The 55,614-nt window shown below is 66.0% G+C and carries 54 protein-coding genes and 1 other RNA gene (1 of these 55 running past the window's edge); 29 read left to right on the top strand and 26 right to left on the bottom strand.

Annotation, left to right across the window (positions count from 1 at the left end):
• Positions 1–94 precede the first annotated feature (94 nt).
• Positions 95–2,509: an ATP-dependent DNA helicase RecG gene (gene recG, locus PXJ20_RS09200; RefSeq protein ID WP_421029826.1), complete on the bottom strand. Its 2,415-nt coding sequence runs from the start codon at positions 2,507–2,509 to the stop codon at positions 95–97.
• Between the two features lie 145 nt (positions 2,510–2,654).
• On the opposite strand from recG, the gene queA reads away from it, so the two are divergent.
• The 5 genes from queA to secF all read left to right on the top strand — a co-directional run bounded on the left by queA (position 2,655) and on the right by secF (position 8,849).
• Positions 2,655–3,737: a tRNA preQ1(34) S-adenosylmethionine ribosyltransferase-isomerase QueA gene (queA, locus tag PXJ20_RS09205; protein ID WP_421029827.1), complete on the top strand. Its 1,083-nt coding sequence runs from the start codon at positions 2,655–2,657 to the stop codon at positions 3,735–3,737.
• A gap of 156 nt (positions 3,738–3,893) precedes the next feature.
• Positions 3,894–5,084 (top strand): tRNA guanosine(34) transglycosylase Tgt, encoded by a 1,191-nt coding sequence (gene tgt / locus PXJ20_RS09210; protein WP_421029828.1) that lies wholly within the window; start codon positions 3,894–3,896, stop codon positions 5,082–5,084.
• Between the two features lie 226 nt (positions 5,085–5,310).
• Positions 5,311–5,640: a preprotein translocase subunit YajC gene (gene yajC / locus PXJ20_RS09215; protein WP_114813382.1), complete on the top strand. Its 330-nt coding sequence runs from the start codon at positions 5,311–5,313 to the stop codon at positions 5,638–5,640.
• A gap of 140 nt (positions 5,641–5,780) precedes the next feature.
• Positions 5,781–7,883 carry a protein translocase subunit SecD gene (gene secD, locus PXJ20_RS09220; protein ID WP_421029829.1) on the top strand — a complete coding sequence of 701 codons (2,103 nt, stop codon included), beginning with the start codon at positions 5,781–5,783 and terminating at the stop codon, positions 7,881–7,883.
• Positions 7,884–7,898: 15 nt separating this feature from the next.
• Complete coding sequence (gene secF / locus PXJ20_RS09225; protein WP_017776981.1) at positions 7,899–8,849, top strand: protein translocase subunit SecF; 951 nt, start codon at positions 7,899–7,901, stop codon at positions 8,847–8,849.
• 195 nt (positions 8,850–9,044) lie between these two features.
• On the opposite strand, the gene PXJ20_RS09230 is transcribed toward secF, so the two are convergent.
• The 4 genes from PXJ20_RS09230 to PXJ20_RS09245 form a co-directional block, all read right to left on the bottom strand.
• Positions 9,045–10,316 (bottom strand): MFS transporter, encoded by a 1,272-nt coding sequence (locus tag PXJ20_RS09230; RefSeq protein ID WP_421029830.1) that lies wholly within the window; start codon positions 10,314–10,316, stop codon positions 9,045–9,047.
• A gap of 198 nt (positions 10,317–10,514) precedes the next feature.
• Positions 10,515–11,102 carry a YceI family protein gene (locus PXJ20_RS09235; RefSeq protein ID WP_421029831.1) on the bottom strand — a complete coding sequence of 196 codons (588 nt, stop codon included), beginning with the start codon at positions 11,100–11,102 and terminating at the stop codon, positions 10,515–10,517.
• A gap of 64 nt (positions 11,103–11,166) precedes the next feature.
• On the bottom strand, positions 11,167–11,754 hold the full coding sequence (locus tag PXJ20_RS09240) for a YceI family protein (protein ID WP_421029832.1): 588 nt from the start codon (positions 11,752–11,754) through the stop codon (positions 11,167–11,169).
• 8 nt (positions 11,755–11,762) lie between these two features.
• Positions 11,763–12,323: a cytochrome b gene (locus PXJ20_RS09245; RefSeq protein WP_017776985.1), complete on the bottom strand. Its 561-nt coding sequence runs from the start codon at positions 12,321–12,323 to the stop codon at positions 11,763–11,765.
• A 522-nt stretch (positions 12,324–12,845) separates the two neighbouring features.
• Between PXJ20_RS09245 and PXJ20_RS09250 the strand changes: the two genes are divergently transcribed.
• From PXJ20_RS09250 to PXJ20_RS09270, 5 genes are all read left to right on the top strand, one after another.
• A complete protein-coding gene (locus PXJ20_RS09250; RefSeq protein WP_421029833.1) occupies positions 12,846–13,634 on the top strand; it encodes a paraquat-inducible protein A in 789 nt (262 codons plus the stop codon).
• 6 nt (positions 13,635–13,640) lie between these two features.
• Positions 13,641–14,345: a paraquat-inducible protein A gene (locus tag PXJ20_RS09255; protein WP_017776987.1), complete on the top strand. Its 705-nt coding sequence runs from the start codon at positions 13,641–13,643 to the stop codon at positions 14,343–14,345.
• Positions 14,342–16,027: an intermembrane transport protein PqiB gene (locus tag PXJ20_RS09260; protein WP_017776988.1), complete on the top strand. Its 1,686-nt coding sequence runs from the start codon at positions 14,342–14,344 to the stop codon at positions 16,025–16,027. The genes PXJ20_RS09255 and PXJ20_RS09260 overlap by 4 nt, the downstream gene beginning before the upstream one ends.
• Positions 16,024–16,860 (top strand): PqiC family protein, encoded by an 837-nt coding sequence (locus PXJ20_RS09265; RefSeq protein ID WP_421029834.1) that lies wholly within the window; start codon positions 16,024–16,026, stop codon positions 16,858–16,860. The genes PXJ20_RS09260 and PXJ20_RS09265 overlap by 4 nt, the downstream gene beginning before the upstream one ends.
• 205 nt (positions 16,861–17,065) lie before the next feature.
• Positions 17,066–18,385, top strand: a complete 1,320-nt coding sequence (locus tag PXJ20_RS09270; protein ID WP_421029835.1) for a THUMP domain-containing class I SAM-dependent RNA methyltransferase — start codon at positions 17,066–17,068, stop codon at positions 18,383–18,385.
• Positions 18,386–18,479: 94 nt separating this feature from the next.
• Here the strand turns inward: PXJ20_RS09270 and PXJ20_RS09275 are convergent, their stop codons facing one another.
• A complete protein-coding gene (locus PXJ20_RS09275; RefSeq protein ID WP_017776991.1) occupies positions 18,480–18,821 on the bottom strand; it encodes an ArsR/SmtB family transcription factor in 342 nt (113 codons plus the stop codon).
• A 266-nt stretch (positions 18,822–19,087) separates the two neighbouring features.
• On the opposite strand from PXJ20_RS09275, the gene PXJ20_RS09280 reads away from it, so the two are divergent.
• Together PXJ20_RS09280 and PXJ20_RS09285 are read left to right on the top strand one after the other, a co-directional pair.
• On the top strand, positions 19,088–19,477 hold the full coding sequence (locus tag PXJ20_RS09280) for a VOC family protein (RefSeq protein ID WP_017776992.1): 390 nt from the start codon (positions 19,088–19,090) through the stop codon (positions 19,475–19,477).
• Between the two features lie 96 nt (positions 19,478–19,573).
• Positions 19,574–20,260, top strand: coding sequence for a helix-turn-helix transcriptional regulator (locus PXJ20_RS09285; protein ID WP_017776993.1), 687 nt, complete (start codon positions 19,574–19,576; stop codon positions 20,258–20,260).
• A gap of 40 nt (positions 20,261–20,300) precedes the next feature.
• Here the strand turns inward: PXJ20_RS09285 and PXJ20_RS09290 are convergent, their stop codons facing one another.
• Genes PXJ20_RS09290 through PXJ20_RS09300 form a run of 3 tightly spaced genes read right to left on the bottom strand, consistent with a single transcriptional unit; the run spans position 20,301 to position 23,253 of the window.
• Positions 20,301–21,755, bottom strand: a complete 1,455-nt coding sequence (locus PXJ20_RS09290; RefSeq protein WP_199543907.1) for an NAD(P)(+) transhydrogenase (Re/Si-specific) subunit beta — start codon at positions 21,753–21,755, stop codon at positions 20,301–20,303.
• A gap of 2 nt (positions 21,756–21,757) precedes the next feature.
• Positions 21,758–22,087 (bottom strand): NAD(P) transhydrogenase subunit alpha, encoded by a 330-nt coding sequence (locus PXJ20_RS09295; protein WP_126878079.1) that lies wholly within the window; start codon positions 22,085–22,087, stop codon positions 21,758–21,760.
• Between the two features lie 14 nt (positions 22,088–22,101).
• Entirely contained in the window at positions 22,102–23,253 is a 1,152-nt protein-coding gene (locus tag PXJ20_RS09300) for a Re/Si-specific NAD(P)(+) transhydrogenase subunit alpha (RefSeq protein WP_421029836.1), read from the bottom strand.
• A gap of 278 nt (positions 23,254–23,531) precedes the next feature.
• On the opposite strand from PXJ20_RS09300, the gene PXJ20_RS09305 reads away from it, so the two are divergent.
• The 3 genes from PXJ20_RS09305 (at position 23,532) to PXJ20_RS09315 (ending at position 27,218) form a co-directional block, all read left to right on the top strand.
• A complete protein-coding gene (locus tag PXJ20_RS09305; RefSeq protein ID WP_421029837.1) occupies positions 23,532–24,014 on the top strand; it encodes an NUDIX hydrolase in 483 nt (160 codons plus the stop codon).
• Positions 24,015–24,161: 147 nt separating this feature from the next.
• Positions 24,162–25,349 (top strand): tRNA 2-thiouridine(34) synthase MnmA, encoded by a 1,188-nt coding sequence (gene mnmA, locus PXJ20_RS09310; protein WP_421029838.1) that lies wholly within the window; start codon positions 24,162–24,164, stop codon positions 25,347–25,349.
• A gap of 255 nt (positions 25,350–25,604) precedes the next feature.
• Positions 25,605–27,218 carry an FMN-binding glutamate synthase family protein gene (locus tag PXJ20_RS09315; protein WP_421029839.1) on the top strand — a complete coding sequence of 538 codons (1,614 nt, stop codon included), beginning with the start codon at positions 25,605–25,607 and terminating at the stop codon, positions 27,216–27,218.
• 179 nt (positions 27,219–27,397) lie between these two features.
• Here the strand turns inward: PXJ20_RS09315 and PXJ20_RS09320 are convergent, their stop codons facing one another.
• The 3 genes from PXJ20_RS09320 to PXJ20_RS09330 are packed head-to-tail and all read right to left on the bottom strand — an operon-like array spanning position 27,398 to position 30,212.
• Entirely contained in the window at positions 27,398–28,258 is an 861-nt protein-coding gene (locus PXJ20_RS09320) for an ABC transporter permease (protein ID WP_421029840.1), read from the bottom strand.
• 21 nt (positions 28,259–28,279) lie between these two features.
• Positions 28,280–29,122, bottom strand: coding sequence for an ABC transporter ATP-binding protein (locus PXJ20_RS09325; protein ID WP_413212500.1), 843 nt, complete (start codon positions 29,120–29,122; stop codon positions 28,280–28,282).
• Positions 29,123–29,180: 58 nt separating this feature from the next.
• Complete coding sequence (locus tag PXJ20_RS09330; protein ID WP_017777002.1) at positions 29,181–30,212, bottom strand: ABC transporter substrate-binding protein; 1,032 nt, start codon at positions 30,210–30,212, stop codon at positions 29,181–29,183.
• A gap of 283 nt (positions 30,213–30,495) precedes the next feature.
• Here PXJ20_RS09330 and PXJ20_RS09335 point away from each other — a divergent pair, with 283 nt between their 5' ends.
• Both PXJ20_RS09335 and PXJ20_RS09340 read left to right on the top strand, forming a co-directional pair.
• A complete protein-coding gene (locus PXJ20_RS09335; RefSeq protein ID WP_017777003.1) occupies positions 30,496–31,173 on the top strand; it encodes a response regulator in 678 nt (225 codons plus the stop codon).
• A 2-nt stretch (positions 31,174–31,175) separates the two neighbouring features.
• The gene (locus PXJ20_RS09340; protein ID WP_421029841.1) at positions 31,176–32,561 is read left to right on the top strand and encodes a sensor histidine kinase; all 1,386 of its coding nucleotides are present in this window, start codon (positions 31,176–31,178) and stop codon (positions 32,559–32,561) included.
• 24 nt (positions 32,562–32,585) lie between these two features.
• Here PXJ20_RS09340 and PXJ20_RS09345 read toward each other — a convergent pair whose 3' ends face one another.
• Complete coding sequence (locus PXJ20_RS09345; RefSeq protein ID WP_176049032.1) at positions 32,586–33,200, bottom strand: glutathione S-transferase N-terminal domain-containing protein; 615 nt, start codon at positions 33,198–33,200, stop codon at positions 32,586–32,588.
• 237 nt (positions 33,201–33,437) lie between these two features.
• On the opposite strand from PXJ20_RS09345, the gene PXJ20_RS09350 reads away from it, so the two are divergent.
• The 9 genes from PXJ20_RS09350 to PXJ20_RS09390 all read left to right on the top strand — a co-directional run bounded on the left by PXJ20_RS09350 (position 33,438) and on the right by PXJ20_RS09390 (position 42,920).
• Positions 33,438–34,862 (top strand): aminopeptidase P N-terminal domain-containing protein, encoded by a 1,425-nt coding sequence (locus PXJ20_RS09350; protein WP_421029842.1) that lies wholly within the window; start codon positions 33,438–33,440, stop codon positions 34,860–34,862.
• A 146-nt stretch (positions 34,863–35,008) separates the two neighbouring features.
• Entirely contained in the window at positions 35,009–36,238 is a 1,230-nt protein-coding gene (locus PXJ20_RS09355; RefSeq protein WP_421029843.1) for a UbiH/UbiF/VisC/COQ6 family ubiquinone biosynthesis hydroxylase, read from the top strand.
• Between the two features lie 193 nt (positions 36,239–36,431).
• Positions 36,432–37,493 (top strand): tRNA dihydrouridine synthase DusB, encoded by a 1,062-nt coding sequence (dusB, locus tag PXJ20_RS09360; RefSeq protein ID WP_017777008.1) that lies wholly within the window; start codon positions 36,432–36,434, stop codon positions 37,491–37,493.
• Positions 37,490–37,723 carry a Fis family transcriptional regulator gene (locus PXJ20_RS09365; protein ID WP_017777009.1) on the top strand — a complete coding sequence of 78 codons (234 nt, stop codon included), beginning with the start codon at positions 37,490–37,492 and terminating at the stop codon, positions 37,721–37,723. The genes dusB and PXJ20_RS09365 overlap by 4 nt, the downstream gene beginning before the upstream one ends.
• Before the next feature lie 43 nt (positions 37,724–37,766).
• Positions 37,767–39,332 carry a bifunctional phosphoribosylaminoimidazolecarboxamide formyltransferase/IMP cyclohydrolase gene (gene purH, locus PXJ20_RS09370; RefSeq protein ID WP_421029844.1) on the top strand — a complete coding sequence of 522 codons (1,566 nt, stop codon included), beginning with the start codon at positions 37,767–37,769 and terminating at the stop codon, positions 39,330–39,332.
• Between the two features lie 124 nt (positions 39,333–39,456).
• A complete protein-coding gene (gene ruvC, locus PXJ20_RS09375) occupies positions 39,457–39,999 on the top strand; it encodes a crossover junction endodeoxyribonuclease RuvC (RefSeq protein WP_026121892.1) in 543 nt (180 codons plus the stop codon).
• Between the two features lie 124 nt (positions 40,000–40,123).
• A complete protein-coding gene (ruvA, locus tag PXJ20_RS09380) occupies positions 40,124–40,705 on the top strand; it encodes a Holliday junction branch migration protein RuvA (protein WP_017777012.1) in 582 nt (193 codons plus the stop codon).
• A gap of 152 nt (positions 40,706–40,857) precedes the next feature.
• On the top strand, positions 40,858–41,922 hold the full coding sequence (gene ruvB / locus PXJ20_RS09385; RefSeq protein WP_126878067.1) for a Holliday junction branch migration DNA helicase RuvB: 1,065 nt from the start codon (positions 40,858–40,860) through the stop codon (positions 41,920–41,922).
• Positions 41,923–41,960: 38 nt separating this feature from the next.
• Positions 41,961–42,920, top strand: coding sequence for an oxygenase MpaB family protein (locus PXJ20_RS09390; RefSeq protein WP_421029845.1), 960 nt, complete (start codon positions 41,961–41,963; stop codon positions 42,918–42,920).
• 40 nt (positions 42,921–42,960) lie between these two features.
• Here the strand turns inward: PXJ20_RS09390 and PXJ20_RS09395 are convergent, their stop codons facing one another.
• The 3 genes from PXJ20_RS09395 to tyrS all read right to left on the bottom strand — a co-directional run bounded on the left by PXJ20_RS09395 (position 42,961) and on the right by tyrS (position 45,480).
• On the bottom strand, positions 42,961–43,620 hold the full coding sequence (locus PXJ20_RS09395) for a histidine phosphatase family protein (protein WP_421029846.1): 660 nt from the start codon (positions 43,618–43,620) through the stop codon (positions 42,961–42,963).
• A gap of 145 nt (positions 43,621–43,765) precedes the next feature.
• A complete protein-coding gene (gene dtd, locus PXJ20_RS09400) occupies positions 43,766–44,236 on the bottom strand; it encodes a D-aminoacyl-tRNA deacylase (RefSeq protein ID WP_017777016.1) in 471 nt (156 codons plus the stop codon).
• Positions 44,233–45,480: a tyrosine--tRNA ligase gene (tyrS, locus tag PXJ20_RS09405; RefSeq protein WP_017777017.1), complete on the bottom strand. Its 1,248-nt coding sequence runs from the start codon at positions 45,478–45,480 to the stop codon at positions 44,233–44,235. The genes dtd and tyrS overlap by 4 nt, the downstream gene beginning before the upstream one ends.
• Before the next feature lie 222 nt (positions 45,481–45,702).
• On the opposite strand from tyrS, the gene PXJ20_RS09410 reads away from it, so the two are divergent.
• Positions 45,703–46,857, top strand: a complete 1,155-nt coding sequence (locus PXJ20_RS09410; protein ID WP_421029847.1) for an anhydro-N-acetylmuramic acid kinase — start codon at positions 45,703–45,705, stop codon at positions 46,855–46,857.
• A gap of 106 nt (positions 46,858–46,963) precedes the next feature.
• On the opposite strand, the gene erpA is transcribed toward PXJ20_RS09410, so the two are convergent.
• The 3 genes from erpA to rplM form a co-directional block, all read right to left on the bottom strand.
• On the bottom strand, positions 46,964–47,329 hold the full coding sequence (erpA, locus tag PXJ20_RS09415) for an iron-sulfur cluster insertion protein ErpA (RefSeq protein WP_017777019.1): 366 nt from the start codon (positions 47,327–47,329) through the stop codon (positions 46,964–46,966).
• A gap of 193 nt (positions 47,330–47,522) precedes the next feature.
• The gene (gene rpsI / locus PXJ20_RS09420; RefSeq protein ID WP_017777020.1) at positions 47,523–47,915 is read right to left on the bottom strand and encodes a 30S ribosomal protein S9; all 393 of its coding nucleotides are present in this window, start codon (positions 47,913–47,915) and stop codon (positions 47,523–47,525) included.
• A gap of 11 nt (positions 47,916–47,926) precedes the next feature.
• A complete protein-coding gene (rplM, locus tag PXJ20_RS09425; RefSeq protein WP_017777021.1) occupies positions 47,927–48,355 on the bottom strand; it encodes a 50S ribosomal protein L13 in 429 nt (142 codons plus the stop codon).
• A 715-nt stretch (positions 48,356–49,070) separates the two neighbouring features.
• Between rplM and PXJ20_RS09430 the strand changes: the two genes are divergently transcribed.
• Positions 49,071–49,490, top strand: a complete 420-nt coding sequence (locus PXJ20_RS09430) for an OsmC family protein (RefSeq protein ID WP_026121894.1) — start codon at positions 49,071–49,073, stop codon at positions 49,488–49,490.
• A gap of 94 nt (positions 49,491–49,584) precedes the next feature.
• On the opposite strand, the gene rnpB is transcribed toward PXJ20_RS09430, so the two are convergent.
• The 3 genes from rnpB to pyrC form a co-directional block, all read right to left on the bottom strand.
• Positions 49,585–49,996: RNase P RNA component class A (rnpB, locus tag PXJ20_RS09435), an RNA gene on the bottom strand.
• A 65-nt stretch (positions 49,997–50,061) separates the two neighbouring features.
• Positions 50,062–51,042 carry a DUF3025 domain-containing protein gene (locus tag PXJ20_RS09440; protein ID WP_421029848.1) on the bottom strand — a complete coding sequence of 327 codons (981 nt, stop codon included), beginning with the start codon at positions 51,040–51,042 and terminating at the stop codon, positions 50,062–50,064.
• Between the two features lie 11 nt (positions 51,043–51,053).
• On the bottom strand, positions 51,054–52,115 hold the full coding sequence (gene pyrC / locus PXJ20_RS09445; RefSeq protein ID WP_126878062.1) for a dihydroorotase: 1,062 nt from the start codon (positions 52,113–52,115) through the stop codon (positions 51,054–51,056).
• A gap of 245 nt (positions 52,116–52,360) precedes the next feature.
• On the opposite strand from pyrC, the gene PXJ20_RS09450 reads away from it, so the two are divergent.
• Positions 52,361–53,299: a class II glutamine amidotransferase gene (locus PXJ20_RS09450; protein WP_081601905.1), complete on the top strand. Its 939-nt coding sequence runs from the start codon at positions 52,361–52,363 to the stop codon at positions 53,297–53,299.
• A gap of 45 nt (positions 53,300–53,344) precedes the next feature.
• Here PXJ20_RS09450 and PXJ20_RS09455 read toward each other — a convergent pair whose 3' ends face one another.
• From PXJ20_RS09455 to PXJ20_RS09470, 4 genes are all read right to left on the bottom strand, one after another.
• Positions 53,345–54,070, bottom strand: a complete 726-nt coding sequence (locus tag PXJ20_RS09455; protein ID WP_017777026.1) for an amino acid ABC transporter ATP-binding protein — start codon at positions 54,068–54,070, stop codon at positions 53,345–53,347.
• Positions 54,067–54,747 carry a glutamate/aspartate ABC transporter permease GltK gene (gltK, locus tag PXJ20_RS09460; protein ID WP_017777027.1) on the bottom strand — a complete coding sequence of 227 codons (681 nt, stop codon included), beginning with the start codon at positions 54,745–54,747 and terminating at the stop codon, positions 54,067–54,069. The genes PXJ20_RS09455 and gltK overlap by 4 nt, the downstream gene beginning before the upstream one ends.
• Entirely contained in the window at positions 54,747–55,487 is a 741-nt protein-coding gene (locus PXJ20_RS09465) for an amino acid ABC transporter permease (protein WP_017777028.1), read from the bottom strand. Before PXJ20_RS09465 ends, gltK begins: the two co-directional genes overlap by 1 nt.
• A gap of 78 nt (positions 55,488–55,565) precedes the next feature.
• Positions 55,566–55,614, bottom strand: partial view of a glutamate/aspartate ABC transporter substrate-binding protein gene (locus PXJ20_RS09470; RefSeq protein ID WP_017777029.1) — the 3' end only. 845 nt of this gene lie beyond the right edge of the window; only the last 49 of its 894 coding nucleotides appear in the window; the start codon falls outside the window, past its right edge — the gene reads right to left on this strand; its stop codon occupies positions 55,566–55,568.

Below are 55,614 nucleotides of genomic sequence, written 5' to 3' on the forward strand. Positions count from 1 at the left end.
CGCCAATATTCAACCTGAATGAGGCTGGACGAGGATCGCCCTTTCCGCCTTTGAACCCGTCGCCCCTTCGCCCTTTCAGCCCTCGCCGCCAGCCTTACGCCTTCAGATATTGCTCGCGCGCGCCGAGCCAGCGCGTCAGATGCTGCGTCACCACGTGCGAGTACTCGTGCAGCAGTTGTTCAGCGGCCTCGCGCGCCGGCTCGATGAGCCAGCCGTCGTTTTCGAGGCTGGCAAAGCGCAGCATCGCTGCGCCGGACTGCCGCGCGCCGAGAAACTCGCCCGGACCGCGAATCTCCAGGTCGCGACGGGCGATCTCGAAGCCGTCCGTGGTTTCGCGCATGGTCTGCAGCCGCGCGCGGCCGGACTGCGAAAGCGGCCCGCTGTAAAGGAGCACGCACACCGACGCCGTGCTGCCCCGCCCCACCCGGCCGCGCAATTGATGCAACTGGGCAAGACCAAAGCGCTCCGCGTGCTCGATCACCATCAGGGACGCGTTCGGCACGTCCACGCCCACTTCGATCACGGTCGTTGCGACGAGCAGTTGCACCTCGTTGCGCGAAAACGCGTCCATCACGGCGGCCTTGTCCGCCGGAGCCAGGCGGCCATGCACGAGGCCCACTCTCAGCTCCGGCAGCGCGGCCACCAGCGTTTCGAACGTTTCCACCGCGGTCTGCAATTGCAGCGTCTCGCTTTCCTCGATCAGCGGGCAGACCCAGTACACCTGCCGACCCGTCAGCGCGGCCTCGCGCACGCGGGCGATCACTTCCTCGCGGCGCCCATCGGAGACGAGCTTCGTGAGGATCGGCGTGCGTCCGGGCGGTAGTTCGTCGATGGTGGAGACGTCGAGGTCCGCGTAGTAGGTCATGGCGAGCGTGCGCGGAATCGGCGTGGCCGACATCATGAGCTGGTGCGGCTGGAAGTCGCGCGCGCCATCCGCGGCCTGCGCCGCTTTGGCGCGCAACGCGAGCCGCTGCGCGACGCCGAACCGGTGCTGCTCGTCGACGATCACGAGCCCGAGGCGCGCGAACTCCACCGTGTCCTGGATGATGGCGTGCGTGCCGATGACGAGCCGCGCAGTGCCGAGCGCCGCCGCTTCCAGCGCCGCGCGCTTCTCTTTGGCCTTCAGACTGCCGGCAAGCCAGGCCACGCTCACGCCGAGCGGTTCGAGCCAGTCGCGCAGCTTGCGCGCGTGCTGCTCGGCGAGTATTTCGGTGGGCGCCATCATCGCGGCCTGATAGCCGGCGTCGATGGCCTGCGCGGCAGCGAGCGCCGCCACGACGGTCTTGCCGCTGCCCACGTCGCCCTGCAACAGGCGCTGCATGGGATGCGGCAGCGTCAGGTCCTGCGCAATTTCGCCGACGACGCGTTGCTGCGCGCCCGTCAGCTTGAACGGCAGCGTCTGCATCAGCCGCGTGACGAGCGATGTGGCGTCGTCCGCGCCGCGCCGCGGCATGGCCGGCGCCGCACGCGTACGGCGCTCCTCGTGGGCGCGCTTGAGCGAAAGCTGCTGCGCGAGCAGTTCCTCGAACTTGATGCGCGACCACGCGGGATGCGTGCCGTCGATCAGCTCGGTCTCGTCAGCGTCCACGGCGGGATGGTGAAGCGTGCGCACGGCGTCCATCAGCGGCGGCAGGCCGAGCGGCCCGAAATAGCGCCGCGCAATCGCCTCGGGCAACAGTTCGGGCAGCGCCGTGCGCGCGAGCGCGTTGTCGATGGCCTTGCGCAGATACGCCTGCGTGACGCCCGCGGTGCTCGGATAAACGGGCGTGAGCGCCTGCGGCAAAGGCGTATCGGCATCGACCACGCGCACGGCCGGATGCACCATCTCCATGCCGAAGAAACCGCCCCGCACGTCGCCGCGAACCCGCAGACGCTTGCCGATCGCCATCTGTGTGACCTGCGAGCCGTAGAAATTCAGGAAGCGCAGCACGAGTTCGGCGCCGGCGTCGTCACGCAGCTTCACGAGCAATTGGCGGCGCGGCCGGTAGGCGATCTCGTTGTCGAACACCACGCCTTCGGTTTGCGCGACACCGCCGGGCAGCAGTTCGCCGATCGGCGTGAGCGTGGTTTCGTCTTCGTAGCGCATCGGCAGATGCAGCACGAGATCGATATCGCGATGAAGGCCGAGCCGCGCGAGCTTGTCGGCCGTTTTGGCGGCGGCGGATTTTGGCGCGGCGGTTTTGGAAGCGCCCGCGCCGTCCGATTCTTCCTCAGCGTTTTCATCCGCAGCCTCGGCTGCCTTCGCAGCCCGGCGTTTCGACGTAGCGGATTTCGCGGCAGCCTTGCCGTTGCGCCGCGTTGCCGGCGTCCGGCCAGCGCGGTCGCCATGGTCGCCATGATCGCTACGGTCGCTGTGGCCATCAGCCTCATTGCCGCTCTCACCGCCATTCGCCCCGCTTGCCGGCACGTCGCGTGCCTCGCCCGCCGCGTCCGAATCCAGCGCGTGCGCGTCCTGACTGCGCTGGCTGCGAGATTCTGCGGGGTTCGACGGGCGGGAGGGAAAAGGCATGAGTCGCTTCGCAAGTACAATGTCGGCTTTACGCAAAAAACGCGCGGGCGGCCGATCCACCACGGTTATCGGGGCCGCAGCACCGCCCCGCCATCATAGCCGCTTGCCGCTGGCGGGCGGCGCGCCCCGTTCCATCGTCTTTCGCATGTTCAAGCTTTCCGATTTCGACTTCGAGCTGCCGCCCGAACTCATCGCGCAAACCGCGCTGCCCGAGCGCAGCGCAAGCCGCCTGCTTGAAGTCCATAACCAGGCCGACCAGGCCAATCCGCTCGAGCCGCGCCTCGTCGACCGCCGTTTTTCCGAGCTGCCCGACTGCATCCAGCCCGGCGATCTGCTCGTGTTCAACGATACCAAAGTGCTGAAGGCGCGGTTCCTCGGCCAGAAGGCCAGCGGCGGCCGCATCGAGGTGCTGGTCGAAAGGCTGACCGGCGAGCGTACCGCGCTCGCGCAGATCCGTGCAAGCAAGAGCCCCGCACCGGGCACGACGCTGCGCCTCGCCGACGCGTTCGAGGTCACGGTGGGCGAGCGCGTCGAGCCCTTCTACACGCTGCATTTTCCGGACGACTGCCTCACGCTGATCGAGCGCTACGGCCGCCTGCCGCTGCCGCCCTACATCGAGCACGATGCCGACGCCACCGACGAAACACGCTACCAGACCGTGTTCGCGCAAAACCCGGGCGCGGTGGCAGCGCCCACCGCGGGCCTGCACTTCGACGCGCCGCTGCTCGCAAGGCTCGACGAGCGCGGCGTCGCGCGCGCCACGCTCACGCTGCACGTGGGCGCCGGCACCTTCCAGCCGGTGCGCGTGGACAACATCGCCGAACACAAGATGCACAGCGAGTGGTATCAACTGCCGCAGACGCTCGTGGATCGCATCGCGGCGACGAAAGCGCGTGGCAACCGCGTGATCGCGGTGGGCACGACGTCGATGCGCGCGCTCGAAGCCGCCGCACGCGACGCCGAAGCGGCAGGCAGGATGCTCGCCGCGACGTCGGCGGAAACGGACATCTTCATCACGCCGGGCTATCGCTTTCGCGTGGTGGACCGGCTCGTCACGAACTTCCACTTGCCGAAGTCGACGCTGCTGATGCTGGTGTCCGCGTTCGCGGGCATCGAAACGATTCGCGCCGCGTATCGCCACGCCATTCGCGAGCGCTACCGCTTCTTCAGCTACGGCGACGCGATGCTGCTCACGCGCGCCGCAGACGCAGGTGCCACTGCGCCGTAAACGCTCGACCCATAAGGCTCACAACCCATAACGGCTCACACCCCGTAACGGCGCGACAGCCGCGCCGCCTCGACACTGTTTCTTCGCCGCCGCGCTCCCTGCGGCGGTCGTTCACCACATGCGCCGGACTGTCTTCCGGTGGCACAGGAGTTACCGATGACCGCAGGTCCATCCGACCCTAGCCATACCCCGCCGCCGAACGGCCTTGCCTTCGAGCTGCTCGCGACCGACGGCCTCGCCCGGCGCGGCCGCCTCACGCTGAACCACGGCGTGATCGAGACGCCGATCTTCATGCCCGTGGGCACCTACGGCACGGTGAAGGCGATCCAGCCGCGCGAGCTGGAGGAAATTCACGCGCAGATCATTCTCGGCAACACGTTTCACCTGTGGCTGCGCCCCGGCCTCGACACCATCGCGGCGCACGGCGGCCTGCACGGCTTCATGGGCTGGAAGCGGCCCATCCTCACGGACTCGGGCGGCTTCCAGGTCTTCTCGCTCGGCGACCTGCGCAAGATCACCGAAGCGGGCGTCGCGTTCGCCTCGCCCGTGAACGGCGACAAGCTGTTCCTGTCGCCCGAAGTGTCGATGCAGATCCAGAAGGTGCTGAACTCGGACATCGTCATGCAGTTCGACGAATGCACGCCCTACGCCACCGACGGCATGCCGACTTCGCACGACGACGCAGCAGAATCGATGCGCATGTCGATGCGCTGGGCGAAGCGCTCCCTCGACGAATTCCGCAGCCTCGGCAACCCCAACGCGCTCTTCGGCATCGTGCAGGGCGGCATGTACGAAGACCTGCGCGACGAGTCGCTTGCCGGGCTTTCGGAGATGGACTTTCACGGCTTCGCGATCGGCGGCCTGTCGGTGGGCGAACCGAAGGAAGACATGATGCGCGTGCTGAACCACATCGCGCCGAAGCTGCCCGCCCACAAGCCGCACTACCTGATGGGCGTGGGCACGCCCGAAGACCTCGTGGCAGGCGTGGCGGCCGGCGTCGACATGTTCGACTGCGTGATGCCCACGCGCAATGCGCGCAACGGCTGGCTCTTCACGCGCTTCGGCGACATCAAGATCCGCAACGCCACGCACCGCAATTCGCTGCGTCCGCTCGACGAGCACTGCGGCTGCTACACGTGCCGCAACTTCACGCGCGGCTACCTGCACCACCTGCATCGCGTGGGCGAGATTCTGGGCGCGCAGTTGAATACCATCCACAACCTGCACTACTACCTGGAATTGATGGGTGAGATTCGCGAAGCGATCGAGACCCACACCTTCGAGGCGTTCCGCAAGACGTTCCACGAGAACCGCGCGCGCGGCGTGGAAGAGGCGGCGGCGGGATAGTCGGCTGGACGACGCCGCCCGATTTCTACGCAGGCCATGCGCAAACGCACATTACAATCTGCTTTCGCGACAGACGGGAGGCGCCCCGAAGCATGCCTGCCGGCATGCCCGGGAGCGCCGCAAGCGGCCTGATTGCCAGGCCAGTCACCGAGGCCGTCGCGCCACAGGCCGGTGGTAGAATGACCGGCTCGGTTTTTTGGACCGTAATAAACCTGGAGAGACCAACGTGTCGTTCATTTCGAGTGCTTTCGCACAAGGCGCAGCAGCAGGCGGCGCAGAATCGAGCCTGATGAGCTTTCTGCCGCTGATCCTGATGTTCGCGGTGCTGTACTTCATCATGATCCGCCCGCAGATGAAGCGTCAGAAGGAGCATCGCAACATGCTCGCCGCCATGGCCAAGGGCGACGAAGTCGTCACGAGCGGCGGTATCGTCGGCAAGATCACCAAGGTGGGCGAAGCCTACGTCGGCGTGGAAGTGGCAGACGGCACGGAAATCACCGTGCAGAAGTCGTCGGTCTCCACCATTCTGCCCAAGGGCACCATCAAGTCGCTGTAAGCCTGTCGCAGCGCATTCCGGCGTCCGGCGCGGCTTCGTCGTGAGACACGCTGCCGCCGGCCGGCCACGAGGCCCGGCAACGCCGGACCTTCCCGCGCCGGACCTTCCCGATCAGGCAACCCATCCCGTTGGGCCATCCCATGAACCGTTACCCCCTCTGGAAATATGTCGCGATGCTGGTGGCGCTCGTCATCGGCCTCGTGTACACGTTGCCCAATTTCTTCGGCGAGGCGCCCGCGGTGCAGGTGTCGAGCGGCAAGGCTACGGTCAAGCTCGATTCCGGCACGCTCTCGCAGGTGGAAGCCGCGCTCGCCGCGAGCCACATCCAGGCTGACGACGTCACGTTCGACAACTCCGCGAACAACGCCAACATCCGTGTGCGCGTGCGCGACACCGACACGCAGCTGCGCCTGAAGGACCTGTTGCAGAAGTCGCTCAACGCCGACCCCAACGACCCGCAGTACATCGTCGCGCTGAACCTGCAAAGCGCCTCGCCGCGCTGGCTCACGGCGCTGCACGCGCTGCCCATGTACCTCGGCCTCGACCTGCGCGGCGGCGTGCACTTCCTGCTGCAGGTCGACATGGCGGGCGCGCTGAACAAGAAGCTCGATTCCGACGCCTCCGACGCACGCACGCTGCTGCGCGACAACAACATCCGCGACGGCGGCGTGAATCGCGTCGACCAGTCGGTCGTGGTCAGCTTCGCGGACCAGAACGTCGCCGAACAGGCCCGCACGCTGCTCTCGCGCAACGGCTCCGAACTGCAGTGGGCCGTGCAGCCCGCGGCAAGCGGCGGCTTCCAGGTGGTGGGCACGTTCACGCCCGCGGTCCAGAAGACCGTGCAGGACGCGGCCATCAAGCAGAACATCACCACGCTGCACAACCGCGTCAACGAACTGGGCGTGGCGGAGCCGGTGATCCAGCAGCAAGGCGCCGACCGCATCGTGGTCGAACTGCCCGGCGTGCAGGACACGGCAAAGGCGAAGGACATCATCGGCCGCACGGCAACGCTCGAAGCGCGCCTTGCCGACCCGCTCGGCCTGCATCCGGATCCGAACGCGCCCGTGCCGCCCGGCGACGAACTCTTCACGCAGGGCAACCAGGCACCGGTGCTGCTGAGAAAGCAGGTGATCTTCACGGGCGACCGCATCATCGACGCCTCGGCGGGCTTCGACGAGCATCAGCGTCCCTCGGTCAATATCCGTCTCGACTCGGCGGGCGGCCGCGCGGTGGCCAGCGTCTCGCGCGACAACATCGGCAAGCCGATGGCCATGGTGCTGTTCGAGAAGGGCAAGGGCGAAGTGCTCACGGTGGCGACGATCCAGTCCGAACTGGGCGACCGCTTCCAGATTACGGGCCAGCCCACGCCGCAGGCCGCCACCGACCTCGCGCTGCTCCTGCGCGCCGGCTCGCTCGCGGCGCCCATGGACATCATCGAAGAACGCACGGTGGGCCCGAGCCTCGGCGCGGACAACATCAAGAAGGGCTTCGACTCGGTGGTCTACGGCTTCGCGGCCATCGCTGCGTTCATGGTCGTCTACTACATGCTGTTCGGCGCCATTTCGGTGATCGCGCTCTCGGTGAACCTGCTGTTGCTGGTGGCCGTGCTATCGATGTTGCAGGCCACGCTCACGCTGCCCGGCATCGCCGCTATTGCGCTCGCACTCGGTATGGCCATCGACGCGAACGTGCTGATCAATGAGCGCGTGCGCGAAGAACTGCGCAACGGCGCGCCGCCGCAACTCGCCATCCAGAACGGTTACCAGCATGCATGGGCCACGATTCTCGACTCGAACGTGACGACGCTGATTGCAGGTCTCGCGCTGCTCGCGTTCGGCTCCGGCCCGGTGCGCGGCTTCGCGGTCGTGCACTGCATCGGCATTCTCACGTCGATGTTCTCCGCGGTGTTCTTCTCGCGCGGCCTCGTGAACCTCTGGTACGGCGGCAAGAAGAAGCTCAAGTCGCTCGCCATCGGCCAGGTGTGGCGTCCGGAAGGTGCAGGTGCCGGCGCGGCCGGTGCAGCCTTCGCACCGCCCATGCCGTCCTTGACCGACGGTAGCGACGGCAGCGAGGAGAGCGAAGCTGCCACCAGCACGGCACGCGCCGCATCGGGCGCATCGGGCGCAGCAAGCGCGGCGAACCGCCAGAAGGCGCAGGCGCGCACCGGCAAGCCGGTGGTGCGGCGCCGTTCGGGTCCGGGCAGCTCCGGCCCGAACTCAGGCAAACCGGGCTCGTCCCGCTAAGGCCCGGAGAAGACCATGGAATTTTTCCGCATCCGTAAAGACATTCCGTTCATGCAGCGCGCGTTGCTCTTCAACGCGATCTCGCTCGTGACCTTCATTGCCGCCGTGTTCTTCCTGCTGCATCGCGGCCTGCACCTCTCGATCGAGTTCACGGGCGGTACCGTGATCGAGGTCCAGTATCCGCAGGCCGTGGACCTGGAGCCGGTGCGCGGCACGCTCGAGAAGATCGGCTATAGCGACGCGCAGGTGCAGAACTTCGGCACCTCGCGCGACGTGCTGATCCGTCTGCCGGTCAAGCAGGGGCTTTCGTCGGCGCAGCAGAGCGACCAGGTGATGTCGGCACTCAAGGGGCAAAACGCGCAGGTGCAGTTGCAGCGCGTGGAATTCGTGGGTCCGCAGGTCGGTAAGGAACTGGCCACCGACGGCCTGCTCGCCCTCGCCTGCGTGGTGGCCGGCATCGTGATCTACCTGTCGTTCCGCTTCGAGTGGAAGTACGCCGTGGCGGGCATCATCGCGAACCTGCACGACGTCGTGATCATTCTCGGCTTCTTCGCGTTCTTCCAGTGGGAGTTCTCGCTCTCCGTGCTGGCCGCGGTGCTCGCCGTGCTGGGCTACTCGGTGAACGAATCGGTCGTTATCTTCGACCGGATTCGCGAGACGTTCCGGCGCGAGCGCAAGATGAGCGTGATCGAAGTCATCAACCACGCGATCACGAGCACCATGTCGCGGACCATCATCACGCACGGCTGTACGCAGATGATGGTGCTCTCGATGTTCCTCTTCGGCGGCCCCACGCTGCACTACTTCGCGCTGGCCCTCACGGTGGGCATTCTGTTCGGCATCTACTCGTCCGTGTTCGTGGCGGCCGCGCTCGCCATGTGGCTCGGCGTGAAGCGCGAGGACCTCATCAAGGAACGGCGCGAGCGGCACGACCCGAACGATCCGAACGCGGGCGCACAGGTGTAATGCGCTTGTCGACGTAAGCATGTAGACGCGGCGTAAAAGCAGTCGGCGTAAAAACGAAGGCCGGTTCGAAAGAACCGGCCTTCGTGCTTTATGGCGCCGCCGTGGCGGTTGATGCTGGTCGATGGCGGTTGATGGTGGTCGACAGCAAGCAGTCGGTCACGGCCGGCCACGACGCACCATCGCCTTGAACGGCATCTACCGAAACTGCAGCTTGCGCCGTGCCGCGACCAGCGCAGCGATGCTCAACGCTGCCGCGAGCATCACGTAGAAAGCAGGCGCCACCTTCGTGCCCGTCGCGCGAATCAGCCACGCGATGATGAACGGACCGAATCCGCCGAAAATCGTCACCGCGACGTTATAGGCGAGCGACATGCCGGTCGTGCGCGTCTGCACCGGAAATATCTCGGACAAGAGCCCCGGCAGCGACGCAAAGTATCCCGTCATCAGCAAGCCGAACACAGCCTCGATGACGAGCAACGTGCCGAAGCCGGGATGGGCAACGAGCCAGGCGAAGCCCGGCAGGATCAGGACAAAGAGCAACACGGCCGAGACGAGCATGAGCCGCGTGCGGCCATGGATGTCCGAGAAGTGCCCGAACACGGGCGCGAGCACGAGCTGGATCACGCCCACGAGCATGATCGCCGCGAACGACACCGAGGGCGACAGCCCCAACTGCTTCACGCCGTAAGTGGGCATGAAGAGCACGAGATAGGTCGCGACGGTGCCGAGCACCACCGCGCCCATCGCAATCAGAAGACGCACCTTCTGCGCTGCGAACGTGTCGCGCAATGGTGTAGGCGTGGTCTCGGCGGCGAGGAATTCGGGCGTCTCGTCGAGGCGCGAGCGGATGTACCACGCCACCGGCCCGATCAGGAGCCCGAAGAGGAACGGCACGCGCCAGCCCCACGCGTCCATCTGCTGCGGCGTGAGCGCGCCGGACAGGAACGTGCCGAACGTAGCGGCAAGCAGCGTCGTGAGGCCCTGACTCGCAATCTGCCAGCTCGCATAGAAGCCGCGCCGCTCAGGCACGTGCTCGGCGAGAAACGCGGTGGCGCTGCCGAACTCGCCGCCGGCCGAAAAGCCCTGCACCAGACGCGCCAACACGAGCACGATGGGCGCCGCCACGCCAATCGACGCATAACCCGGCAGCACCGCGATCACGAACGTGCCGACCATCATCAGCAGGATGGAGAGCGTGAGCGCCGCCTTGCGTCCGCGCAGGTCCGCATAGGCGCCCAGCACGATGGCGCCGAGCGGCCGCATGAAGAACGACACGCCGAACGTACCCAGCGTGAGCAGCAGCGAAACCGTATCGTTGCCGGCCGGAAAGAAGAGCCGCGAAATGACGACCGCGAAAAAGCCGTAGACGACGAGATCGAACCATTCCAGCGCGTTGCCGATGGATGCCGCCACGATCAGCCGCCAGGAGCGGCTACCGGTGGCGACAGCCGGCGGGATTGCCGTCATGCCCCTGTTCATCGCGACCTCCGTTTGTATGTCGTTCTGGTTCGGGTAGTTACCGCCTTATTGGCTGCTTCGGGGGGTGCAGCCGTTTCATACGCAGCGTCCATGCCCGCGCACTGCCGTACGCGCGCTTGTCTGCTTCTGTTCGTTCGTCCGTTCAGGCGCGGGGCCGTCCGTACACAACGCGGCCCCGCGCGATGCCTACTGCTTGATTCCTTCGGCCTGGATATGCAGCGTCGTTTGCATGCTGAAGCCGTAGTCCTTGCCGAACGCGAGCCCGTAGTCCGAGCGGTCGAATGTGGCGCTCGCTTCCACGCCGCACACCTCGCGCTTGAACACGGGGTGCGGCATGCACTTGAACGACTCGATCTTGAGCGCAAGTGGCTTCGTCACGCCGTGCAGCGTGAAATCGCCGTCCACTTCCACGGGCCGCTCGCCGTCGAAGCGAATGCGCGTGCCCTTGTAGGTGGCCTTGGGATATTTCGCGACGTCGAAGAACTCGGCCTCCTTCAGGTGATCGTCGAGCTTGGCATTGCCCGTGTCGATGGACGCGACGTCGACCGTCACGTCCACCGTGCCCGTCTTCGCCTGACGGTCCAGCGTGACCGTGCCCGAGGTCTTCGTGAACTTGCCGCGCCAGATCGAAAGGCCACCCAGGTGGTCGGCCTCGAAGCTCGGATAGGTGTGGTTCGGGTCGAGCATGTAGGTGTCGGCAGCGAACGCGCCGGCCGAACCCAACGACAGCGACGCGCCCAGCGCCGCCATGGCAAACAGCTGTGACTCCTTCAAGTCCTGTCCTCCTCACAGACAATCGACGACACGAAAACACCGCGGCACACGACAGCAGCAGTCTCTATTTGCGCGCGGCAACGATGTGAAACTTGATGACCACTTCGTCGGCCACGGTGGAGGTGTCCTTCCAGTCGCCCGTGCCCACGTCGAATTGCAGGCGGCGGATCGGCAACGTGCCGTCGAAAGCCTGCGCGGAACCCTGCTGGGAGTACGCAACGGGCACGACCACCGTCTGCGACTTGCCCTTGATGGTGAGCTTGCCCGTCACCTTGTACTGATTGCCGCCGGCCGGCGCGATGGCGCTGGAAACGAAGGTCGCCTGCGGCCAGGTCTTCGCATCGAACCAGTCCTTGCCACGCACCGAGTCGTTGAAGCTCTCGTCGCCCAGATCGTAGCTGGCCACGTCCACCGTGAATTGCGCGCTGCCCGCGGCGGGTTTGGCGGGATCGAAGCTGAGCTGCGCGGTGAACTTCCTGAACCGGCCTTCCACCGGCACGTTCATCTGCTTCGAGGTCGCGGTAATCGAGCTCTTCGCGAGATCCACCTGGCTTGCCGCGCCGGTCTCGGCAAGCGCGTGGCCGGGCGCCGCCGCGTTCAGAGAAGCCGCGGCGAACACGGCCAGCATGTAGCGATAGAACGAACCCTTCATGTTTGTCCTTATTTGAGGAACGGAATCATGCGCGACAGCAGGCCGTCGCGGTCGAGCCATTGATGCTTGATCGCCGCCGCCACATGCAGCACCACGAGCACGGCGAGCGAGTAATCGAGCGTGACGTGCATCGTGCGGAACACCGTCTTGAGCACGGGATCAGGGCCGATCAGCATGGGCAGCTGCACCAGCCCGAGATAGACAACCGGCACGTTGGCCGCGGAGCTGAACAGATAACCCGAGACCGGCACGGCCACCATCAGCACATAGAGCAGCGCATGCACGCCGTGCGCGAGCACGCGCTGCCAGCCCGGCATGCGGCGCGGCAACGGCGGCGCCCGGTGCGTGGCGCGCCAGACGATGCGCAGCACGGCAAGTGCGAACACCGTCACGCCGATCCACTTGTGCCAGGAATAGTAGCGAAGCTTGGTGGGCGTGAGGCCCGGAATGCCCGTCATCACCCAGCCGAGCGCGAAGGCACAGACGATGAGAAGCGCGATCAGCCAGTGGAACCCGATCGCCGTGCGGGTGTACGGCTCGGGCGAGGCAAAGGAAGGACGGGATGGCATGACGATCCGGACGCTAACGCATTACGTTCAACGTGGCAGCCGGCGCGCTTATTCCATCCGTAAGGGGAAAAGCTGCGCGCGAGGCCGCCGCCCATGCCGCGCCGGCGTCCGGCGAAGCGAGGACGCCACGCAGCCCTGCAAACGGCGCATGACCCGGTACGGCGCTAAAAGCAACCGCGCAAACAGCGGACAACAGCCGGGGATGTCAAGGCCGCCATGCTACTCCAGCCTTGGGCCGTCCTGCATGAAGACTGGCGCAACGGAACGAAAGGAGGGCGCGAGGGTCGATATTCCGGCATTCGCCGGTCTCGGCCTTGCCCAGCCCCGTTGTGCGTGGCCCGGCATGGGTTTGGTAACATGGTGGCGCCTTTTGGACCGTCCAGCCGGTTCGTACCGCGCCACACGGCGCCCGGCACCGCCGCTTTCGTCCGGCTGCTTCACGGACGATCAGACAGACGATCAGGCCGTTCAAGCCATTTAGGCCGATCAAGCCGTTTAGGCCGTTTTATCCAGCACGCCCACATGGAACGAGACAATCTGATCGCATGCCACGAGTGCGACGCGCTGTTCCGCAAGCCACTGCTACGCGCCCGGCTCACCGCGCGTTGCCCGCGCTGCGGCGCGGCGCTCTATCACGGCTCGTCCGCCCAGCTGGACCGCATCTGCGCGATGACGCTCGGCGCGCTCATCACGTTCATCATTGCCCAGTCGTTTCCGATTCTCGAACTCGACGCGAACGGCGTCACCTCGCGCTCGAGCCTGTTCGGCGCGCTCGTCGTGCTCTGGGAAGAGCACATGGAACTGGTCGCGGTCATGGTGTTCTGCTGCACGGTCCTGTTCCCGCTGACCGAACTCGTCGCCCTGCTCTACGTGCTGCTCCCCGTGCGCCAGGGCCACATTCCGCCCGGCTTCAACCGCGTGCTGCGCGCCATCCAGTTCGTGCGGCCCTGGGGCATGATCGAAGTTTTCATGCTGGGCGTGCTCGTCACCATCGTGAAAATGGTGAGCCTCGCGCGCGTGATTCCCGACGTCGCGCTGTTCGGCTTCGGCGCGCTCACGCTCATGTCGACGGTGGTCGTGACCTTCGATTCGCGCACGCTCTGGGACATCGCCGACGAACTGCGGGCGCGCCGCGCGTCTCGCCAACCGGGCCGGTCCGGGCCGGCGTCCGGGTCAGGCGGCAATCCTGGAGACAATCCTGGCGGCCACTCCGGTGGCCATTCCGGCGCAACGGTGGGCGGTGGTCCCGGCGCAAGCGCGGGCGCCGCACCCGGCCGCCGTCCCGCCCCGCTCGCCGCGCGCAAGGACTGACGCCCCATGCGATACCTCACCGCCAGGCGCGCCGGCCTCGTTTCCTGCCATGCCTGCGGCCGCGTGCAGCCCTGGCTGCGCTCGGTCGGCAAACAGCATTGCTCGCGCTGCGATGCGGTGCTGCACCGGCGCAATCCCGACAGCCTCATGCGCACCTGGGCGCTGCTCGCCGCCGCCGCCATCCTCTACATTCCGGCCAACCTGCTGCCCATCATGCATACGTCCTCGCTTGTGGGCAGCGACGACAACACGATCATGAGCGGCGTGGTCTACTTCTGGACCTCGGGCGAATGGCCGCTCGCCGTGATCGTGTTCGTGGCGAGCATCGTGGTGCCCATGCTCAAGCTCTCGGTGCTCACGCTGCTCACGCTCACCGCGCAGCGCCGCTCCGCATGGCGGCCCAACGAACGGGTGCGGCTCTACCGCATCATCGAGTTCATCGGGCGCTGGTCGATGCTGGACGTCTTCGTGGTCACCATGACCGTGGCGCTGGTGCGCTTCCAGTCGCTTGCCGTCATCACGGCGGGGCCGGGCGCCCTGGCTTTCGGCTCGGTCGTGATTCTCACCATGATCGCCTCGATGCAATTCGACCCGCGCCTGATCTGGGATGCCGTCGAGGAAGACGGGCCGTGGGCGTCCTCGGTCCCGTCCGCGGCGGCCCCACACACTAAAAACGAACAACCACCCTCAACAGAGGATCCTGCTTCATGAACAGCACGCAAGGACCCACGCCGCCGGCGCCACCCGAGTCGCAGGACGCGCGCACCGCAAGCGGTGCCGGCGCGTCCGTGCCGCCCGCGGTGCCGCCCGAGCTTCCGGACCCCGACGTCGAGCCGCCCCGCCGCTGGCTGCCTTCGCTCGTCTGGATCGTGCCGCTGCTCGCCGCGCTGATCGGGGTGGCGCTCGTGGTGAAGTCCGTGCTCGCGCAAGGGCCCAACATCACGATCAGCTTCGTGAGCGCCGAAGGGCTGGAGCCCGGCAAGACCCAGGTCAAGTACAAGGACGTCAACATCGGATCGGTGAAATCGATCCGGCTGTCGAAGGATCTTTCGCACGTGCTGGTGCAGGTGGAACTCACCAAGGAAGCCGAGAACTTCGCCGTGAAGGACAGCCGCTTCTGGATCGTGCGTCCGCGCGTGGGTACGACGGGCGTGTCCGGGCTCGGCACGCTGCTTTCGGGCGCCTACATCGGCGTGGATGCCGGACGCTCCAGCGAAAGCGAAACGGATTTCGTGGGCCTCGAAACCCCGCCGCCCGTCACCATCGACCAGAAGGGCCACCAGTACACGCTGCACGGCGACTCGCTCGGCTCCATCGATATCGGCTCGCCGATCTTCTACCGCCGCGTCCAGGTGGGCCAGGTCACGGGCTTCTCGCTGGACAAGGGAGGCACGGGCGTGACGGTGCAGGTATTCGTTTCCGCGCCCTACGACCAGTACGTGGGCACCAACACGCGCTGGTGGCATGCCAGCGGCGTAGACCTGCGGCTCGACGCGAGCGGACTCAAGCTCAACACGCAGTCGCTTGCCACGGTGATCGTGGGCGGCCTCGCGTTCCAGGCGCCGCCCGGCCAGTCCGCGGGCACCAACGCGCCCAACGGCACGATGTTCCGCTTAGGCGCCGATGAAAGCGACGCGATGCGCGAGCCCGACGGCATTCCGGTGCGCGTGGTGATGAACTTCAACCAGTCGCTGCGCGGCCTTTCGGTGGGCGCGCCCGTGGACTTCCGCGGCATCGTGCTGGGCCAGGTGACCGACATCGGCGTTGAGTACGATCCGAAGACGCACGAGTTCACGATGCCGGTCACGATGGACCTCTACCCCGACCGCCTGCGCCGCCACTCGCGCAACCAGATGCCGATGCAAAGCACGCCCGAGGCGAGCGAGATGCTCAAGACGCTGGTGAAGCACGGCCTGCGCGGCCAGCTGCGCACGGGCAACCTGCTCACCAATCAGCTCTACGTCGCGCTCGACCTGTTCCCGAAGGCGCCGCCCGCCACCGTGGACGTGACGCGCGAGCCCATCGAGCTGCCCACCATTCCGAACACGCTCGACGAACTGCAACTGCAGGTGGCCGACATCGCGAGGAAGCTGGACAAGGTGCCGTTCGACCAGATCGGCACCAATCTCAACAGCGCGCTCAAGAACGCCGACCGCCTGTTCTCGCGGCTCGATACCGAAGTGGTGCCGCAGGCGCGCGACACGCTTTCGGCCGCGAAGCAGACCTTCGGCGCCGCCGAAGCAACGCTCCAGCAAGACTCGCCGCTTCAGTCCGACGTGCACCAGGCGCTGCAGGAACTCACGCGCACGCTGCAGTCGCTCAACGCGCTGTCCGATTACCTCGAACGCCACCCCGAATCGCTGTTGCGCGGCAAGCCGGGGGACAAGCCATGAAAAACGCCATGCTTCGCACCCTGCTTCGTTCCCGGACCACGGCCACCGCTGCCGGTGTTGCCACCGCTGCGCTCACGATGCTCGCCGCGTGTTCTTCGTCGCCGCCCAGCCGCTTCTATACGCTCAGCACCGCGCCCGATGCTGGCGTCGACACGGCGCAGCGCACGGCGGCGGCCGCGGCGGCCAACCCTTCGCTGCTGATCGAAGTGGCGCCGGTCGACATGCCGTCGCAGGTCGCGCGAAACCAGCTCGTCGTGCAGAAAGACGCGAACCAGGTGAGCGTGCTGGAAGAGGAGCGCTGGGCGTCGCTACCCGGCGACGAGGTGCGGCGCGCGCTCTCGGGCGACCTTGCGCAGCGGCTCGGCACGATCGACGTCTACGGCGCACCGTATCCCGAAGGCGTGCCGGTGTACCGCGTCAGCGTCAACGTGCATCGCTTCGAGTCCTGGCCTGGCTCGCATGCGCTCATCGACGCCGTATGGAGCGTGCGGCCAGTGGGTAGCCGCGCCGTGATGACGTGCCGCAGCGTGGCAAGCGTGCCGGTGGCGAGCGGCTACGACGCGCTCGTGGACGGGCATCGGCGTGCGGTGGAGGCGATCGCTACGGCGATCGCGGGCGGCGTGCAGTCGCTCGCGGCGCTGCCGCGGATGGCGGACACGGATGCCGCGGCGAGGGTCGGGAAAGGCGCGTCTCGGGCGAGCGTGCCGCGAGCGGCAGCAACGGCGGGAACGACAGCGGCACCGGCTGCGCCCGTCGTGCCCTGCCCCGTAACGGCGATGTCGCCGGATGCCGCTTCGGCCGGCTCGTCGGCGGCGGTTAGCTCGGGCAGCTGATGCCACGAGGCGGCGCCGCTTTCGCGCGGCGGAATGCACAAAACGAGTCCGCGCCGCTGCTATTGAAGCTGCAGATGCGACGGAAGCCGCCGAGCCGCCGAGCCGCCGAGCCGCGCAAGAAAGCATGACGCCGACACGAAGCGGCCGGCCGCCCAAACCCGACCGCGTACAATAGCGCCTTCCCCCGCAGCGTTCCGCCCTCCTCATGTCTTTCGATTTCTTCGTTCCCTGTCCGCGCGGCCTCGAAGCCGCCCTTGCCGCCGAGATCGCCGAGATCGGCTCGCGCCATCTGCGCGCCGGCGCCCTGCAATCGGGCAGCGACGTGCCGGGCGGCGTGCATTTCCGCGGCGACTGGTCGGCCGGCATGGCCGTGAACCTGCACTCGCGCATCGCGAGCCGCGTGCTGCTCAAGATCGCGCAGCAGCCGTACCGCAACGAGCAGGACATCTACAACCTCGCGCGCGAGCAGCGCTGGGAGCAGTGGTTCTCGGCCAACGAGACGCTGCGCGTCGACATCACGGCGATCAAGTCGCCGCTGCGCAGCCTGGAGTTCGCGACGCTGCGCGTGAAAGACGCTGTCTGCGACCGCCTGCGCGAAGTGAGCGGTGCACGGCCCAGCATCGATACCGCCGTGCCCGACGTGCGCGTCTTCGCGTTCCTCACGGCAGCCGAGTGCACGCTGTACCTCGATACGTCGGGCGAGCCGCTCTTCAAGCGCGGCTGGCGGCTCGACAAGGGCGCGGCGCCGCTGCGCGAAAACCTGGCTGCGGGCATCCTGCGCCTCACCGGCTGGGCGCCAGGCACGCCGCTCTACGACCCGATGTGCGGCAGCGGCACGTTCCTCGCCGAGGCGGCGCAGATCGCGCTCAACATCGCGCCCGGCGTGGACCGTCGTTTCGGTTTCGAAAAGCTCAAGCAGTACGACATCACGGCATGGCAGACGCTGAAGGTCGCCGCCATGGACGCCAGGCGCGCGGCCCGCGGCGCGCGCACGAATCTGCAGATCTACGGCAGCGACATTTCGGGCGACATGCTGGACAAGGCGCGCGCGAATATCGAGCGCGCGGGCCTGCCGGCAGTGCCGCTCAAGCAGGTCGATGCACGCGCCATGACGCCGCCCACCAACGCACCCGGCATCCTCGTGGCGAACCCGCCCTACGGCGAGCGGATCGAGGTGCGAGGCCGCGGCCCGCGCGGCGAGATTCGCGACACCGGTCGGCGGGCCGAGCGCGACGCCTACGACGACGAAGGCTTTCGCCGCGCGCAGCCCGATGCGCCGGACAGCGAGTTCTTCCATGCCATCGGCGATGCGCTCAAGCAGCGCTTCACCGGCTGGCACGCGTTCTTCCTCACGTCGGACCGCAAGCTCCCGGGTCAGCTGCGGCTGCGCGAATCGGCGAAGACGCCGCTCTTCAACGGCGCGCTCGAATGCCGTCTGTTCCGCTTCGACCTGATCGCGGGCAGCGTGCGGCAACGCGCGAGCGCGGCGCCCGCCGAAAACGACGGCGAAGCCAGCGGCGGCTGAACGCTCGCTGCGCCGGGGCGGTTCCACGGCGCAGCAGCCCGCGCCCGCTCCCCGACGGCGTTCCACGCCGCGGCAGCCAGCACGACACGGCTCATCACCCTTCCCGCTCCTCCTCGTTCCCCGCATCAGCACGCGCCTCGAGCCCCCGCTTGAGGTCGTGCAGCGCGCGTAGCCGGTCGCGTTCGAACTTGCCGATCCAGCGCTCCGCAATCTCATGGATCGGCACAGGGTTCAGGTAATGCAGCTTTTCGCGTCCGCGCCAGGCGGTCGCGACCAGATTCGCTTCTTCCAGTAGCGCCAGGTGCTTGCTCACGGCCTGGCGCGTCATCGCGAGGCCCTCGCAGAGCTCGCCCAGCGTTTGTCCATTGCGCGCGTGCAGCAGGTCGAGCAGCTGACGGCGCGTCGGGTCGGCCAGCGCCTTGAATACGGCGTCCATACGTTGGTGGGAACCTCGTTCGTGTTTTGCGGCCTGGCCCGTCTGTTCGGGGATGCGCACGAAGATGCGCGTGCAGGCCTGCAATCGGCGTCCATTATGCAACCATGAGGTTGCACGTCAAGCGCGGCGCGCCCTTCCATTCGACGATGCGGCTCTTTCACGCCGTCCCGCAAAGCTACTGACAGAACGCTGTCAGCAGCGGCCCCGCACACTTCCATCACGCCATCCGGCGCCTTCAGGACTTACCGACAATCAAGGAGCGTGTCATGTCAGCAGATCAATCGCGCGTCATCGCCTGGTTCGACATTCCGGCCGTGGACTTCGACCGCGCCACCCGTTTCTACGAAGCCGCGCTCGACGTCGAACTGCGGCGCGAAGTGGTGAGCGGCATTCCGATGGCCATCTTCGGCCGCGGCGAAGCCGACACCGGCGGCTGCATCGTGTTCAACCCGCAGCAGCACAAGCCCGACAACGAGGGCGTGCTCGTCTACCTGAACGCGAAGCCCACGGTGACGGACGCGCTCGAGCGCGTGGAGCGCGCGGGCGGCAAAAAGCAGGGGCCGGCTATCGAACTGCCGAACAACTACGGCTACATCGGCTACTTCATCGATACCGAAGGCAACCGTGTCGGCCTGCATTCGCTCAAGCTCGCCTAAGCCACGCAGGCGCGGCGCAAGCGGTTCGCGAAACACGGCGAGCCGCCTGCGCCCGCGCGCTATGATCGCCGCATTCCACCCACCGCACCCGCCACGATGACCCGTCGCGCCGACCGCCTGTTCCAGATCGCCGAGCTGCTGCGCGGCCGGCGGCTCACGACTGCGCAGCAGCTGGCCGAATGGCTCAACGTGTCGGCGCGCACCGTGTATCGCGACGTGCGCGACCTGCAGCTTTCGGGCGTACCGATCGAAGGCGAAGCGGGCATCGGCTACCGGCTCTCGCGCGCGGCGAGCCTGCCGCCACTCATGTTCACCGCCGACGAACTCGCGGCGCTCGCCACCGGCGCGCGGATGCTCGAAACGTGGGGCGGTGCGGGCCTCGCGGGCGGCGCCCGCAGCGCGCTCGCGAAGATCGCCTCGGCCATGCCGGCCGACAAGCGCGCGGCACTCGAACGGCTCGCCGTGTTCGTGCCGTCGTTTCATATCGACGGCGAGTTTTCGAAGAAAGTGGACACGCTGCATCGCGCCGTGGATACGCGGCTCGTAGTCAGCTTCGGCTACGAAGACCGGCTGGGCGCGCAGACCGAGCGGCGCGTGTGGCCGCTCGGTCTCGTCTACTGGGGCGGGCGCTGGACGGTGGGCGCCTGGTGCGAACTGCGCGAAGACTTCCGCAACTTCGACATTGCGCGCATGAAGGGCGTGGCAGTGCACGAGCACTTTCCCGACATGAGCGGCCGGCGCCTCGCGGACTATCTGCGCGTGGTGAACGCGCCGTCGCGGTGACAGCGCGCGCTCATGACGTCGACGTCAACGTCGACCTGGACTACTCGACCGACTTCACCATGTCCTCGATCACTTTCTTGGCGTCGCCGAACACCATCATCGTCTTGTCCATGTAGAACAACTCGTTGTCGAGACCGGCGTAGCCCGCCGCCATCGACCGCTTGTTGACGATGACGGTGCGCGCCTTGTACGCCTCGATGATGGGCATGCCCGCAATCGGCGACTTCGGATCGTTCTTCGCCGCCGGGTTCACCACGTCGTTCGCGCCGAGCACCAGCACCACGTCGGTCTGGCCGAACTCGTTGTTGATGTCGTCCATCTCGAAGACGAGGTCGTAGGGCACCTCGGCTTCGGCGAGCAGCACGTTCATGTGCCCCGGCATGCGGCCCGCCACGGGGTGAATGGCGTAACGCACGTCGATGCCCTTCTCGATGAGCTTGTCGGTGAGTTCCTTCAGCGCGTGCTGCGCGCGGGCCACCGCCAGCCCGTAGCCCGGCACGATCACCACCGTTTCCGCGTTGCCGAGCATGAACGACGCGTCTTCGGCCGACCCCGACTTCACCGGCCGCTGCTCCTGCGTGCCGCCCGCCGCGGCCGCGCCGGGCTCCGCGCCGAAGCCGCCCAGCAGCACGTTGAAGAACGAGCGGTTCATCGCGTGGCACATGATGTACGAGAGAATCGCGCCCGACGAACCCACCAGTGACCCCGCAATGATCAGCATCGCGTTGTTGAGCGAGAAGCCGATGCCCGCGGCGGCCCAGCCCGAGTACGAGTTGAGCATCGACACCACCACCGGCATGTCGGCCCCGCCGATCGGGATGATGATGAGCACGCCGAGCGCGAACGCGATCACCGTCATGATGATGAACGGTAGCCACGACTGCGTGAGAAAGAAGATCACGCCGAAGCCGACCATCGCGATGGCGAGCATCAGGTTCAGCAGATGCTGGCCGGGATACACCACCGGCGCGCCCTGGAAGAGCCGGAACTTGTACTTGCCCGAGAGCTTGCCGAACGCGATCACCGAGCCCGAAAACGTGATCGCGCCCACGAACGTGCCGATGAAGAGTTCGATGCGGTTGCCGTAGGGCAGGAAGCCCGCATACGGCGCATCCTCGGCACCCAGACCGAACGCGGCCGGTTCGGCAACCACGGCATACGCGATGCACACGGCCGCGAGACCGATCAGCGAGTGCATGGCCGCGACCAGTTCGGGCATCTTCGTCATCTCGACGCGCGCGGCCACATAGGCGCCAATCGCGCCGCCCACCACGAGCGCACCGAACAGCAGCCCAAGGCCGAGACCGAGATTCGACCCGAGGGAGCCCGCCTGCTTCACGATCAGCGCGATGGTCGTCAGGATGGCGATGGCCATGCCCACCATGCCGAACACGTTGCCGGCCCGCGCACTCTTCGGATTGGAAAGGCCCTTGAGCGCCTGGATGAAGCACACCGAGGCCAGCAGGTAGAGCAGCGTCACCACGTTCATGCTCATTTTTACGCACCCTCCTTGCCGGTGGCGCCGCTCTGCTTTTTGGGCTCTTTCTTTCTGAACATCTCCAGCATTCGCCTTGTCACCAGAAAGCCGCCGAATACGTTCACGGCCGCAAGCAGCACCGCGAGCGTGCCGAAGAACTTGCCGGCGCCGCCCACGGTGAGCGCCGTGGCGAGCATGGCGCCCACGATCACGATGGCCGAGATCGCGTTGGTGACTGCCATGAGCGGCGTGTGCAGCGCGGGCGTGACGTTCCACACCACGTGATAGCCCACGTAGACCGCCAGCACGAAGATGATCAGGTTGATGACCGTATGGTTGATGACTTCCATCGCCGCGTTTCTCCTCATGCCTTGCGCGTGACGGCGCCGTCGCGAGCCAGCAGCGTGGCCGCGACGATGTCGTCCGCGAGATCGATGTTGAGCGTGCCTTCCTTCGTGACGATCAGCTTCAGGAAGTCGAGCAGGTTGCGCGCGTAGAGCGAGGACGCGTCCGCTGCCACCATTGCCGCCAGGTTCGTGTAGCCCACGATCGTCACGCCGTGCTTCGTCACCGCCTGGTCCGCCACCGTGAGCGGGCAGTTGCCCCCGCGGCGGCCGGTGGCTTCATCGGCCACGGGACCGCGCCCCGCTGCAAGGTCCACCACCACGGAACCCGGCTTCATGGCCTCCACCGTCTGCGCGGGCAGCAGCGTGGGCGCGTCGCGGCCCGGAATCAACGCGGTGCTGATCACGATGTCGGCCTGGCGCGCGCGTTCGTGCACGAGCGCCGACTGGCGCGCGAGCCACGACGGCGGCATGGGCCGCGCGTAGCCGCCCACGCCTTCGGCCGCTTCGCGCTCTTCCTGCGTCTCGTAGGGCACGTCGAGGAATTTGGCGCCCAGCGACTCGATCTGCTCCTTCACGGCGGGCCGCACGTCGGATGCTTCGATCACGGCGCCCAGCCGCCGCGCCGTGGCGATGGCCTGCAGACCCGCCACGCCCGCGCCCAGCACGAGCACGCGCGCGGCCTTCACCGTACCGGCGGCGGTCATCAGCATCGGCATGAAGCGGGGGTAGAAGTGGGCGGCCACGAGCACCGCCTTGTAGCCGGCGATGTTGGCCTGGGACGAGAGCACGTCGAGGCTTTGCGCGCGCGTGGTGCGCGGCGCGGCTTCCAGCGCGAAGGCGGTGAGTCCCGCTTCGGCCAGCTGCGCGGCATTCGCGGCATTGAACGGATCGAGCATGCCGCAGAGCACGGCGCCACGCTTCATGAAAGGCAGCTCGCTCACGGAGGGCGACTGCACCTTGAGCACGAGGTCGGCGGCGAAGGCTGTGGCCGCGTCGGTGATCTCGGCGCCCGCGGCAATGTAGGCCTCGTCGGTGAAGCTCGCGGCAGTGCCCGCGCCCGCCTGCACGGTGACGCGATGCCCCTGACTCACGTACTTCTTGACCGTCTCGGGCGTCGCGGCCACTCGGGTTTCGTTCGCCCGCGTCTCGGCAGGCACTCCGATATGCATCCTGGAACCCTCCTTCTTATTGCTCATCAAGCGCTTATCAAGCGAATAAAGCGAAGACAGGGGCCGGCCACGGTGCGCCGGCGTCTCGTGCAGCGGCTACCGCGCCACTTTAACCGAAAGTGGGGGGCGAACCGTAATCCGCACAATCCCGGCCGTGCGCGCCGCTTCCGGGCTGATGCTGGCCTCGCTCGCGCATGATTCGGGCTTGACTCGGGTTTGACCCGGGCTTGAAAGCGGTCTGAAGCGAGGCGCTCCGCCAACCGGTAAAATGTCGGCCCATGGAACCGGAAATCTGGGCCCCGCACGTTACGGTGGCGGCCATCGTCGAGCGCGGCGGGCGTTTTCTCCTCGTGGAGGAGCACACGTCCCAGGGCCTGCGGCTGAACCAGCCGGCCGGGCATCTCGAGGCGGGCGAATCGCTCGTCGACGCGGTGATCCGCGAAACGCTCGAGGAAACGGCGCATCCGTTCGTGCCGCAGGCGCTCGTCGGCGTGTACATGACGCACTTCGGCCAGCCCCACGAAAGCGGCGCCACCTACCTGCGTTTCACGTTCTGCGGCACGGCGGGCGAGGCGCTCGCGGATTGCCCGCTCGACGCCGACATCGTCCGCACGCTATGGATGAGCGCCGACGAACTGCGCGCGGCGGGCGAGCGGCATCGCACGCCGCTCGTCATGCGCTGCATCGACGATTACCTCGCGGGACGCCGCGTTCCGCTCGATTTCGTGCACACGCACGCGGTGGGGCCGCGGCGCTCATAGGCGCGATGCCGGCGGGCGGTCGTAAGTCGAGTGATCGGCGACGTACCCTGCGGCATCAACCTCAGGCATCAACCCGCGGCACCGGTCCGCAGCATCAATCGGCAATATCAATTTGCAGCACCAACAAGCAGCAACAGGCAGCAAGCCATGAGCAAACAGAAAGTCGTAGTGGGCATGTCGGGCGGCGTGGATTCGTCGGTCACCGCATGGCTGCTCAAGGAGCAGGGATACGACGTGGTCGGTCTTTTCATGAAGAACTGGGAAGACGACGACGACAGCGAATACTGCTCGACCCGTGAAGACTGGATCGACGTGGTCTCGGTAGCGGACCTGATCGGCATCGACGTCGAAGCCGTCAACTTCGCCGCCGAATACAAGGACCGCGTGTTCGCGGAGTTCCTGCGCGAGTATTCGGCGGGCCGCACGCCGAACCCGGACGTGCTCTGCAACGCCGAGATCAAGTTCAAGGCGTTCCTCGACCACGCTATGAGTCTGGGCGCCGAGCGCATCGCGACGGGCCACTACGCGCGCGTGCGCGAGAACGACGGCCGCTTCGAATTGCTGAAAGCCACGGACCATACCAAAGACCAGTCGTACTTCCTGCACCGCCTCAACCAGGCGCAGCTTTCGAAGACGATGTTCCCGCTCGGCGAGATCCCGAAGACGAAAGTGCGCGAGATCGCGGCGCAGATCGGCTTGCCGAATGCGAAGAAGAAGGACTCCACGGGCATCTGCTTCATCGGCGAACGGCCGTTCCGCGACTTCCTGAACCGCTATCTGCCGACGAAGCCGGGCCCCATGAAAACGCCCGAAGGCAAAGTGGTGGGCGAGCACATCGGCCTTGCGTTCTATACGTTCGGCCAGCGCAAGGGCATCGGCCTTGGCGGCAGCAAGGACGGCAGCGGCGAGCCCTGGTTCGTGGCAGCCAAGGACATTGCCTCGAACACGTTGTACGTCGTGCAGGGCCACGATCATCCGTGGCTGCTCTCAGAGACGCTGCGCGCCGGCAACGTGAGCTGGGTGGCAGGCGAGCCCCCCGCGGACGGCCACGCCTGCGGCGCGAAAACGCGCTATCGCCAGGCCGATGCGGCATGCATCTTCCACGCGCTGCCGTCTTCGCCGGCCAATTCAGGCGAAACCGGCGATGCCGGCGCCGCCTTCGAGCTGCGCTTCACCGAAGCGCAATGGGCCGTGACGCCCGGCCAGTCCGCCGTGCTGTACGACGGCGACGTGTGCCTGGGCGGCGGCATCATCGAAAGCGCGGCGACGGCCCGGCCCGCGCCGCAACCCGCCGCACGCGAGCCGCAGCAGGCGGCGCTGCTGGGCGCGCGATAAACACGAACTACGCGCCAACCCAGCGCCGACACGATTGAGCGAGGGCCACCGCCCTCGCTCACCTCGCCGCCACGCTCCACGCTTTCCATTCCTTCACACGCCTTTCGGCACCTTTCGCAGGACGTTCATTCCGTCTCGCGCACCAGTGAGTTTCACAGCCGCGCCCTTCATCTTGCGGCATCATTCGGGGCACAACCGGCCGGTGCGCTGCACACGAAGCGCGCCGGCCTCCTTCGTTCACCCCGAGGAGACCGTATGTTTTCCCGACGCTATCTGGCCATGTGGTGCGCCGTGGTGCTGCTTGCCGCCTGCGTTGCCGCCGCTGCGCTCCATCATCTGTCCTGGTTCTGGAGCCTGATTCCGGCGCTCCTCGTCGCTCTCGGACTGGCCGACCTCACTCAGGAGCGCCACGCGATTCTGCGCAACTATCCGCTCTGGGGTCATCTGCGTTTTGCGTTCGAGTTCATTCGTCCCGAGATTCGCCAGTACTTCGTTGAAGACGACACCGAAGAAAAACCGTTCTCGCGTCAGCAGCGCAGCATCGTCTACCAGCGTGCGAAGAACGAAGTGGACAGCCGGCCCTACGGCACCGAACTCGACGTACGCGCCGCCGGTCACGAATGGATCAGCCACTCGCTCATGCCGACGCAACTCCCGAACCACGACTTCCGCATTCTCGTCGGACCGGATCGCGAGCAGCCCTACGCGCTCTCCATCTTCAACGTCTCGGCCATGAGCTTCGGCTCGCTCTCGGCCAACGCCATTCGCGCACTCAATCTGGGCGCGAAGAAAGGCGGCTTTGCGCACGACACGGGCGAAGGCTCGCTCTCGAAGTACCACCGCGAACACGGCGGCGACATCATCTGGGAAATCGCCTCGGGTTATTTCGGTTGCCGTAACGACGACGGCACCTTCAATGCCGAGAAGTTCGCGCGTCAAGCCGCGGACCCGCAGGTGAAGATGATCGAAGTGAAGCTCTCGCAGGGCGCCAAACCGGGCCACGGCGGCGTGCTGCCCGCCGCGAAGATCACACCCGAAATCGCCGAGACGCGCGGCGTGCCGATGGGCCGCGACTGCATCTCGCCCGCCACGCATTCCGAGTTTTCGACGCCGCGCGGGCTGCTCGAATTCGTCGAACGGCTGCGCAAGCTCTCGGGCGGCAAGCCGACGGGCTTCAAGCTTTGCATCGGCCATCCGTGGGAGTTCTTCGGCATCGCCAAGGCAATGCTCGAAACGGGCATCCTGCCCGACTTCATCGTGGTGGACGGCGCCGAAGGCGGAACGGGCGCCGCGCCGCTCGAATTCACGGATCACATCGGCGTGCCGCTTCAGGAAGGGCTGCTGCTCGTGCACAACACGCTGGTGGGTTGCGGGCTGCGCGAGAAAATCCGCATCGGCGCGAGCGGCAAGATGATTACTGCATTCGACATCGCGAAGACGCTCGCCATCGGCGCGGACTGGATCAACTCCGCGCGCGGCTTCATGTTCGCCGTGGGCTGCATCCAGGCGCAGACCTGCCACACGGGCCGCTGCCCGACCGGCGTCGCGACGCAAGACCCGGTGCGCCAGCGCGCGCTCGTCGTGCCCGACAAGGCCGACCGCGTATTCAACTTCCACCACAACACGCTGCACGCGCTCAAGGAAATCGTGCAGGCCGCGGGCCTCAGGCATCCGTCGGAACTGCGCGCGCATCACATCGTGCGGCGCGTGTCGTCGCACGAGGTTCAGCTGATGTCGCAGTTGCTCAAGTACCTGGAGCCGGGCGACCTGCTCAACGGCAACTATCGCTATACGCTCTACGAGCAGTGGTGGCCCGTGGCACGCAGCGACTCGTTCGCGCCGCGACTGGAAGAAGCGGTGACGGCCTAGCGAGCCCCCGCGCGCAACCCTGCGCTTCAAAAGAAAAACCCCGCCGAAGCGGGGCAATGTGGTCAACGTGACGTAACCACGCGAAAGAACGGATGAAGCCGAAGGCGCGGACCGATGCTGTGCAACACGGGCCGCGCCTGATGTTTGTGCGGCGGCGTTAGAGAACGCTCAGCGCACGATCAAACCGCCATCGGCCGCCACTTGAGCAGACGCTGTTCGATTGCGGTCAACAGGTAATCCGCAGCAAGCGCCACCACGGCCAGCACGATCATCGCCGCGAACACGCCGGCGGCGTTGAACGCGCCTTGCGCCGTCGAGATCAGCAGGCCGATACCCTGCTTCGAACCCAGGAACTCGCCCACCACCGCACCGACCAGCGCGAAGCCGAAGCTCACGTGCAGGCTTGCGAGAATCCAGCTCAACGCCGAGGGAATCACCACCGCCGTCGTCACCTGGCGGCGCGAGGCGCCGAGAATCTGCGCGTTCGCGATCATGTAGCGGTCCGCTTCGCGCACGCCCTGGAACGCATTGGCGAACACGACGAAGAACACCATCACCACCGCGAGCGCCACCTTCGACGCCATGCCGAGGCCCAGCGCGATCACGAACACCGAGCCCAGCACCACGCGCGGAATCGAGTTGGCGATCTTGATGTAGATGCTGAACACGTCGGAGAGCAGCTTGTTGCGGCCCAGCACGATGCCGCAAAACACGCCCGCCACCGAGCCGATCAGAAAGCCGAGCCCGGTCTCTTCGAGCGTGACCCACACCTGCGTCAAGAGCGGCCCTTGCGAGGTGCCGTTGACGAACCAGTCGACGATCTGCGCGAAGATCTGCGACGGCATGGAGAAGAAGAACGGATCGATCCATTTGAGCCGCGCCGCGACTTCCCAGCCGCCCAGCACGACGACGAGCACGGCGATGCGCAGGCCGATCACGAGCGCGTGGCGGCGCCGGATGCGCTGCTGGGCGACGCGCTCGACCTGGGCGAGCGCCGTGGCGTCGATGCCCACGGGCATCGCTTGTTGAGGGGTAGACATGATGTGCTCCGCTTTCGTTGATTAGCCGATCTGCACTTCTTCGCGCAGGTCGTGCCAGATGTCCCGCGAGATTTCGATGAAGCGCGGGTCGTAGCGCACCTCGGAGGTGATGCGCGGACGCGGCAGATCGATCTCGTACACCTTCTTGAGCGTGGCCGGGCGTGCCGTCAGCACGAACACACGGTCGGCCAGCGCAATCGCCTCTTCCAGATCGTGCGTGACGAACACCACCGACCCCGCATTCGCCGACCACAGTTGCAGCAGTTCGTCCTGCATCAGCGTGCGGGTCTGCATGTCGAGCGCGGAGAACGGCTCGTCCATGAGCAAAATTTCCGGCCTGTTGATGAAGGTCTGCGCGAGCGCCACACGCTTGCGCATGCCGCCCGACAGCTGATGCGGGTAGTGCTTGCCGAACTTCTCGAGGCCCACGCGGCGCAGCCATTCGTTGGCCTCGTCGTAGGCCGCCGACTTCGAGCGGCCGCGAAACAGCGGACCTGCCGCGACGTTGTCGAGCACCGAGCGCCACGGGAACACGGCGTCGGCCTGAAACACGAAGCCGATGCGCGGGTCGATGCCATCCACGGGCTGGCCCATCACGCGCACTTCGCCCGTGGTGGGCTTGAGCAGGCCCGTAATCATGCTGAGCGTCGTGGACTTGCCGCAGCCCGTGGGCCCGACGACCGCAACGAACTCGCCTCGCGCTACCGACATGCTGAAGTCGCGCAGCGCGATCGTCGCCTTGCCGTCGGGGCTGATGAAGCGGCACGAGACGTTGCGCAGCTCGATGGCCGGCGCGCCCGCTGGCAACCCATTAGGCGAGCCATTCGGCGAGCCGTTCGTGGAGAGGGATACAGGTCGATTCATCGCTTGCAGTTCCGCTGTTGTCTTGACCGCCATGTGTGACTCATGCGCAATGCGCAGGTTATTTCGCCGCCGTCTTCACCGACGAGACGAACTCGTTCGTGTAAGTGCGTGCGAGGTCGATATGCTTGCCCTTCACCGAGGGGCTGAACGACGAGAGCACCTTCAGCACCGTGTCCGGACCGTCGGCGGGCATCTTGCCGTCCTTCGTGAACATGGGCAGCGAGGCCTTCAGCGCGCCGACGTAGAGGTCGCGATTGTTGCCGTAGTAGTCCTTCGGCATCTTGTCGGCGATCTCGTCGGCGCTATGCGTCGCGATGAAGTTCAGCGTCTTCACGAAGGCGCGCGCGAGCTTCGCGGCTTCCTCCTTGTGCGACTCGGCCCACGCGCGCTGCACGTAGAAGCTCGAGGCCGGATACGTGCCGCCCAGCGCGGCGCGCGTGCCGTCGAGCGTACGCATGTCGACCAGCACCTTCGCGTCGCCGGTCTTCAGCAGTTGCGAGACGGTGGGCTCGGTCGTCATGCCGGCATCGATGCGGCTTTGCTTGATGGCAGCGATGAAACTGGCGTCCGCGCCCACGGGCAGCAGTGTGTATTGCGTGGAGGGCACGCCGGCGCGCTGCGCGAGGTATTGCGTGAGAAAGCTCGTGGAGGAACCGAGACCGGTCACGCCAAGGGTCTTGCCCTTCACGTCGGCCATGCTCTTCAGGCTGCCGGCGGCCTTGGTGGCCACCATTTCCACTTCACCGGGCACCTGGCCGAAGATCACGAGCGCTTCGACTTCCTTGCCCTTGCTCTGCAGGTCGATGGTGTGATCGTAGAAGCCCACCACACCCTGCACGGCGCCGGCGAGCAGTTCGTTTTCCGCATCGACGCCGGCGGGCTGCGACTGGATCTCGACGTCGAGGCCTTCTTCCTTGAAGTAGCCGAGCTGCTCGGTGAGCTTGGCCGGCAGGTAGATGATCTTGGTCGCGCCACCCACCATGATCGTGATCTTCGAGGATTCGGCCGACGCCGACGTCGGGGCCGCGGCAAGCGCGAACGCCAGCACGGCAAAACTCGACAGGGCAGCCACTTTACGCAGGGTACGCATGAAGAAAGTCTCCTTGGTTGGGCGGACCGCCGGGTGCTTCGCCGCCGGCCTTGGGTCTGGGCTTACTGCGGCGCGGTCCTTTCTGGGCCTGGTCTTGAGCCAGGCGTGAGGCGGATTATAGAAATCCGAATCCTTCTGCCAGCTATCGGCCGGCAGCGGCAAGCATTCGTGTTAACCCGCAATGCGGCGAGCCGCCCGCGTGGCGGGTGAGCCAGCATTGCAAAGCCGCCGATTTGCGGCACAATCGACGGCCTGATCCGTGCGGCTCGCCCGCTGCTGCCCCATGAAGCTGCTGCTCATCGAAGACAATCCCACGCTCTCGCACTGGCTCGCCAAAACGCTGGAGCAGGACGCGTTCGCGCTCGACGCGGTGCAGGACGGCGACGCCGCCGACCAGTTGCTGCGCACGAACCGCTACGACGTGGTGCTGCTCGACCTGAACCTGCCGAAGCTCTCGGGCAAGAACGTGCTGCGCCGCATGCGCCAGCGCGGCGACGAAACGCCGGTGATGATCCTCACGGCGAGCGGGTCCATCGACGAGAAGGTGGAACTGCTGGGACTTGGCGCCGACGACTACCTCGTCAAGCCGTTCGAAGTGCGCGAACTGGTGGCGCGCATCAAGGTGCTGATCCGCCGCCAGGCGCCCACCAAGGCGGGTGACGTGATCTGCGGCGACCTCGCCTTCGACATCGACACGCGCCAGTTCACGTTAAAAGGCGCCCCGCTCGCGGTGACGCCGCGTGAACGCACGGTGCTCGAAACGCTGATCCTGCGGCTCGGCAAGACGGTTTCCAAGGCGGCGCTCATGGACGCCATCTTTACGCTCGCCGACGAGCCGAGCGAAGACGCCGTCGAAATCTACATCTCGCGCCTGCGCAAGAAGCTGGACGGCAGCTCGGCGGCCATCGTCACGCTGCGCGGCCTCGGCTACCTGCTGCGCAAGAAAGACGATGAGCAGTAACGATGACCAATAGCCTGCGCGTGCGCCTTCTGTGGTGGCTGCTGCTGCCGCTCGCGCTCTACGTGTTCGTGACCGCGAAAACGGAACACGACAACGCGCGCCACACCGCCGACCTCGTGCAGGACAACCTGTTGGTCGCCTCGGCGCGCATGATCTCGGGCGAAGTGGAATGGGCGGACGGCGCGCTCGTGGTCGATATGCCGCCCGCCGCCATCGAAGTATTCGCCTCGCCCTACGGCGACCAGGTGTTCTACAGCGTGCGTCTGGAAGACGGGCGGCTGCTCGCCGGCCTGCCCGACTTCCCGTCGGCCACCGGACGCGTGGCCGACCCGGCCACCGAGCCGCAATGGTTCGACGCCACGCTGCGCGGCCAGCGCGTGCGCGCGGTGTCGCTCGTGCGGCTCATGTACGACAACGGCGCGACGCGTCGCGTGCAGATTCTCGTGGGCAAGACGACGCGCTCGCGCGACGCGATGGTGGAAGCCGTGTGGCGGCCGCAGTTGATCCGGCAGATCGAGATGATCGTGCTCGCCGTCGCGCTCGTCTGTATCGGGCTCACGTTCGAGCTGCGGCCGCTCATGAAGGTGAAAGACGACGTGGCGGACCGCGATCCGATGCAGCTTGCGCCGCTGCGCGTGGAGCGGCTGCATACCGAACTGCGGCCCATCGTGGATGCGATCAACCAGTGCATTGCGCGCCTCGGTCTGCAGGTCGCAACGCAACGGCGCTTTATCGCCGACGCGGCGCATCAGCTGCGCACGCCGCTCACGTTGCTCGGCACGCAGCTTCAATTCGCGCGGCAACGGCGCAGCATCGAGCCGGAACTCTCGGAAGTGCTGGCGGCGATGCATCGAAGCAACCAGTCGATGGTCGGGCTCACGAACAAGCTGTTGCTGCTCGCGCAGGCGGAATCAGCGGACTACTCGCAACTGGCAAGCCAGAACGTGGACCTGAGCGCGCTCGCCACCGAGGTGGTGGAAGAACTCGCGCTGCTCGCACAGACGCGTGAGATCGACCTGGGCGTGGAACTGCACGGCCCGGCATGCGTGACGGGACATCGCGCGCTGCTCGCCGCGCTGGTGTCGAATCTCGCGGAAAACGCGATCCGCTACACGCAGCGCGGCGGTCACGTGACGGTGGCCGTCAAGCGCGCGGACGGCCGCGTCGTGCTGACCGTCTGCGACAACGGCCCCGGCATTCCCGCCGAGGCACGCAGCCGTGTGTTCGAGCCGTTCTATCGTGCCGCCACGGACACCGAGGGAACGGGCCTCGGCCTCGCCATCGTGCGCGAGATCGTGCAGGCCCATCGCGGGGAAATCGAACTAGGCGCCGGCCCGGACGGACGCGGCGTGACCGTCACGGTCACCTTCGCAGCGGCGAACGCCTGAGAAGACGACCGCGAGGGCTTGTGCTCAGTTGGAAGGCACCGTGTCGATGAACGACTGGCGCAGCGAGAGCTTGGCGAAGTGCTTGTCGAGGTTCGGGTACTTGTCGCGCCAGTCGAGTTCCGGCATGCGGAAGTCGAGGTAGCCGAGCGCGCAACCCAGCGCGATGTCCGCGAGCGAGTAATGGGTGCTCGCGCACCACGTCTTGCTGCCCAGCCCTTGCGACATGGCGACGAGACCGTCGTCGATCTTGCGCTGCTGGCGCGCGAGCCAGGTTTCGTTGCGCTGTTCCGGCGTGCGCTGCGTGCCTTCGAGGCGAATCAGCACGGCGGCGTCCAGCATGCCGTCGGCGAGCGCTTCCCAGCAGCGCACTTCGACGCGCTCGCGCCCCGACGGGGGAATGAGTTTGCCCACGGGCGAGAGCGTATCCACGTATTCGCAGATCACGCGGGAATCGAACACGGCCTCGCCGTCTTCCATCACGAGGCAGGGCACCTTGCCGAGCGGATTGAAGTCGTGAATCGTGGTTTCCGGCACCCAGACGTTCTCGAGCACCAGCTTGTAGTCGATCTTCTTTTCGGCGAGCACGATTCGCGCCTTGCGCACGAACGGACTGCCGAGCGAACCGATGAGTTTCATCACGCCTGCCTGCCTTTTCTGGAATTCTGGAGTCCGCGAAAGTATACGTTGGTTTTCGGCGATCCAGACGAAGGGCGCGCCCGGCGAATGGCCGATGGCCGTATGGCTGTGGACGGATTGCAACATGGCGCCCGCAGCGCGTGCCGTGCTTTCCGGTGGCTTTCCGGCGGCCTGCCCGCGGTGCACGCCCGCAGGCGCTCCAGCCGGGAACGTCTGCGGATTGGGCGCTACAATCTCGCGATGGACCAGCCGACCGATTCCTCCCTGCACCGCCCCGCCGCCGACGCGCCCGCCATCGACGTCTACCGCGGCCGCCGCGAGCGCGTGCTCGCTGCGCTGCGGGCCGCGGGCGGCGGCGTCGCCATCGTGCCCACAGCGCCCGAAGTCCTGCGCAATCGCGACACGGACTACGCCTACAGGCACGACAGCTACTTCTATTACCTGACCGGCTTCGCGGAACCCGAAGCGCTGCTCGTGCTCGACGCGAGCGCCGCAGCCGGCGAACCCGCCGCCATCCTGTTCTGCCGCGAGAGAAACGCCGAGCGAGAAACCTGGGAAGGCTTCCGGTACGGCCCCGAAGCGGCACGCGGCACCTTCGGCTTCGACGCGGCCTTTGCCTCCGACGAAATCGACGCGCAGTTGCCGCGCATCCTGGCCGGCAAGCCGGCGCTGCACTATGCGCTCGGCTCGTCCGCCGCGCTCGACGAGCAGGTGCGACGCTGGCTCGACGCCGTGCGCGCCCAGGGCCGCAGCGGCGTGACGGCGCCCACGGCGGCGCACGACCTGCTGCCGCTGCTCGACGACATGCGTCTCTTCAAGGACGCCCATGAACTGGACATCATGCGGCGCGCCGCACGAATCTCGGCGGCCGCGCACTGTCGCGCGATGGCCGCGTGCCGGCCCGGCATGCGCGAGTACGAGATCGAGGCCGAACTGCTCTACACGTTCCGCAAGCACGGCGCGCAGGCGCCGGCCTACGGCTCGATCGTGGCGGCGGGCGCGAACGCCTGCGTGCTGCACTATCCGGCGGGCAACGCGATTGCGCGCGAAGGCGACCTCGTGCTGATCGACGCGGCCTGCGAACTGGACGGCTACGCGTCGGACATCACCCGCACCTTTCCGGCGAGCGGCCGTTTCACACCGGCCCAGCGCGAACTCTACGAAATCGTGCTGGCGGCCCAGCAGGCGGCCATCGGCGCCACCCGCGCCGGCGTCAGCTTCGACGCGCCGCACGAAGCGGCCGTGCGCGTGCTCGCGCAAGGGCTGCTCGACACAGGCATCATCGGCCGCGCGCAGTTTTCGTCCGTGGACGACGTGATCGCCGAGCGCGCCTACACGCGCTTCTACATGCACCGCACAGGGCATTGGCTGGGCATGGACGTGCACGATTGCGGCGATTACCGCGAACGGGCCGGCACCGCGAATGGCAAGCCGGATGCCGCGCCGCCGTGGCGCACGCTGCGGCCTTCGATGGCGCTCACGATCGAACCAGGCCTCTACGTGCGCGCCGCCGAAGACGTGCCGGAACGCTACTGGGACATCGGCATTCGCATCGAGGACGACGCCATCGTCACCGAACACGGCTGCGAACTCATCACACGCGACGTGCCGGTAGAAGCCGACGAAATCGAGGCGCTGATGCGCGAAGCGCGCGCGCCTGCGTGAGATGCACGAGAACCAGCACGGACTGACGTGCGGGCGCGTCCGAACGCGACGGCCCGCCTGAGAGAAGCAACCGGTACGGACACGAAATGAACGCAGTCTCCCGAACCGCAGGGCCGGCTCGCCCCGCCCAAGTGCAAACCGCTGACATGGCAACTTCATCGACAGGGCCGACGCACATCACCGCAGCCACGCCGTTCGATTTCGACGTGACCATCGTAGGCGCGGGCCCGGTTGGCCTTGCACTCGCGGGCTGGCTCGCGCGGCGCAGCGCCACGCGCGAACTCAAGATTGCGCTGATCGATGCGCGCGAACCCGAAGACTCGGTCTCCGACCCGCGGGCCATCGCGGTATCGGAAGGCAGCCGCATGCTGCTCGAACCGCTCGCGTGGCCCGCGGACGCCACCGCCATCCATCGCATTCACGTCTCGCAGCGTGGGCACTTCGGCCGCACGCTGATCGACCGGACGGAGCACGATCTGTCTGCCCTCGGCTACGTGGTGCGGTATGGGTCCATCGTGCAGGCGCTGGCTGCGTGCGTGCACGACACGCCGGTGCACTGGCTGCGCTCCACGTCGGCACTGCCGCCCGTGCAGGAATACGACGGCGTCACGCTGCCCATCGAGAACGCGCATGGTGCTCGCAACCTCCGTACGCGCGTTCTCGTGAACGCGGAAGGCGGCCTTTACCAGCGGCGGGAACCGGGCGCATCCGCGAGCCTCGTTGCGAGCGCCAGAAGCACGCGTGACTACGGACAGACGGCGATCATCGGCACGGTCACGCTCTCTGCACCACAGCCGCACGTTGCCTGGGAGCGGTTCACGGACCAGGGGCCGATCGCCCTGCTGCCGATGGGCGGCGCACGCGGTGCCGACTACGCGCTCGTCTGGTGCTGCTCGCCCGACGAAGCCCGGCGACGCGGCGAGCTTTCCGACGACGCGTTCCTCGCCGAACTCGAAGTCGCGTTCGGCAGCCGCCTTGGACACTTCACGCACGTCGCGGGGCGCGCGTCGTTCCCGCTCGGGCTTTCGGCCGTGGATACGCTGGTGAAGGGCCGCGTCGCCGCGGTCGGCAATGCAGCCCAGACGCTGCACCCCGTGGCGGGTCAGGGACTCAACCTCGGTCTGCGCGATGCGCATGCGCTTTCGGATGCGTTGTCGCAGCATGGCGCCACGCCGCTCGCGCTGGCCTCGTTCGGCCAGCGCCGCGCACTCGACCGGCGTCTCACCATCGGCGCCACGGACACGCTCGCGCGGCTCTTCACGTTCGACCTGCCGGCGCTCGGCACGCTGCGCGGCCTCGCGCTCACCGCGCTTGAATTCGTCCCGCCCGTGAAGACGGCGCTCGCGAGGCAGATGATGTTCGGTCAGCGCCGCTAGCTGCGCGAACGCGGGGCAGTCCAGGCCGCAGGCGATTTTCATCGAAGATTTAGCAGGCCAGCCCCGGCGTCAGACCCGGGGTCATACGGCGAGCGAGCCGTCCGCAGGAGCGGTTACGCTAAAATATGCGTTTTCCCCTTCGCACCATGCGTATGCCGCAACGCGGCACGCGCGCCCGTTCCTGCCCTTCGACATGCTCACGCTTGGCCGCCACACGCTGCGCAACAACCTGTTCGTCGCCCCGATGGCGGGCGTCACGGACCGGCCGTTCCGCCAGTTGTGCAAACACCTCGGCGCGGGCTACGCGGTCTCGGAGATGGTCGCCTCGAACGCCCAGTTGTGGAAGAGCGAGAAGACCATGCGGCGCGCCAACCACGCGGGCGAAGTCGAGCCGATCGCCGTCCAGATCGCGGGCGCCGATCCCGACATGATGGCCGAGGCCGCGCGCTACAACGTGGCCAACGGCGCGCAGATCATCGACATCAACATGGGCTGCCCGGCCAAGAAGGTCTGCAATGTCGCGGCAGGCTCAGCGCTGCTGCAGAACGAGGCGCTCGTCGCGCGCATTGTGTCGGCGGTGGTGAATGCCGTCGGCGTGGGGCCGGACGCCGTGCCCGTCACGCTCAAGATTCGCACCGGCTGGAACCGCGAGAACCGCAATGCGCTCACCATTGCGCGCATTGCCGAAGAGGCGGGCATCTCGATGCTCACCGTGCACGGCCGCACACGCGCCGATCTCTATCACGGCGAGGCCGAATACGACACCATCGCCGCGGTGAAAGCCGCCGCGCGCATTCCCGTGGTGGCGAACGGTGACATCACGTCGCCGCGCAAGGCACGCGAGGTGCTGGCCGCCACCGGCGCGGACGCCATCATGATCGGCCGCGCCGCGCAGGGCCGCCCGTGGCTCTTTCGCGAGATCGCCCATTTCCTCGCAACCGGCGAGTTGCTGCTGCCGCCGCGTGTCGAAGAGATCCAGCGCATCATGAACGGCCATCTCGAAGACCACTACGCGTTCTACGGCGAATTCACCGGGGTACGTACTGCGCGCAAGCACATCGGCTGGTACACTCGCGGCCTTCGTGGCGCCCAGGCGTTCCGGCACCGCATGAACACGCTGGACACCACGCGCGAGCAGCTCGCCGCCGTCAACGAATTCTTCGACGCACAGAAGGCGTTCTCCGAGCGCCTCGAATACGTGGACGAAGAAGGCGCCGGCGACGAGCCCGAAACAAACGATCGACTGGCAGCATGAGCAAGCACAACATAGACCACTGCGTCCGCGAGAGCCTGGGGATGTACTTCCAGGACCTCGACGGCGCCAACCCGCACGACGTCTACGACATGGTCATTTCGTGCGTCGAAAAACCCATGCTCGAGGTGGTGCTCGAGCAGGCCGGCGGCAATCAGTCGCTGGCCGCCGAGTATCTCGGCATCAACCGCAACACGCTGCGCAAGAAGCTTCAGCAGCACGGCCTGCTGTAGCGCCGCGCGCCGCGCCCTCGTCCTCCGGCTTCCCGTTCCCATCATGATCAAGCAAGCGCTCATCTCCGTTTCCGACAAGTCAGGCATCGTCGACTTCGCCAAGTCGCTGTCGGGCCTCGGCGTCAAGATCCTGTCGACCGGCGGCACCGCGAAACTGCTCGCGGACGCCGGTCTTCCCGTTACCGAAGTGGCCGACTACACGGGCTTTCCGGAAATGCTCGACGGGCGCGTGAAGACGCTGCACCCGAAGGTGCACGGCGGCATCCTCGCGCGCCGCGATCTGCCGGAGCACATGGCGGCGCTGGAACAGCACGACATTCCGACCATCGACCTGCTCGTCGTGAACCTGTATCCGTTCGTGCAGACCGTTGCGAAGGACGAGTGCACGCTGGAGGAAGCCATCGAGAACATCGATATCGGCGGCCCGACCATGCTGCGTTCGGCGGCGAAGAACCATCGCGACGTAACGGTGGTGGTCGATCCGTCCGACTACGCGGCCGTGCTGGACGAAATGCGCGCCAACGGCAACAGCGTGAGCTACAAGACGAACTTCCGCCTCGCGACGAAGGTGTTCGCGCACACGGCTCAATACGACGGCGCGATCACGAACTATCTGACGAGCCTCACCGATTCGCTTTCGCACACGTCGCGCAACACGTATCCGGCCACGCTGAACCTCGCGTTCGACAAGGTGCAGGACCTGCGCTACGGCGAAAACCCGCATCAGAGCGCGGCGTTCTATCGCGACCTGGCGGTACCCGAAGGCGCGCTTGCGAACTACCGCCAGTTGCAGGGCAAGGAACTGTCGTACAACAACATCGCCGATTCGGACGCCGCCTGGGAATGCGTGAAGACCTTCGACGCGCCGGCCTGCGTAATCATCAAGCACGCCAATCCCTGTGGCGTCGCGGTGGGTAGCGATCCGCACGAGGCCTACTCGAAAGCGTTCCAGACCGATCCGACCTCGGCCTTCGGCGGCATCATCGCGTTCAACCGCGAAGTGGACGAGGCCGCAGCCCAGGCCGTGGCGAAGCAGTTTGTCGAAGTGCTGATCGCGCCGGCCTTCAGCACCGCCGCACGGCAAGTGTTCGAGGCCAAGCAGAACGTGCGTTTGCTGGAAATTCCGCTGGGCGCCGGCTTCAACGCGTTTGATCTGAAGCGCGTGGGCGGTGGCCTGCTCGTGCAATCGCTCGATTCGAAGAACGTGCAGCCGCGCGAATTGCGCGTGGTGACGAAGCGCCACCCCACGCCGAAGGAAACGGACGACCTGCTCTTCGCATGGCGCGTGGCCAAGTTCGTGAAGTCGAACGCCATCGTGTTCTGCGCCAACGGCATGACGCTCGGCGTAGGCGCGGGTCAGATGAGCCGCGTGGATTCGGCCCGTATCGCGAGCATCAAGGCGCAGAATGCGGGCCTCACGTTGGGCGGCTCGGCAGTGGCGTCGGACGCGTTCTTCCCGTTCCGAGACGGCCTCGACGTGGTGGTGGCGGCGGGCGCGACCTGCGTGATTCAGCCCGGTGGCTCGGTGCGTGACGACGAGGTGATCGCCGCCGCTGACGAGCACAACATCGCGATGGTGCTGACCGGCGTGCGCCACTTCCGGCACTGAGTCGCACCGGCCTTCCAGGCCGCGAAACACCCCGCAGGCGGCTTGCCTCTGCGGGGTGTTTTTTTGTGCGGGCGCGGCGGGCATTCGTTGTACCATCGCAGGCATTCCGTCAGCAGTGCATTTCATGAGAATTCTCGGCATCGACCCCGGCTTGCGCGTAACCGGTTTCGGCGTAATCGACCAGACCGGCCACCAGCTCACCTACGTCGCGAGCGGCGTGATCCGCACCGCCGATGCCGACTTGCCGACCCGGCTCGGCACCATCTTCGACGGCATCTCCACCCTCATTCGCCAGCACGCGCCGGATCAGGCGGCTATCGAGAAAGTCTTCGTCAACGTCAACCCGCAATCCACGCTGTTGCTCGGTCAGGCGCGCGGCGCCGCGATTTGCGGACTCGTGGCAGGCGGCGTGCCGGTTGCCGAGTACACCGCGCTGCAGCTCAAGCAGGCGGTGGTGGGCTACGGCCGCGCGACCAAAGAACAGATGCAGCAGATGGTGGTGCGCCTGCTGAGTCTCGCCGGCGTGCCGGGCACTGATGCCGCCGACGCGCTCGGCATGGCCATCTGCCACGCGCACGGCGGCGACACGCTTGCGACCCTGGGCGGCATTGCACCATCCCTCGCGAAAAAGGGACTGCGCGTGCGGCGCGGACGGCTGGTGGGCTGAAGGCGGTGTCGCCGGCAAGCCAGCGCCGTTCACCACAAGGTCCCACTTTTCAGCTACGCCGCTGCGTGCCGCAGACCTATGTCGCTGAGCTACACTCGCGCTTTCCGTTCTCATTGAATCCGCCATGATCGGTCGCATTGCCGGTGTCCTGCTGGAAAAAAATCCGCCTCATCTGCTCGTCGACTGCAACGGCGTAGGCTACGAAATCGACGTGCCGATGAGCACGTTCTACAACCTGCCTTCCACCGGCGAGAAAGTCGTGCTGCTCACGCACATGGTCGTGCGCGAGGACGCCCACCTGCTGTACGGTTTCGGGACAGCGCAGGAACGTGCGACATTCCGCGAACTGCTCAAGATCACGGGCATTGGCGCGCGTATGGCGCTTGCCGTGCTCTCGGGCATGAGCGTGCAGGAACTCTCCCAGGCCGTCACGCTGCAGGATGCGGCGCGCCTCACGCGGGTGCCGGGCATCGGCAAGAAGACAGCCGAACGGCTGCTGCTCGAACTGAAGGGCAAGCTGGGGGCCGACCTGGGCGCAGCGGCTGCCACCGTGTCCGCATCGGATCACGCCTCTGACATCCTGAATGCATTGCTCGCATTGGGTTACTCCGAAAAAGAGGCGCTGGCCGCCATCAAGAACGTGCCGGCCGGCACCGGGGTTTCCGAGGGCATCAAGCTCGCGCTGAAGGCGCTGTCCAAGGCGTAAGAGATGCCCGACGGACGGCCTTCGGCGACCTTGAGTACTGGGGCGCCAGTGCCGCAGCGCATGACGGGACAAGCTTCGCATGCCGCACGTGCCCCCGCCACCTGGCCGTTCGGCCAGCTTTGCCGGCCGGCACCGCGCGGTACAATGCGTCCATGATCGAAACCGACAAACTCGCCGCCGAACGCATCATCGCGGCCACGCCCGTCTCTCCGAACGAGGAAGCGTTCGAGCGCGCGCTGCGTCCGCGCCAGCTCGAGGAATACGTCGGCCAGGAAAAGGTACGCGGCCAGCTGGAAATCTTCATCGAGGCAGCGAAGCGCCGCTCGGAACCGCTCGATCACGTGTTGCTGTTCGGACCGCCAGGCCTTGGCAAGACCACGCTTGCGCACATCATCGCGCGCGAAATGGGGGTCAATCTGCGGCAGACGTCGGGCCCGGTGCTAGAGCGCGCCGGCGACCTCGCGGCGCTGCTCACGAACCTCGAAGCCAACGACGTCCTGTTCATCGACGAAATTCACCGGCTTTCGCCGGTCGTCGAGGAAATCCTGTATCCGGCGCTCGAGGACTACCAGATCGACATCATGATCGGCGAAGGGCCGGCCGCGCGCAGCGTAAAGCTGGACCTGCAGCCGTTCACGCTGGTGGGCGCCACCACGCGGGCCGGCATGCTGACCAACCCGCTGCGCGATCGCTTCGGCATCGTCGCGCGGCTTGAGTTCTACAACGCGGAAGAGTTGTCCCGCATCGTGCGGCGCTCCGCTTCGCTGCTCGGCGCGCAGATCCATCCGGACGGCGCGCTCGAAATCGCCAAACGCTCGCGCGGCACGCCTCGTATCGCCAATCGACTGCTGCGCCGCGTGCGCGACTTCGCCGAAGTGAAAGCGGACGGCAATATCACGGCCAAGGTGGCGGATGCAGCGCTCGCCATGCTGGACGTCGATCCCGTCGGGTTCGACCTGATGGACCGCAAGCTGCTGGAAGCCATCCTGCACAAGTTCGACGGCGGTCCGGTGGGCGTCGACAACCTCGCTGCGGCCATCGGCGAAGAGCGGGACACGATTGAAGACGTGCTGGAGCCGTACCTGATCCAGCAGGGTTATCTGCAGCGCACGCCGCGCGGACGTGTCGCTACGCTCCTCACCTATCGGCATTTCGGGCTCTCCGCGCCTGAAGCGTCGAACCCCGTGCGCGGCCTTTGGGACGCCGACGCGCCCTGACGCCGCGCAAGACAGGTTAAGCCGCAACCGAGCACTCCATGTCCGACGACGCCAGCCACCGCAGCAGCACGCCGGGCACGAGGGAACGCAGCGGACTCACCGCACAACTGGCCCAGCGCGTGCGCTCGAAGCTCGCCGACGCAGTGACCCATCTCACGAGCGGCGGCGGCCCCAGGCTCGACTACTCATCGCCACCGGGCGACCCCGGCCTGTTCGGTCCCGATGCGGTGTGCTGGAAGGTTCACGCCGACTTCACGTCGATGATGGCGGGCGGCATCAGCGCCTTGATGCTGCAAACGCTGCATCCACTCGCGCTTGCGGGCGTCTGGGACCACTCGGCGTTTCGCACCGACATCCTCGGCCGCCTACGGCGCACGGCGACCTTCATTGCCGGCACCACCTATGGCAGCCGGCGCGACGCGCTCGCGCTGATCGAACGCGTGAAGCAGATCCATCTGGGCGTGACGGGTACGGCGCCGGACGGGCGTCCGTACCGCGCGAGCGACCCCACGCTGCTGACGTGGGTCCATGTGGCCGAAGTGTCGAGTTTTCTGGCCGCCCACTTGCGCTATGTGAATCCGGGCCTGTCGCTAGCCGCCCAGGACCAGTACTTTGACGAAACCGCGCGCATCGCCGAAATGCTGGGCGCAACGAACATCCCGCGCTCGCGGGCGGCCGTCGATGCCTGGCTGCTCGCGATGCAACCCGAACTCGAAGTGAGCGACCGCACGCGCGAAGTCGTGCGCATTCTCATGCATGCGCTGCCGCCCAATCCCGCCGTGCGCCCTGCCGGGCTGCTCATGCTCAACGCGGGCGTGGATCTGCTGCCGGATTGGGCTCAGCGGATGCTCGGCTTCGATGCGTTTTCAGGCATGCGCCGGTTAATGGTGCGGCCGGGTATGCGCGCGGTCGCGCCGGTAATGAGATGGGCGTTGACGAACGGCGTGTCGAAACGCGCAAGGCGGCGCGTCGCCGCGGGCATGCATCACGACGATTGAAGGCGGCCTGGGCGGTAAAGCTCAGGCTTAGGCTCACCGATCAGCGCGCTTTCTTCAGGTTGTCGTCGGCGCTCTGCCCGCCAAGGTGAGAGGCATCGGCCCAAGAAACGATGCGCGCCGCCCCTGCCTCGAAATCCACCACGTTGACGCTCGCGTTGAGCAGCGGCCACTCGCGCGGCGCCTGCAGCGGCAACCCTCGTGCGAAGCGATAGATGCAGTCCAGCACGCCGCCGTGCGTCACGCACGCAATGCGCCCGAAGGGGTGTGCGGCGACGATCGGCTCGAGCGCGTGCAACACCCGGTGGTAGAACGCCCGCTGCGACTCGCCGTCAGGTGGAACGAAGCCAGGATCGCGGGTTTGCCACTGCACGTACTCGTCGGGAAAACGCGCGGCAATCTCGTCGCTGTCGTGCCCCTGGAACGCACCGTAGGAACGTTCGCGCAGCCCTTCGGAAAGCTGGATCGAAAGGCCGAGCGCTTCGGCAGTGGGCTCGGCCGTCTGCTGTGCGCGCTGCAGGTCGCTCGACCAGATGGCGTCGAGCTTCGCACCGTCCGCCGCTTCACGCGAAAGACGTGCCGCGAGTCGCCGTGCCTGTTCTTCGCCGCTTGCGGCGAGCGGAATGTCGATGTGCCCCTGGATCCGCTTGATGCGGTTCCATTCGGTTTCGCCGTGGCGGATGAAGAGAATCTGAGTGGACATGGAGAGGATGGTGGCACCGCCCGCAGGCGGCAGTCCCGGAAAGCGGACATTGTCGCAAAAGCCGCGCCGCGTCCACGATGGCCGCGCGACACGGGCGCTCTGCCGCACAACCGCGGGCAACCTCGGCCGGCAAGTTCGGCCGAGGTCAGTTACGCACTTGCAGCCAGAACGTGACGGGGCCGTCGTTGACGAGCGAAACCTGCATCTCGGCGCCGAACTCGCCGGTCTCCACGATGGGATGCTTTGCTCGCGCCGCCGCAACGAAGTAGTCGAACAACCGACGCCCCTCTTCGGGCGGAGCCGCCGGCGTAAAGCTGGGACGCAGGCCACTGTTGGTATCGGCGGCGAGCGTGAACTGCGAGACAAGCAGCAGACCACCCGCTTGCCCCGCGCCGTCGATGTTCTGCACGGAGAGGTTCATCTTCCCCGCGGCATCGCTGAATACCCGATAGCCGAGCACCTTGGCAAGCAGCCGGTCGGCCATTGCTTCCGTGTCCCCGCGTTCGGCGCATACGAGTGCGAGCAGCCCGGCGCCGATGGCACCGGTGACGCGCTCGCCTTCGGGGCCCACGACGCGCACATCGGCGCGCCGCACGCGCTGGATCAGCGCAATCATGCGGTGAGCGTCACGCGCGCGAAGCGGCGCTTGCCGACCTGCACCACGTACTCGCCCGCGTCTACCTTCAGTCCCTTGTCAGAGACCGTGGCGCCATCGATCTTCACGCCGCCCTGCTCGATATTGCGCAGCGCTTCGCTGGTCGACGGCACGAGGCCCGCTTGCTTGAGCAACTGGCCAACGGCGAGGGGCGCGCCCGGCAGCGTCACGGCCGGAATGTCGTCCGGCACGCCGCCCTTCGCGCGGTGGTTGAAGTCTTCGAGCGCGCGCTCGGCATCGCCCTGCGAGTGGAAGCGCGCCACGACTTCCTGCGCCAGCATCACCTTGAAGTCGCGCGGATTGCGGCCCTCTTCGGCCTCGCGCCGGAAGCGCGCAATCTCGTCCATGGGGCGGAACGACAGAAGCTCGAAGTAGCGCCACATCAGCGTGTCGGAGATGCTCATGAGCTTGCCGAACATATCGTTCGGCTTTTCGCTGATGCCCACGTAGTTGTTCTTCGACTTCGACATCTTGTCGACGCCGTCCAGACCCTCGAGCAGCGGCATCGTCAGAATGCACTGCTGGTCCTGGCCGTACTGCTTCTGCAACTCGCGGCCCACCAGCAGGTTGAACTTCTGGTCCGTGCCGCCCAGTTCCAGGTCGGCGTTGAGCGCGACCGAGTCGTAGCCCTGCATGAGCGGGTACAGAAATTCGTGGATCGAAATGGGGACGCCGCCCTGGAAACGCTTCGTGAAGTCTTCGCGCTCCAGCATGCGGGCCACCGTATAGCGCGAGGCGAGCTTGATCATGCCGTCGGCGCCAAGCGGCATGCACCATTCGCTATTGAAGCGGATCTCCGTCTTTTCGCGATCGAGCACGAGCGCCGCCTGATCGAAATAGGTCTTTGCGTTGGACTCGATCTGCTCGCGCGTGAGCGGCGGGCGCGTCGCGTTGCGCCCTGAAGGGTCGCCGATCAGCGAGGTGAAATCGCCGATCAGGAAGATCACGGTGTGCCCCAGGTCCTGCAACTGGCGCATCTTGTTGAGCACCACTGTGTGGCCGATATGGATGTCCGGTGCGGTCGGGTCGAGGCCCAGCTTGATACGCAGCGGCGTGCCCGTGGCGGCGCTCTTCGCGAGCTTCTGCACGAACTCTTCTTCGATCAGCAGTTCATCGGCGCCACGTTTGGCGACGGCGAGCGCGTGACGCACTTCGTCGGTGATCGGAAAGGCGGGGGCGGCTTGGGACGGGGACTCGGTGCTCATGCTGTAACGTAACTTGAAGTCAGACATGCGATTTTACGTGATTCCCCTTCCCGCGCCGATGTTTGCTCGCGGCTCGGGAAAAGGTCGCGACGCAAGACGGCACCGATTCGCAAGATCACGCCCGTTTTACGCGCCCCGCCCTTGCGCCGATAGCCGATAATCGCGTGACGCATACCCACGCGGCCACCGCGCCGCGACGACTTCGGCGAAAGGAGTGAAGACGTGTCCCAGCGCGACGATGAACGGGCGGCACAGCACGCCGCCGACGGCCTGTACTTCGGCTTGATGTCCGGCACGAGTATGGACGGCGTGGATGGCATCGCGGTCCAGTTCGAGCATGGCAGGCCGCCAGTGGTCCGGGCGGAGGCCTTCGTGGGCTTCGCGGACGGCCTGCGCGACGCCCTCTTCGCGCTCCAGCATCCCGGCGAGAACGAGATCGAGCGCGAGGCGCTGGCGGCCAATGCGCTCGCTGCCCGCTACGCTGTCTGCTGCCACGAGCTGCTGCGTGCCGGCAACCTGTCGCCCGGCCAGGTGCGCGCCATCGGCGTGCACGGACAAACCGTGCGTCATCGTCCCGAGATGGGCTTCACGCGGCAGACCAACAATCCGGCGCTGCTCGCCGAGATGACCCATATCGACGTGGTCGCCGATTTCCGCAGCCGCGACGTAGCGGCGGGCGGTCAGGGCGCGCCGCTCGTCCCCGCCTTCCACGCCACGGTGTTCGGCTCGCGACGCGAAACACGGGTGGTGTGCAACCTGGGCGGCATCAGCAACATTACGATTCTCGATGCGTCCGGCGCCGTGCGCGGCTTCGACTGCGGGCCGGCGAACGCGCTGCTCGATCTGTGGGCCAGCCGGCATATCGGCAAACCGTACGACGAAAGCGGCCACTTCGCCGCGAGCGGTCAGATTCATCAGCCGCTGCTCAACGCGCTGCTCGACGAACCATTCTTCGAACAGAAGCCACCCAAGAGCACAGGGCGCGACCTCTTCAACGCAGCCTGGCTCGATGGCAAGCTACGCGGCTATGAGGCGGTACCGCCCGCGGACGTGCAGGCTACCCTGGCGGCGCTCACGGCCGTGACCGTGGCGCGCGAGATCGAGCGTCATGCCTCCGACTGTCGCGCCGTGTACGTCTGCGGCGGCGGGGCGCGCAATCCCAGACTGTTGAAGGCGCTGGAGGGCGCGCTACAGGCGAGCGGCGTGGCGGGCGTGCCGGTGATGACCACCGAGGCGCTCGGCGTGCCGCCGCATCAGGTGGAGCCCCTCGCCTTCGCCTGGCTCGCCATGCGCTGCGTCGCGCGCGAACCGGGCAACCTGCCGTCCGTGACGGGCGCTGCGGGGGAACGGGTGCTGGGAGCGATTTATCCGCACTGAAGAGTGCGGCCACACGCCTGTGCGGAGCGGGCAATGAGACACCAATAGAAAACGGGGCTTCGCGCCCCGTTTTTTTGATACCACCCGCCGTACAACCTCAGGTCGATCAGACGGAGAACGACGAGCCGCAACCGCAGGTGGTCGAGGCGTTCGGGTTCTTGATGACGAACTGTGCGCCGTTGAGGTCGTCCTTGTAGTCGATCTCAGCGCCCACCAGGTACTGGTAGCTCATGGCGTCGATCAGCAACTGGACGCCGTTCTTCACCATCACGGTGTCGTCCTCGTTGGTCGTCTCGTCGAACGTGAAGCCGTATTGAAAGCCGGAGCAGCCGCCGCCTTGCACGAACACGCGCAGCTTCAGCTCGGGGTTACCTTCTTCGTCAATCAGTTGTTTGACCTTGTCAGCCGCTGCGTCCGTGAAGACGAAGGGACCCGGCATGTCGGTCACGGGGGTGTCGGTCACAGCGTTCATTCGAACTCTCCAAAAAAGCCTTTAGCCGGTATTGTAGGACTGATCCCAAAGTCGTGCTTTAAGCCCACAAAATCAAGGGGTTCTCCACGCGGCCGGCTATACAGACGAAAAAGCCGCCGGCGCATCTGCGCGGGCGGCTTTTTGCAGTCCCGGCGCCCCGCACCCAATGTGCGCGGGACAGCCAGTGAAGCGCTTAACGCTTCGAGAACTGCTTGCGGCGGCGTGCCTTGTGGAAACCGACCTTCTTACGTTCCACTTCACGTGCGTCGCGGGTGACGAACCCGGCGCTCGACAGTGCCGGCTTCAGCGTCGCGTCGTAGTCGATCAGCGCGCGGGTGATGCCGTGGCGCACAGCGCCTGCCTGACCCGTTTCGCCGCCACCGGTCACGTTCACCTTGATGTCGAACGTGGCGCCGTGGTTCGTGAGCTCGAGCGGCTGGCGCACGATCATCAGCGAGGTTTCACGCGAGAAGTAGTCGGCTATAGGCTTGCCGTTGACGACGATCTCGCCCTTGCCCGACTTGATGAAGACACGAGCGACTGCGCTCTTGCGGCGGCCCGTACCGTAATTCCAGTTACCGATCATGTGGGCTCCCCTTAGATCTCGAGCGCCTTCGGCTGCTGAGCCGAGTGCGGATGCGTTGCTTCGGCGTAGACCTTCAGCTTCTTGATCATCGCGTAGCCGAGCGGGCCCTTCGGCAGCATGCCCTTCACTGCCTTCTCGAGCGCGCGGCCCGGGAAGCGTTCCTGCATCTTGCCGAACGTCGTTTCATAGATACCGCCCGGGTAGCCCGAGTGACGGTAGTACTTCTTGTCGGTGGTCTTGTTGCCCGTGACCTTGAGCTTGCTCGCGTTGACGACGATGATGAAATCGCCGGTATCGACGTGCGGGGTGAACTCAGGCTTGTGCTTGCCGCGCAGACGGCGTGCCACTTCGCTGGCGACACGGCCGAGAACCTTATCCGTCGCGTCAATCACGTACCATTCACGCGTCACCTCATGGGCTTTTGCGGAAAACGTCTTCATGATCGATCCAATAAAAATGCAGTGCCCTGTGTTCTTTCCTGCTTGTTGAAAAGCGCTCGAGGCGCTGGCGCAGGCTCTCCCTGTTCTTCTTCCGTGGGCATGATACGGAAAAGCCCTGAATTATAAAGGAAATTGGCGGGCTACGTCAAAGCCGGCCTGACGTGGCGGCAAGGAGGCGTCGCGCGAGCGCCGTCGGTCCCTCGTCTATGCCGGAGTGAACACTTACCGCCGGGCAAACGCGTCGCAATCATGCCTGCAACGGACGAAAAAAAGCCCGAACGCTTTTGGTTCGGGCTTAATCCACCAAAGGAGGAGGGTGGAGGAGACATGCTGAGGTGATGAACAACTCGATCACCAATGAACGCAATTATACGGACAGCGCTTGTGCGACGCAAGAATATTTGCATTGCGAAATCATAAACCACTATGTGAAACGATGCGCTTCGCACAGCGAGAAGTCCTACCTTCAAGGAAATCAGCCCGTTAGCGGCAGTGGCGCCCCGCGTAGCGCGCGCGTTTTAGAGTAAAACCCCTAAAGAATTGCGACCGCGCGCCATTCTTCGGTCACACGTTTCCGCGAAAGGCAAGGCGGCAGTCCGATGGGCAAACACCATCACGCCATGGGATTACGCCGGGCAATACCGGGAAACGTCGCGGAAGACACCGGGCTACAATTGCCGCCTTGACGTTTGAGCCAGACGGCTGGAGTACACGCATGGAATGCAAAGTAAGCTGGATGGGCGAAGGAATGGCGTTTGCCGCCGAAACCGGCAGCGGCCACCTTGTGGCCATGGACGGCGCCCCGGAAGGCGGCGGCCGCAACCTCGCGCCACGCCCTATGGAAATGGTTCTGCTCGGCACCGGCGGCTGCACGGCCTATGACGTCGTGATGATCCTGAAGAAGAGCCGTCAGGAAGTGAGTGACTGCTCCGTGACGCTGAAAGCCGACCGCGCGAGCGAGGACCCGAAGGTCTTCACGAAGATTCATTTCCACTTCACGGTGACGGGCAAGAATCTCAATCCGGCCACCGTCGAGCGGGCCATCAATCTTTCGCACGACAAGTACTGCTCGGCGTCGATCATGCTCGCCAAAACAGCCGAACTCACGCATTCGTTCGATATCGTCGCGATCTGACGCGCCCGCGTGCGCATCGGCACGCGCCGGCTCATCGATGAGCCGAAAAAAAGCCGGCGTCGGTTATCGACGCCGGCTTTTCTCCTGAATGAAGCGGCAAAGCAGGCCTGTAAGCCGGATTCTGTGCACACGCGGCGCCTTGCGGCGCTGCGCGCGTGGCAGCCATTCCTCTAGGCGCGTCATTGCTGGCGCGCTCAAGCTTCCTACCCGCAGACGAAACGGGGGCCCCGTCCTGTATCGCGAAGATACACGCCTGCCTACTTGGAATTGCTCCGGGTGGAGGTTGCCGTGCCGTCTGCGTCGCCGCAGCCGCGGTGCGCTCTTACCGCACCGTTTCACCCTTACCTGATCCCGGCTGAGCCGGGCCATCGGCGGTCTGTTCTCTGTTGCCCTGTTCCGCGTGTCGCCACGGATGGCCGTTAGCCATCACCCTGCCCTATGGAGTCCGGACTTTCCTCGCCCCCGCGGACCGAAGCCCGCGAGGCCGCGACTGCCCGGCCTGCTTTGCGAAGCGCGATCTTAACATGTGGGGCGCCCGGCTATTTGCAACGGCGGAGCGCAGAGCCGTTGCCTACCGTTGCCGCCGTCCCTTGCGAAATACCGACGGGTCGTCATAGAACCCCGCGGCTTCGTTTGCACTCCACCAGCCGGGAATACCCAGTACGGGCAGCGGCGCAAAGCGCTGGCCGCTGAGTTCGGTGTTACGCGCGAGCGCTTCGCTCACCGCCGCATCGAGCCACGCGTCGCGCTGCGCCCTGTCCCACGAAAAATAGGCCATGGGCACCTCGACGATCCACGCGTGCGCCGTGCAGGCCTTGAACGGCGCCATGAGCTTTTCGAGCAGCGCGTGCCCGAAGCATCGGACCTCGCGGTCCCCTCCCCAACCCGCACGATGCGCAACGAAGAGCGTGTGCCAGTCGAAGGCACGCAACGCCGCGGTTTGTTCGGGGTTCGCGCTGGCGAAGATCACGGCGTTCTCGTCGAACAAGGTGAGCGCGTCACGCACGCCGCCGCGCGTTGGGCCTACGCCGAGCAAGTCGATCTGCTCGGCCTGCCGGGCGTTCAGGGCCGCCTTGACGCGCGGAAACGAGAACCACACCAGCGCGTTGAAGAAATCATGGAGGTTGTGCCGCGTCGGCACGCAGCCGGTGGCCGCGATATGCGCCTCGTAGGCGGAGCCGGGCGGCAGGTCGTCCTGGGCGATGAACGCGAGCGGCCGGCCTCGGCCAGTCGTCTGCCCGGACGCCTGCGCATCCGCATTGAGCTCGGAGAGAAACGGGGGGTAGCCGTGAAGCGCCGCCTGCTGCCAGCGCACACCGCGCGCAGCGAACTGCTGGAACCACGGTTGCGACCAATCGATCCGGCCAAAGCCGGCCGGATCGCTTCGGACAGCGCAGTCCGCATCCGCCAAGGCCGGTTTTTGCGGTTCGACCCGATCCGCGGACGTACGCGGAGCTTGCGATGCCGCAACGCCCGCGGCATCCCATGGCGCCACCGCCCCGGCCGGCACCTCCGCCTTCGCCCACGCATCGCTCACCGCCTTGTGCGGCATCGCGGCTGCCGTCAGACCAGCCGCCAGCCGATCGTTTCGCCCCCGCGCAGCGGCACGACAGGCGTGTCGCCCGCGACTACCTCGGCCGGCAGCGTCCACGTCTCGCGCCGCAGGGTCACACGCTCGGCGCTGCGCGGCAGACCGTAGAAGTCCGCGCCGAAGAAGCTCGCGAAACCTTCCAGCTTGTCCAGGGCGCCCGCCTGATCGAAGGCTTCTGCGTAGAGTTCGAGTGCGTGCAGCGCCGTGTAGCAGCCGGCGCACCCGCACGCGTGTTCCTTGAGGCCCTTCGGGTGCGGCGCGCTATCGGTGCCGAGGAAAAAACGCGGGTCGCCCGACGTCGCGGCCTCCACGAGCGCGACGCGGTGCGTCTCACGCTTGAGCACGGGCAAGCAGTAATAGTGCGGGCGAATGCCGCCCTGGAAAATCGCGTTGCGGTTATAGAGCAGGTGATGCGCCGTGATGGTCGCGCCGAGCAGCCCCGGCTTCGCGCTGTCTGCGCGGATGTAGTCGACGGCGTCCTTCGTCGTGATGTGTTCGAACACGACCTTGAGCGCCGGGAAATCGCGGCGCAGCGGCGTCATCACGCGGTCGATGAAGACCTTCTCGCGGTCGAACAGATCGATCTCGGCATGGGTCACTTCACCGTGAACCAGCAGCGGCATGCCCGTTTCCTGCATCGCTTCGAGCGTCTTTGCGCATTTGCGGATGTCGGTCACGCCCGCGTCCGAGTTTGTCGTTGCGCCTGCCGGATAGAGCTTCACGCCGTGCACAAAGCCGCTTTCGCGGGCGCGGCGGATCTCGTCGGGCGGCGTGTTGTCAGTGAGGTAGAGCGTCATCAGCGGCTCGAAGCGCACGCCGGCCGGAATCGCTGCCACGATCCGCTCGCGATACGCCTGCGCCAGCACCGTGGTGGTCACCGGCGGCTTGAGGTTCGGCATGATGATCGCGCGACCAAACTGGCGCGCCGTATGCGGCAGCACCGCGGCCAGCATGGCGCCGTCGCGCACGTGCAGGTGCCAGTCGTCGGGGCGGGCAAGGGTCAAGGTGTCGATGACGGGAGCGGAAGCGTTCATGGCAACAGGGAAGGGAAACGGACCACAGGGGACAGGACTGAAGAGCGGCCGGGCAAAATGCAAGGCCACACGCGGCATGAACCTTGAACCTCGTCCACGGCGCGCCGTGGACATCGCGCAACAGCGGAAAACTGGCACGCCTTTGGGCGCCAATTTTCCAATTTGACGCGCGTAGCTCGGTGCTATCCTTGGAAAATCGTTATTGTACCGGGCCGCACCGAAGGCCCGCGCCCCGCTTCCGCACCATGTGCCAACTTCTTGGAATGAACTGCGCCGCGCCGACGGACGTCACGTTCTCCTTCACCGGTTTTGCGGCGCGCGGCGGCGTCACCGATCACCACGCCGACGGCTGGGGCATCGCGTTCTTCGAGGACAAAGCCTGCCGGCTCTTCATCGACCACCAGTCTTCCGCCACTTCGCCGCTCGCCGAGATGGTGAAGCGCTATCCGATCAAATCGAAAAACACCATTGCGCATATTCGCAAGGCGACGCAGGGGCACATCCTGCTCGAGAATTGCCATCCGTTTCTGCGCGAACTGTGGGGCCGGCACTGGATCTTCGCCCACAACGGCGATCTGCAGGACTACCGCCCTGCTCTTTCCGGCGTCTACCAGCCGGTCGGTACGACAGACAGCGAACTGGCGTTCTGCGCCGTTCTTGAAGGCCTGCGCAAGGCGTTTCCCGGCGCCCAGCCGCCGCTCGATGAACTCTTCGAGGCCGTCGCCTCGCTCACGCGCGAGATCACCCAGTACGGCGTGTTCAATTTCCTGATGTCGAACGGCCAGGCGCTTTTTGCGCACTGCTCGACACACCTGCACTACCTGGTACGCAGCTGGCCGTTCTCGACGGCGCACCTCGTGGACGCCGACGTTTCGATCGACTTCGCCAAGTACACCACGCCGGAGGACCGCGTCGCCGTGATCGCCACGCAGCCGCTCACGGACAACGAAGTCTGGACGCGCTTCGCGCCCGGCGACCTGCTGATGTTTCAGAACGGGGAAGTGACTGCGCGCAAGAATGTGCCGGTGCCGGCTTCGGTGCTGGAGAAGCTGCGCCATCCCGAATGCGACAGGTCCGCGTCGGCCAGCACGGTCGCGCAGGCGGCGCAGGTGCAGGCAAAGCTGGAAGCTACTGCCGCTGTGGATTTCGAAGCAGACGACGACCGGGCGGCCGTCGAGTCCTGAAAACGGCGCACGCGGCCGCGTGCGCCGCATGCGCTGCGCTAACGCTCAGTGCAGGATCTTCGCGAGGAAGTCCTTCGCACGGTCCGACTTCGGATTGGCGAAGAAGTCTTCCTTGCGATCGTCTTCCACGATGATGCCCTTGTCCATGAAGATCACCCGGTGCGCGACCTTCTTCGCGAAACCCATTTCGTGGGTCACGCACATCATCGTCATGCCTTCCTGCGCGAGCTCCACCATCACGTCGAGCACTTCGTTGATCATCTCGGGGTCGAGCGCCGAGGTCGGCTCGTCGAACAGCATCGCGATAGGGTCCATCGAAAGCGCGCGTGCAATCGCCACACGCTGCTGCTGACCGCCCGAAAGCTGACCCGGGTATTTGTCGGCATGCGCCTTGAGACCCACGCGGTCGAGCAGCTTCAGGCCTTTGGCCGACGCCTCGTCCTTCGAACGTCCGAGCACCTTCACCTGCGCGAGCGTGAGGTTCTCGGTAATCGAAAGATGCGGGAACAGTTCGAAGTGCTGAAACACCATGCCCACCTTCGAGCGCAGCTTCGACAGATTGGTCTTCTTGTCACCCACCGACTGACCGTTCACGAGAATCTCGCCCTTCTGGAACGGCTCCAACCCGTTCACGGTCTTGATGAGTGTCGATTTGCCCGAGCCCGACGGGCCGCATACCACGACAACCTCGCCCTTCTTCACTTCCGTCGTGCAGTCGGTGAGTACCTGAAAGTGGCCGTACCACTTGGAAACATTCTTGATGGAAATCATCTTGCGACCTTTCTCTGAAGACTCTTGACGAGGCCCGACGCCACCACGCAAACCACGAAGTAGCAAGCACCGGCGAACAGTACCATTTCGACCATCGTGCCGTCACGATCGCCAATATTCGTCGCTGTGCGAAAGAAATCGGCAAGGCTGATCACGTAGACGAGCGACGTATCCTGGAAGAGCACGATGGCCTGCGTGAGCAGCAGCGGCACCATCGCGCGAAACGCCTGCGGCAGCACCACGAGGCGCATTGCCTGCCCATAGGTCATGCCGAGCGCGAACGATGCGTTGACCTGCCCGCGCGGCACGGCCTGAATGCCGGCGCGAATGATCTCCGAGTAATACGCGGCTTCGAAGAGCGAAAACGCGACGAGCGCCGACGCAAAGCGGATGTCGATATCGGGCGACAGCCCCAGCAGGTTCTGCAGCACCTGCGGCACGATCAGGAAGAACCACAGCAGCACCATCACGAGCGGTATCGAGCGGAACACCGTGACGTAGCTCTTCGCAAACCATTCGAGCGGCTTCGCGCCGGACAGGCGCATGAGCGCGAGCAGCGTGCCCCAGATAATGCCGATCACGATCGCGATGATCGTGATCTTGAGCGTGACTACGGCGCCCGTGGCGAGCGTGGGCATTGCGCCGGGAATGCCGCTCCAGTCGAATTGATGACTCATCACTTGCCTCCGATGTAGCCTGGCAGCCGCGCTTTCTGCTCGACGAACCGCATCAGCGTCATCACCACGAGATTGATCACCACGTACGCGAGCGTGACGGCGATGAACGACTCATAGGTCTGCGCCGTGTAGTCCACGAGTTGCCGGGCCTGCGCCGAAAGATCGAGCAGACCGATGGTGGAAGCCACCGCCGAGTTCTTGAAGATGTTGAGGAACTCGGATGTGAGCGGCGGCACGATCACGCGATACGCCACGGGCAGCAACACGTAGCGATACGTCTGCCACTGCGTGAACCCCATGGCGAGACCCGCGGCGCGCTGGCCGCGCGGCAGCGCGTTGATGCCCGAGCGCACCTGCTCGCACACACGTGCGGCGGTAAAGAGGCCCAGACAGATCACCGACGCCGAGAAGAATTGCGCACCCGGCGGCAACTGCTTGAACCAGTCGCCCAGCCCCTTGGGCACGAGTTCCGGTATGACGAAGTACCAGACGAAAAACTGCACGATGAGCGGAACGTTGCGGAAAATCGCAACGTAGACAGTACCGATGCCCGCAAGCCACTTGTTCGGCACCGTGCGCAGCACGCCGAACAACGACCCGACGACAAGCGCGATCACCCAGGCGACCAGCCCCACGGTGACCGTCACGCGCATGCCGGACAACAGCCAGCCGAGATAGGTCGTGGGCTCGCCGGTGGAAACCGGACTCAGCAGAATGCCCCAGTTCCAGTGATAAGACATGGCGAAGACTCTCCAACAAAAAGAACGGAAGAAGCACAGGCTTCTTCCGTTCTGTTCAACGTAGGCGTTCGAGACTGCTTAGTCGATTGCCTTGTCGTTCGGGCTCTTGAAGAGCGCCTTCATGTCG

It is taken from the genome of Paraburkholderia sp. A1RI_3L (genome assembly GCF_048957895.1).
Taxonomy (GTDB): domain Bacteria; phylum Pseudomonadota; class Gammaproteobacteria; order Burkholderiales; family Burkholderiaceae; genus Paraburkholderia; species Paraburkholderia kururiensis.

Excerpts from the sequence above, each read along its gene's own strand:
- recG (WP_421029826.1), bottom strand. The coding sequence starts at position 2,509 with ATGCCTTTTCCCTCCCGCCCGTCGAACCCCGCAGAATCTCGCAGCCAG.
- queA (WP_421029827.1), top strand. The coding sequence starts at position 2,655 with ATGTTCAAGCTTTCCGATTTCGACTTCGAGCTGCCGCCCGAACTCATC.
- tgt (WP_421029828.1), top strand. The coding sequence starts at position 3,894 with ATGACCGCAGGTCCATCCGACCCTAGCCATACCCCGCCGCCGAACGGC.
- secD (WP_421029829.1), top strand. The coding sequence starts at position 5,781 with ATGAACCGTTACCCCCTCTGGAAATATGTCGCGATGCTGGTGGCGCTC.
- secF (WP_017776981.1), top strand. The coding sequence starts at position 7,899 with ATGGAATTTTTCCGCATCCGTAAAGACATTCCGTTCATGCAGCGCGCG.
- PXJ20_RS09230 (WP_421029830.1), bottom strand. The coding sequence starts at position 10,316 with ATGACGGCAATCCCGCCGGCTGTCGCCACCGGTAGCCGCTCCTGGCGG.
- PXJ20_RS09240 (WP_421029832.1), bottom strand. The coding sequence starts at position 11,754 with ATGAAGGGTTCGTTCTATCGCTACATGCTGGCCGTGTTCGCCGCGGCT.
- PXJ20_RS09245 (WP_017776985.1), bottom strand. The coding sequence starts at position 12,323 with ATGCCATCCCGTCCTTCCTTTGCCTCGCCCGAGCCGTACACCCGCACG.
- PXJ20_RS09250 (WP_421029833.1), top strand. The coding sequence starts at position 12,846 with ATGGAACGAGACAATCTGATCGCATGCCACGAGTGCGACGCGCTGTTC.
- PXJ20_RS09255 (WP_017776987.1), top strand. The coding sequence starts at position 13,641 with ATGCGATACCTCACCGCCAGGCGCGCCGGCCTCGTTTCCTGCCATGCC.
- PXJ20_RS09260 (WP_017776988.1), top strand. The coding sequence starts at position 14,342 with ATGAACAGCACGCAAGGACCCACGCCGCCGGCGCCACCCGAGTCGCAG.
- PXJ20_RS09265 (WP_421029834.1), top strand. The coding sequence starts at position 16,024 with ATGAAAAACGCCATGCTTCGCACCCTGCTTCGTTCCCGGACCACGGCC.
- PXJ20_RS09270 (WP_421029835.1), top strand. The coding sequence starts at position 17,066 with ATGTCTTTCGATTTCTTCGTTCCCTGTCCGCGCGGCCTCGAAGCCGCC.
- PXJ20_RS09275 (WP_017776991.1), bottom strand. The coding sequence starts at position 18,821 with ATGGACGCCGTATTCAAGGCGCTGGCCGACCCGACGCGCCGTCAGCTG.
- PXJ20_RS09280 (WP_017776992.1), top strand. The coding sequence starts at position 19,088 with ATGTCAGCAGATCAATCGCGCGTCATCGCCTGGTTCGACATTCCGGCC.
- PXJ20_RS09285 (WP_017776993.1), top strand. The coding sequence starts at position 19,574 with ATGACCCGTCGCGCCGACCGCCTGTTCCAGATCGCCGAGCTGCTGCGC.
- PXJ20_RS09290 (WP_199543907.1), bottom strand. The coding sequence starts at position 21,755 with ATGAGCATGAACGTGGTGACGCTGCTCTACCTGCTGGCCTCGGTGTGC.
- PXJ20_RS09295 (WP_126878079.1), bottom strand. The coding sequence starts at position 22,087 with ATGGAAGTCATCAACCATACGGTCATCAACCTGATCATCTTCGTGCTG.
- PXJ20_RS09300 (WP_421029836.1), bottom strand. The coding sequence starts at position 23,253 with ATGCATATCGGAGTGCCTGCCGAGACGCGGGCGAACGAAACCCGAGTG.
- PXJ20_RS09305 (WP_421029837.1), top strand. The coding sequence starts at position 23,532 with ATGGAACCGGAAATCTGGGCCCCGCACGTTACGGTGGCGGCCATCGTC.
- mnmA (WP_421029838.1), top strand. The coding sequence starts at position 24,162 with ATGAGCAAACAGAAAGTCGTAGTGGGCATGTCGGGCGGCGTGGATTCG.
- PXJ20_RS09315 (WP_421029839.1), top strand. The coding sequence starts at position 25,605 with ATGTTTTCCCGACGCTATCTGGCCATGTGGTGCGCCGTGGTGCTGCTT.
- PXJ20_RS09320 (WP_421029840.1), bottom strand. The coding sequence starts at position 28,258 with ATGTCTACCCCTCAACAAGCGATGCCCGTGGGCATCGACGCCACGGCG.
- PXJ20_RS09325 (WP_413212500.1), bottom strand. The coding sequence starts at position 29,122 with ATGAATCGACCTGTATCCCTCTCCACGAACGGCTCGCCGAATGGCTCG.
- PXJ20_RS09330 (WP_017777002.1), bottom strand. The coding sequence starts at position 30,212 with ATGCGTACCCTGCGTAAAGTGGCTGCCCTGTCGAGTTTTGCCGTGCTG.
- PXJ20_RS09335 (WP_017777003.1), top strand. The coding sequence starts at position 30,496 with ATGAAGCTGCTGCTCATCGAAGACAATCCCACGCTCTCGCACTGGCTC.
- PXJ20_RS09340 (WP_421029841.1), top strand. The coding sequence starts at position 31,176 with ATGACCAATAGCCTGCGCGTGCGCCTTCTGTGGTGGCTGCTGCTGCCG.
- PXJ20_RS09350 (WP_421029842.1), top strand. The coding sequence starts at position 33,438 with ATGGACCAGCCGACCGATTCCTCCCTGCACCGCCCCGCCGCCGACGCG.
- PXJ20_RS09355 (WP_421029843.1), top strand. The coding sequence starts at position 35,009 with ATGGCAACTTCATCGACAGGGCCGACGCACATCACCGCAGCCACGCCG.
- dusB (WP_017777008.1), top strand. The coding sequence starts at position 36,432 with ATGCTCACGCTTGGCCGCCACACGCTGCGCAACAACCTGTTCGTCGCC.
- PXJ20_RS09365 (WP_017777009.1), top strand. The coding sequence starts at position 37,490 with ATGAGCAAGCACAACATAGACCACTGCGTCCGCGAGAGCCTGGGGATG.
- purH (WP_421029844.1), top strand. The coding sequence starts at position 37,767 with ATGATCAAGCAAGCGCTCATCTCCGTTTCCGACAAGTCAGGCATCGTC.
- ruvC (WP_026121892.1), top strand. The coding sequence starts at position 39,457 with ATGAGAATTCTCGGCATCGACCCCGGCTTGCGCGTAACCGGTTTCGGC.
- ruvA (WP_017777012.1), top strand. The coding sequence starts at position 40,124 with ATGATCGGTCGCATTGCCGGTGTCCTGCTGGAAAAAAATCCGCCTCAT.
- ruvB (WP_126878067.1), top strand. The coding sequence starts at position 40,858 with ATGATCGAAACCGACAAACTCGCCGCCGAACGCATCATCGCGGCCACG.
- PXJ20_RS09390 (WP_421029845.1), top strand. The coding sequence starts at position 41,961 with ATGTCCGACGACGCCAGCCACCGCAGCAGCACGCCGGGCACGAGGGAA.
- PXJ20_RS09395 (WP_421029846.1), bottom strand. The coding sequence starts at position 43,620 with ATGTCCACTCAGATTCTCTTCATCCGCCACGGCGAAACCGAATGGAAC.
- dtd (WP_017777016.1), bottom strand. The coding sequence starts at position 44,236 with ATGATTGCGCTGATCCAGCGCGTGCGGCGCGCCGATGTGCGCGTCGTG.
- tyrS (WP_017777017.1), bottom strand. The coding sequence starts at position 45,480 with ATGAGCACCGAGTCCCCGTCCCAAGCCGCCCCCGCCTTTCCGATCACC.
- erpA (WP_017777019.1), bottom strand. The coding sequence starts at position 47,329 with ATGAACGCTGTGACCGACACCCCCGTGACCGACATGCCGGGTCCCTTC.
- rpsI (WP_017777020.1), bottom strand. The coding sequence starts at position 47,915 with ATGATCGGTAACTGGAATTACGGTACGGGCCGCCGCAAGAGCGCAGTC.
- rplM (WP_017777021.1), bottom strand. The coding sequence starts at position 48,355 with ATGAAGACGTTTTCCGCAAAAGCCCATGAGGTGACGCGTGAATGGTAC.
- PXJ20_RS09430 (WP_026121894.1), top strand. The coding sequence starts at position 49,071 with ATGGAATGCAAAGTAAGCTGGATGGGCGAAGGAATGGCGTTTGCCGCC.
- PXJ20_RS09440 (WP_421029848.1), bottom strand. The coding sequence starts at position 51,042 with ATGCCGCACAAGGCGGTGAGCGATGCGTGGGCGAAGGCGGAGGTGCCG.
- pyrC (WP_126878062.1), bottom strand. The coding sequence starts at position 52,115 with ATGAACGCTTCCGCTCCCGTCATCGACACCTTGACCCTTGCCCGCCCC.
- PXJ20_RS09450 (WP_081601905.1), top strand. The coding sequence starts at position 52,361 with ATGTGCCAACTTCTTGGAATGAACTGCGCCGCGCCGACGGACGTCACG.
- PXJ20_RS09455 (WP_017777026.1), bottom strand. The coding sequence starts at position 54,070 with ATGATTTCCATCAAGAATGTTTCCAAGTGGTACGGCCACTTTCAGGTA.
- gltK (WP_017777027.1), bottom strand. The coding sequence starts at position 54,747 with ATGAGTCATCAATTCGACTGGAGCGGCATTCCCGGCGCAATGCCCACG.
- PXJ20_RS09465 (WP_017777028.1), bottom strand. The coding sequence starts at position 55,487 with ATGTCTTATCACTGGAACTGGGGCATTCTGCTGAGTCCGGTTTCCACC.